The organism is Pseudescherichia sp. L3 (assembly GCF_024656065.1).
Classification (GTDB): domain Bacteria; phylum Pseudomonadota; class Gammaproteobacteria; order Enterobacterales; family Enterobacteriaceae; genus Pseudescherichia.
This window is the reverse complement of record NZ_JANKYC010000004.1, coordinates 170,595-225,177: the sequence shown is the minus strand read 5'-3', so window position 1 is coordinate 225,177 and position 54,583 is coordinate 170,595. Positions and strand designations below refer to the sequence as shown.

The 54,583-nt window shown below is 55.2% G+C and carries 59 protein-coding genes, 1 tRNA gene, 1 pseudogene and 1 riboswitch (2 of these 62 only partly in view); of the genes and pseudogenes, 29 read left to right on the top strand and 32 right to left on the bottom strand.

Going from position 1 to position 54,583, the window contains the following annotated elements; genetic code table 11:
* Both NR795_RS18565 and NR795_RS18560 read right to left on the bottom strand, forming a co-directional pair.
* Positions 1–418: the 5' portion of an oligosaccharide MFS transporter gene (locus tag NR795_RS18565; RefSeq protein WP_042390331.1), read on the bottom strand. It extends 836 nt beyond the left edge of the window; 418 of the gene's 1,254 nt are visible here — the first part of the coding sequence; it begins with the start codon at positions 416–418; its stop codon lies beyond the left edge, outside the window.
* 37 nt (positions 419–455) lie between these two features.
* Positions 456–2,267 carry a DUF2264 domain-containing protein gene (locus tag NR795_RS18560; protein WP_257758995.1) on the bottom strand — a complete coding sequence of 604 codons (1,812 nt, stop codon included), beginning with the start codon at positions 2,265–2,267 and terminating at the stop codon, positions 456–458.
* A gap of 168 nt (positions 2,268–2,435) precedes the next feature.
* Between NR795_RS18560 and NR795_RS18555 the strand changes: the two genes are divergently transcribed.
* Entirely contained in the window at positions 2,436–3,275 is an 840-nt protein-coding gene (locus NR795_RS18555; protein WP_257758994.1) for an AraC family transcriptional regulator, read from the top strand.
* A gap of 5 nt (positions 3,276–3,280) precedes the next feature.
* Here NR795_RS18555 and NR795_RS18550 read toward each other — a convergent pair whose 3' ends face one another.
* The 7 genes from NR795_RS18550 to nudF all read right to left on the bottom strand — a co-directional run bounded on the left by NR795_RS18550 (position 3,281) and on the right by nudF (position 8,513).
* Positions 3,281–3,619 (bottom strand): DUF1869 domain-containing protein, encoded by a 339-nt coding sequence (locus NR795_RS18550; protein ID WP_144817585.1) that lies wholly within the window; start codon positions 3,617–3,619, stop codon positions 3,281–3,283.
* A gap of 10 nt (positions 3,620–3,629) precedes the next feature.
* Complete coding sequence (locus NR795_RS18545) at positions 3,630–3,962, bottom strand: DUF1971 domain-containing protein (RefSeq protein WP_144817584.1); 333 nt, start codon at positions 3,960–3,962, stop codon at positions 3,630–3,632.
* Positions 3,963–4,096: 134 nt separating this feature from the next.
* Positions 4,097–5,989: a DNA topoisomerase IV subunit B gene (gene parE, locus NR795_RS18540; protein ID WP_257758993.1), complete on the bottom strand. Its 1,893-nt coding sequence runs from the start codon at positions 5,987–5,989 to the stop codon at positions 4,097–4,099.
* 41 nt (positions 5,990–6,030) lie between these two features.
* On the bottom strand, positions 6,031–6,606 hold the full coding sequence (gene yqiA / locus NR795_RS18535) for an esterase YqiA (protein ID WP_238082980.1): 576 nt from the start codon (positions 6,604–6,606) through the stop codon (positions 6,031–6,033).
* Positions 6,606–7,433 (bottom strand): 3',5'-cyclic-AMP phosphodiesterase, encoded by an 828-nt coding sequence (cpdA, locus tag NR795_RS18530; RefSeq protein ID WP_144817581.1) that lies wholly within the window; start codon positions 7,431–7,433, stop codon positions 6,606–6,608. The genes yqiA and cpdA overlap by 1 nt, the downstream gene beginning before the upstream one ends.
* A gap of 28 nt (positions 7,434–7,461) precedes the next feature.
* Positions 7,462–7,884: a DUF1249 family protein gene (locus NR795_RS18525; RefSeq protein ID WP_042390317.1), complete on the bottom strand. Its 423-nt coding sequence runs from the start codon at positions 7,882–7,884 to the stop codon at positions 7,462–7,464.
* Positions 7,881–8,513 (bottom strand): ADP-ribose diphosphatase, encoded by a 633-nt coding sequence (gene nudF, locus NR795_RS18520; RefSeq protein WP_257758992.1) that lies wholly within the window; start codon positions 8,511–8,513, stop codon positions 7,881–7,883. Before nudF ends, NR795_RS18525 begins: the two co-directional genes overlap by 4 nt.
* Positions 8,514–8,717: 204 nt before the next feature.
* Between nudF and tolC the strand changes: the two genes are divergently transcribed.
* From tolC to NR795_RS18505, 3 genes are all read left to right on the top strand, one after another.
* Entirely contained in the window at positions 8,718–10,172 is a 1,455-nt protein-coding gene (gene tolC / locus NR795_RS18515; protein WP_257758991.1) for an outer membrane channel protein TolC, read from the top strand.
* A gap of 184 nt (positions 10,173–10,356) precedes the next feature.
* Positions 10,357–11,031 carry a DUF1190 family protein gene (locus NR795_RS18510; RefSeq protein WP_144817578.1) on the top strand — a complete coding sequence of 225 codons (675 nt, stop codon included), beginning with the start codon at positions 10,357–10,359 and terminating at the stop codon, positions 11,029–11,031.
* A 5-nt stretch (positions 11,032–11,036) separates the two neighbouring features.
* Entirely contained in the window at positions 11,037–12,197 is a 1,161-nt protein-coding gene (locus NR795_RS18505; RefSeq protein WP_257758990.1) for a glutathionylspermidine synthase family protein, read from the top strand.
* Between the two features lie 62 nt (positions 12,198–12,259).
* Here NR795_RS18505 and ygiD read toward each other — a convergent pair whose 3' ends face one another.
* Positions 12,260–13,048, bottom strand: a complete 789-nt coding sequence (gene ygiD, locus NR795_RS18500; RefSeq protein WP_257758989.1) for a 4,5-DOPA dioxygenase extradiol — start codon at positions 13,046–13,048, stop codon at positions 12,260–12,262.
* A 196-nt stretch (positions 13,049–13,244) separates the two neighbouring features.
* On the opposite strand from ygiD, the gene zupT reads away from it, so the two are divergent.
* Positions 13,245–14,021: a zinc transporter ZupT gene (zupT, locus tag NR795_RS18495; RefSeq protein WP_042390307.1), complete on the top strand. Its 777-nt coding sequence runs from the start codon at positions 13,245–13,247 to the stop codon at positions 14,019–14,021.
* A 65-nt stretch (positions 14,022–14,086) separates the two neighbouring features.
* On the opposite strand, the gene ribB is transcribed toward zupT, so the two are convergent.
* Positions 14,087–14,740, bottom strand: coding sequence for a 3,4-dihydroxy-2-butanone-4-phosphate synthase (gene ribB / locus NR795_RS18490; protein WP_257758988.1), 654 nt, complete (start codon positions 14,738–14,740; stop codon positions 14,087–14,089).
* Positions 14,741–14,845: 105 nt separating this feature from the next.
* Positions 14,846–15,006: riboswitch (FMN riboswitch) on the bottom strand.
* 134 nt (positions 15,007–15,140) lie between these two features.
* Here ribB and NR795_RS18485 point away from each other — a divergent pair.
* Positions 15,141–15,473, top strand: a complete 333-nt coding sequence (locus tag NR795_RS18485) for an accessory factor UbiK family protein (RefSeq protein ID WP_144817574.1) — start codon at positions 15,141–15,143, stop codon at positions 15,471–15,473.
* A 51-nt stretch (positions 15,474–15,524) separates the two neighbouring features.
* Here the strand turns inward: NR795_RS18485 and hldE are convergent, their stop codons facing one another.
* From hldE to NR795_RS18470, 3 genes are read right to left on the bottom strand one after another with little or no spacing between them, the layout of a single operon-like run.
* Positions 15,525–16,949 carry a bifunctional D-glycero-beta-D-manno-heptose-7-phosphate kinase/D-glycero-beta-D-manno-heptose 1-phosphate adenylyltransferase HldE gene (hldE, locus tag NR795_RS18480; RefSeq protein ID WP_144817573.1) on the bottom strand — a complete coding sequence of 475 codons (1,425 nt, stop codon included), beginning with the start codon at positions 16,947–16,949 and terminating at the stop codon, positions 15,525–15,527.
* Positions 16,950–16,994: 45 nt separating this feature from the next.
* Positions 16,995–19,847 (bottom strand): bifunctional [glutamate--ammonia ligase]-adenylyl-L-tyrosine phosphorylase/[glutamate--ammonia-ligase] adenylyltransferase, encoded by a 2,853-nt coding sequence (gene glnE, locus NR795_RS18475; protein ID WP_257758987.1) that lies wholly within the window; start codon positions 19,845–19,847, stop codon positions 16,995–16,997.
* A gap of 20 nt (positions 19,848–19,867) precedes the next feature.
* Positions 19,868–21,169 carry an inorganic triphosphatase gene (locus NR795_RS18470; protein WP_222889538.1) on the bottom strand — a complete coding sequence of 434 codons (1,302 nt, stop codon included), beginning with the start codon at positions 21,167–21,169 and terminating at the stop codon, positions 19,868–19,870.
* Positions 21,170–21,378: 209 nt separating this feature from the next.
* On the opposite strand from NR795_RS18470, the gene NR795_RS18465 reads away from it, so the two are divergent.
* Both NR795_RS18465 and NR795_RS18460 read left to right on the top strand, forming a co-directional pair.
* The gene (locus tag NR795_RS18465) at positions 21,379–21,996 is read left to right on the top strand and encodes a TIGR04211 family SH3 domain-containing protein (protein ID WP_042390297.1); all 618 of its coding nucleotides are present in this window, start codon (positions 21,379–21,381) and stop codon (positions 21,994–21,996) included.
* Between the two features lie 67 nt (positions 21,997–22,063).
* Complete coding sequence (locus NR795_RS18460; protein ID WP_257758985.1) at positions 22,064–23,305, top strand: multifunctional CCA addition/repair protein; 1,242 nt, start codon at positions 22,064–22,066, stop codon at positions 23,303–23,305.
* Positions 23,306–23,323: 18 nt separating this feature from the next.
* Here NR795_RS18460 and bacA read toward each other — a convergent pair whose 3' ends face one another.
* Together bacA and folB are read right to left on the bottom strand one after the other, a co-directional pair.
* Positions 23,324–24,142, bottom strand: a complete 819-nt coding sequence (gene bacA, locus NR795_RS18455; protein ID WP_144817570.1) for an undecaprenyl-diphosphate phosphatase — start codon at positions 24,140–24,142, stop codon at positions 23,324–23,326.
* A 107-nt stretch (positions 24,143–24,249) separates the two neighbouring features.
* Positions 24,250–24,618 (bottom strand): bifunctional dihydroneopterin aldolase/7,8-dihydroneopterin epimerase, encoded by a 369-nt coding sequence (gene folB / locus NR795_RS18450; protein WP_257758983.1) that lies wholly within the window; start codon positions 24,616–24,618, stop codon positions 24,250–24,252.
* Between the two features lie 107 nt (positions 24,619–24,725).
* Between folB and plsY the strand changes: the two genes are divergently transcribed.
* The gene (gene plsY / locus NR795_RS18445; protein WP_144817568.1) at positions 24,726–25,358 is read left to right on the top strand and encodes a glycerol-3-phosphate 1-O-acyltransferase PlsY; all 633 of its coding nucleotides are present in this window, start codon (positions 24,726–24,728) and stop codon (positions 25,356–25,358) included.
* A 40-nt stretch (positions 25,359–25,398) separates the two neighbouring features.
* Here plsY and tsaD read toward each other — a convergent pair whose 3' ends face one another.
* Entirely contained in the window at positions 25,399–26,412 is a 1,014-nt protein-coding gene (gene tsaD, locus NR795_RS18440; protein ID WP_144817567.1) for a tRNA (adenosine(37)-N6)-threonylcarbamoyltransferase complex transferase subunit TsaD, read from the bottom strand.
* A gap of 240 nt (positions 26,413–26,652) precedes the next feature.
* Here tsaD and rpsU point away from each other — a divergent pair, with 240 nt between their 5' ends.
* The 3 genes from rpsU to rpoD all read left to right on the top strand — a co-directional run bounded on the left by rpsU (position 26,653) and on the right by rpoD (position 30,747).
* Entirely contained in the window at positions 26,653–26,868 is a 216-nt protein-coding gene (gene rpsU, locus NR795_RS18435; protein ID WP_001144069.1) for a 30S ribosomal protein S21, read from the top strand.
* A 136-nt stretch (positions 26,869–27,004) separates the two neighbouring features.
* Positions 27,005–28,750 (top strand): DNA primase, encoded by a 1,746-nt coding sequence (gene dnaG / locus NR795_RS18430; protein ID WP_257758982.1) that lies wholly within the window; start codon positions 27,005–27,007, stop codon positions 28,748–28,750.
* 149 nt (positions 28,751–28,899) lie between these two features.
* Complete coding sequence (gene rpoD / locus NR795_RS18425) at positions 28,900–30,747, top strand: RNA polymerase sigma factor RpoD (protein WP_144817565.1); 1,848 nt, start codon at positions 28,900–28,902, stop codon at positions 30,745–30,747.
* A 153-nt stretch (positions 30,748–30,900) separates the two neighbouring features.
* On the opposite strand, the gene mug is transcribed toward rpoD, so the two are convergent.
* Positions 30,901–31,407: a G/U mismatch-specific DNA glycosylase gene (gene mug, locus NR795_RS18420; protein ID WP_257758981.1), complete on the bottom strand. Its 507-nt coding sequence runs from the start codon at positions 31,405–31,407 to the stop codon at positions 30,901–30,903.
* A gap of 125 nt (positions 31,408–31,532) precedes the next feature.
* On the opposite strand from mug, the gene NR795_RS18415 reads away from it, so the two are divergent.
* Positions 31,533–31,608 (top strand) — tRNA-Ile (locus NR795_RS18415).
* Positions 31,609–31,670: 62 nt separating this feature from the next.
* Here NR795_RS18415 and NR795_RS20755 read toward each other — a convergent pair.
* The 3 genes and pseudogenes from NR795_RS20755 to NR795_RS20750 all read right to left on the bottom strand — a co-directional run.
* On the bottom strand, positions 31,671–31,769 hold the full coding sequence (locus NR795_RS20755) for a DUF1493 family protein (RefSeq protein WP_374544366.1): 99 nt from the start codon (positions 31,767–31,769) through the stop codon (positions 31,671–31,673).
* Complete coding sequence (locus NR795_RS18410; RefSeq protein ID WP_257758980.1) at positions 31,754–31,996, bottom strand: DUF1493 family protein; 243 nt, start codon at positions 31,994–31,996, stop codon at positions 31,754–31,756. Before NR795_RS18410 ends, NR795_RS20755 begins: the two co-directional genes overlap by 16 nt.
* Positions 31,993–32,234: pseudogene (locus NR795_RS20750) on the bottom strand (STM2901 family protein); the annotation flags it as partial. The pseudogene NR795_RS20750 and the gene NR795_RS18410, both read right to left, overlap by 4 nt.
* 475 nt (positions 32,235–32,709) lie before the next feature.
* On the opposite strand from NR795_RS20750, the gene NR795_RS18405 reads away from it, so the two are divergent.
* The 6 genes from NR795_RS18405 to NR795_RS18380 all read left to right on the top strand — a co-directional run bounded on the left by NR795_RS18405 (position 32,710) and on the right by NR795_RS18380 (position 38,334).
* Positions 32,710–33,420, top strand: coding sequence for a hypothetical protein (locus tag NR795_RS18405; protein ID WP_257758979.1), 711 nt, complete (start codon positions 32,710–32,712; stop codon positions 33,418–33,420).
* Between the two features lie 578 nt (positions 33,421–33,998).
* A complete protein-coding gene (locus tag NR795_RS18400) occupies positions 33,999–36,056 on the top strand; it encodes an ADP-ribosylglycohydrolase family protein (RefSeq protein WP_257758978.1) in 2,058 nt (685 codons plus the stop codon).
* Positions 36,007–36,420: an McrC family protein gene (locus tag NR795_RS18395; protein ID WP_257758977.1), complete on the top strand. Its 414-nt coding sequence runs from the start codon at positions 36,007–36,009 to the stop codon at positions 36,418–36,420. The genes NR795_RS18400 and NR795_RS18395 overlap by 50 nt, the downstream gene beginning before the upstream one ends.
* 630 nt (positions 36,421–37,050) lie before the next feature.
* Positions 37,051–37,533: an Hcp family type VI secretion system effector gene (locus tag NR795_RS18390; RefSeq protein ID WP_257758976.1), complete on the top strand. Its 483-nt coding sequence runs from the start codon at positions 37,051–37,053 to the stop codon at positions 37,531–37,533.
* A 2-nt stretch (positions 37,534–37,535) separates the two neighbouring features.
* Complete coding sequence (locus NR795_RS18385; protein ID WP_257758975.1) at positions 37,536–37,955, top strand: polymorphic toxin type 44 domain-containing protein; 420 nt, start codon at positions 37,536–37,538, stop codon at positions 37,953–37,955.
* Positions 37,933–38,334 carry a hypothetical protein gene (locus NR795_RS18380; protein WP_257758974.1) on the top strand — a complete coding sequence of 134 codons (402 nt, stop codon included), beginning with the start codon at positions 37,933–37,935 and terminating at the stop codon, positions 38,332–38,334. Before NR795_RS18385 ends, NR795_RS18380 begins: the two co-directional genes overlap by 23 nt.
* Here the strand turns inward: NR795_RS18380 and NR795_RS18375 are convergent.
* The 3 genes from NR795_RS18375 to NR795_RS18365 all read right to left on the bottom strand — a co-directional run bounded on the left by NR795_RS18375 (position 38,331) and on the right by NR795_RS18365 (position 39,503).
* Positions 38,331–38,600 (bottom strand): helix-turn-helix domain-containing protein, encoded by a 270-nt coding sequence (locus tag NR795_RS18375; RefSeq protein ID WP_257758973.1) that lies wholly within the window; start codon positions 38,598–38,600, stop codon positions 38,331–38,333. The two genes, NR795_RS18380 and NR795_RS18375, sit on opposite strands and share 4 nt — an antisense overlap.
* Positions 38,601–38,729: 129 nt before the next feature.
* Positions 38,730–39,068: a contact-dependent growth inhibition system immunity protein gene (locus NR795_RS18370; protein ID WP_257758972.1), complete on the bottom strand. Its 339-nt coding sequence runs from the start codon at positions 39,066–39,068 to the stop codon at positions 38,730–38,732.
* A gap of 9 nt (positions 39,069–39,077) precedes the next feature.
* Positions 39,078–39,503: an RNase A-like domain-containing protein gene (locus NR795_RS18365; RefSeq protein ID WP_257758971.1), complete on the bottom strand. Its 426-nt coding sequence runs from the start codon at positions 39,501–39,503 to the stop codon at positions 39,078–39,080.
* Between the two features lie 199 nt (positions 39,504–39,702).
* On the opposite strand from NR795_RS18365, the gene NR795_RS18360 reads away from it, so the two are divergent.
* On the top strand, positions 39,703–40,245 hold the full coding sequence (locus tag NR795_RS18360) for a hypothetical protein (protein WP_257758970.1): 543 nt from the start codon (positions 39,703–39,705) through the stop codon (positions 40,243–40,245).
* The gene (locus NR795_RS18355; RefSeq protein WP_257758969.1) at positions 40,242–40,637 is read left to right on the top strand and encodes a putative T6SS immunity periplasmic lipoprotein; all 396 of its coding nucleotides are present in this window, start codon (positions 40,242–40,244) and stop codon (positions 40,635–40,637) included. The genes NR795_RS18360 and NR795_RS18355 overlap by 4 nt, the downstream gene beginning before the upstream one ends.
* A gap of 142 nt (positions 40,638–40,779) precedes the next feature.
* On the opposite strand, the gene NR795_RS18350 is transcribed toward NR795_RS18355, so the two are convergent.
* The 3 genes from NR795_RS18350 to NR795_RS18340 all read right to left on the bottom strand — a co-directional run bounded on the left by NR795_RS18350 (position 40,780) and on the right by NR795_RS18340 (position 41,883).
* Entirely contained in the window at positions 40,780–41,034 is a 255-nt protein-coding gene (locus NR795_RS18350; RefSeq protein ID WP_257758968.1) for a hypothetical protein, read from the bottom strand.
* Positions 41,035–41,072: 38 nt separating this feature from the next.
* Positions 41,073–41,411, bottom strand: a complete 339-nt coding sequence (locus tag NR795_RS18345; protein WP_257758967.1) for a contact-dependent growth inhibition system immunity protein — start codon at positions 41,409–41,411, stop codon at positions 41,073–41,075.
* Positions 41,412–41,490: 79 nt separating this feature from the next.
* Entirely contained in the window at positions 41,491–41,883 is a 393-nt protein-coding gene (locus tag NR795_RS18340) for a helix-turn-helix domain-containing protein (RefSeq protein WP_257758966.1), read from the bottom strand.
* A gap of 111 nt (positions 41,884–41,994) precedes the next feature.
* On the opposite strand from NR795_RS18340, the gene NR795_RS18335 reads away from it, so the two are divergent.
* The 3 genes from NR795_RS18335 to NR795_RS18325 all read left to right on the top strand — a co-directional run bounded on the left by NR795_RS18335 (position 41,995) and on the right by NR795_RS18325 (position 43,807).
* Complete coding sequence (locus NR795_RS18335; RefSeq protein ID WP_257758964.1) at positions 41,995–43,044, top strand: NAD(P)-dependent alcohol dehydrogenase; 1,050 nt, start codon at positions 41,995–41,997, stop codon at positions 43,042–43,044.
* A 111-nt stretch (positions 43,045–43,155) separates the two neighbouring features.
* Entirely contained in the window at positions 43,156–43,446 is a 291-nt protein-coding gene (locus NR795_RS18330) for a DUF6516 family protein (RefSeq protein WP_257758963.1), read from the top strand.
* A gap of 1 nt (position 43,447) precedes the next feature.
* Positions 43,448–43,807, top strand: coding sequence for a glycosyl transferase family 1 (locus NR795_RS18325; protein WP_257758962.1), 360 nt, complete (start codon positions 43,448–43,450; stop codon positions 43,805–43,807).
* Positions 43,808–43,896: 89 nt separating this feature from the next.
* Here the strand turns inward: NR795_RS18325 and NR795_RS18320 are convergent, their stop codons facing one another.
* Complete coding sequence (locus NR795_RS18320) at positions 43,897–44,946, bottom strand: NAD(P)-dependent alcohol dehydrogenase (protein WP_257758961.1); 1,050 nt, start codon at positions 44,944–44,946, stop codon at positions 43,897–43,899.
* A 112-nt stretch (positions 44,947–45,058) separates the two neighbouring features.
* Entirely contained in the window at positions 45,059–45,490 is a 432-nt protein-coding gene (locus NR795_RS18315) for a hypothetical protein (RefSeq protein WP_257758960.1), read from the bottom strand.
* A 106-nt stretch (positions 45,491–45,596) separates the two neighbouring features.
* Here NR795_RS18315 and NR795_RS18310 point away from each other — a divergent pair, with 106 nt between their 5' ends.
* The 3 genes from NR795_RS18310 (at position 45,597) to NR795_RS18300 (ending at position 48,241) form a co-directional block, all read left to right on the top strand.
* On the top strand, positions 45,597–46,349 hold the full coding sequence (locus NR795_RS18310; protein ID WP_257758959.1) for a PD-(D/E)XK nuclease family protein: 753 nt from the start codon (positions 45,597–45,599) through the stop codon (positions 46,347–46,349).
* Positions 46,350–46,360: 11 nt separating this feature from the next.
* Entirely contained in the window at positions 46,361–46,996 is a 636-nt protein-coding gene (locus NR795_RS18305; protein ID WP_257758958.1) for a hypothetical protein, read from the top strand.
* A gap of 75 nt (positions 46,997–47,071) precedes the next feature.
* Positions 47,072–48,241: a DNA repair protein gene (locus NR795_RS18300; RefSeq protein ID WP_257758957.1), complete on the top strand. Its 1,170-nt coding sequence runs from the start codon at positions 47,072–47,074 to the stop codon at positions 48,239–48,241.
* Positions 48,242–48,246: 5 nt separating this feature from the next.
* Here NR795_RS18300 and NR795_RS18295 read toward each other — a convergent pair whose 3' ends face one another.
* A complete protein-coding gene (locus NR795_RS18295) occupies positions 48,247–49,017 on the bottom strand; it encodes a siderophore-interacting protein (RefSeq protein WP_257758955.1) in 771 nt (256 codons plus the stop codon).
* A 169-nt stretch (positions 49,018–49,186) separates the two neighbouring features.
* Here NR795_RS18295 and NR795_RS18290 point away from each other — a divergent pair, with 169 nt between their 5' ends.
* On the top strand, positions 49,187–49,705 hold the full coding sequence (locus NR795_RS18290) for a PadR family transcriptional regulator (protein ID WP_238082891.1): 519 nt from the start codon (positions 49,187–49,189) through the stop codon (positions 49,703–49,705).
* Here the strand turns inward: NR795_RS18290 and NR795_RS18285 are convergent.
* Both NR795_RS18285 and NR795_RS18280 read right to left on the bottom strand, forming a co-directional pair.
* A complete protein-coding gene (locus NR795_RS18285) occupies positions 49,702–51,264 on the bottom strand; it encodes a methyl-accepting chemotaxis protein (RefSeq protein ID WP_257758954.1) in 1,563 nt (520 codons plus the stop codon). The two genes, NR795_RS18290 and NR795_RS18285, sit on opposite strands and share 4 nt — an antisense overlap.
* A gap of 255 nt (positions 51,265–51,519) precedes the next feature.
* Positions 51,520–53,040 carry a PAS domain-containing methyl-accepting chemotaxis protein gene (locus NR795_RS18280; RefSeq protein WP_257758953.1) on the bottom strand — a complete coding sequence of 507 codons (1,521 nt, stop codon included), beginning with the start codon at positions 53,038–53,040 and terminating at the stop codon, positions 51,520–51,522.
* Between the two features lie 432 nt (positions 53,041–53,472).
* Here NR795_RS18280 and ygjG point away from each other — a divergent pair, with 432 nt between their 5' ends.
* On the top strand, positions 53,473–54,583 hold the 5' portion of the coding sequence (gene ygjG, locus NR795_RS18275; protein ID WP_257758951.1) for a putrescine aminotransferase. It continues 269 nt past the right edge of the window; the window shows 1,111 of its 1,380 coding nt (coding positions 1–1,111); its start codon is at positions 53,473–53,475; the stop codon falls past the right edge of the window.

Sequence of the window (54,583 nt, the reverse complement as noted above, 5' to 3'; positions counted from 1 at the left end):
CGTTCAGGCGGCTGTAGCGATCGGTATAGGATTCGCAGGCCGCCACGCCCGCGTACCAGGCAAAGCTTAAATAGATTGCGCCGACGACGATCCCCAGCAGCGTATTGGAGAGCAGCAGCGGCTGGTAGACGTAGATAAAGAACGGCGCCATCAGGGCTGACACGGCAACCACGAAGTAGAGCAGATATTTGCTCATGCCGATCTTATCCAGGATGTAGCCGTAGATCGGTTTCAGGATCACCGAGAAGATGCCGTTGACGGCAAACACCGTGCCGATCACCGTCCCGCTCAAGTTCGCTTTTTGCCCGAGCCAGATGGCCAGCAGCCCAATGCTGGCCGACCAGGTAAAGAAGTAGAGAAAGATAAAGGAGCTGATTTTGTAATATTCAGTCCGGTTGGTTTTAATTATTTTATCCATACTATCCTCGACGAAAGCATGTAGGGGTCAGAGTTTTTTATAACGTAATGACTAACGCCGTTGGGTGGCCAACGTGGCGCACCGTCAGCGTTTCGTTATCCAGAAGCACCTCGGGGAGAGAGGTCATATCGCTGTATGCTGGATCGCCCGCGATAGCCGCGCAGCAGAGCCAGTGACGCCCCGGCGTCAGGGTGGCGGTTAATACCGGGATCGCCGCACACTCGGCAAACATCACGCTGCTGTTGGGCGGCGTAATGACGCAGTCGCCGTGGCGCGCAAGGCCGAACGAGAGATCGTAGATAGCGCTGCTGCCGTTCACGGCGTGCACCACGCAGCCCGACGCCTGGCTCTGGTGCGGGGCTTTCATCACCGCGAAACCACCCTCGACGCTGTTCAGATGACGCGCGGTATCGATGCGGTGCAGGCGCAGATGGCCGTCGCCGTAGGGGATCAGCCAGGTAGCAACCTGCACGTCGTGCCACGGTGACCAGCGCGAGAAGATGTAATCATCGTGAATGCGGGTCTCGTCGCAGCCGCGGCGGCCCCGGTAGTACTCATCCCCCTCCGCCAGCAGCAGCATGCTGTCGCAGGCGGCGTGCTTGATCCCGTAGCGACCGCGCTCGATGGTGAAACCGAAGCGGCTGGAGTAGGCAAACTTGGTGTATTTCGCCTCGGTATTGACGTAGTTGTTCAGCTCAAGCTGGCCAGAGGCGAGCATGCAGACGTGTCGTGAGGCTTCACTGTGCATCAGGATCTGCCCGGCATGGGGAAGCGCCCGCCGCGCCGCCAGCGTCGGTAAAGGCTGCTCCTCCACCTGCCAGAACGGATGCGCTTCGGGCAGAGCGAGGATCAGGAACACCTTTAATGCCCAGTAGGGCGAGCCGGGAGAGTTGTAGTCTTCGCACATCGTGAGGTTCGGGTAGGCAAAGCCGAGGGTCAGAATGCCGTCCCGGTCAAAGACAGGCTGCGCCAGCCACCAGCGCAGGTGGCGAAGAACGATCCCTTTCACTATTCCCGGCGTAAATACGTCCAGTTCGGCAAAGGCCACCGCGCTCCAGAAGGCCACCATCGCAAAGCGGTAGGTCAGGCTGCGGCCAAAGGGTACCGACTCGCCCTCTGCCGCCGACATGTAGATAAAGTCCTGGGCGAACCGCTGCGCTCTCTCCCGCAGGATAGCAGCACGATGCGGATCGTCCTCGGCATTGAGCGTGGCGTAGATCAGGCCGTAAAAGTGAAACGCCATTGAGATGTAGTAATCCCTGGGCCGTCCCGGACCGTCGGAGTACCAGCCGTCGCCAAGATAGTAAGCCTCCATCATCGTAAAGCGCCGCTCTACCGCATCACGATCCCAGGGTAGACCGGCGCGTTTAAAGCCAAGCTGCACCATGATGGCAAAGTAGTTCCAGTTGCTGTCGGGCATTTCAGCGTCGGTAATTTGGTTGAGCCAGGCGTGGAGGTTCGCCTGCTCGCGCGGGGTAAAGCAGGCCAGCAGGCGATCCTGCATCAGCGCCAGGCCTAAGCCATAGGCCGCCATCTCCACTAGCCGCTGGTCATAAGGCCCGGTCTCGCCCCAGTAGCCTGGGCTGTGCGGATCGGTCCCCTGCTTGATGGCAGCAATGTATTTACCGCTGAGCGGCGTCTCCTCTCCGCCCGCCAGCAGTGGAAACAGGCCCCACAGCGCGCGCGACAACCCTTCCATGTTGGCGATCTCAACGCTGTAGTGGGCGCAGGTGCTGCCTAATGCGAAGCGTGACTGCCCCTCAGGAAACTGTTTATCCAGCGCGCTCAGCATGTCCGTTACCAACTCAACCATGTGCTGTCGGGACGACAATACATTTGATGTTTCCATTTCCGCATCAGCCTCTTAACAAAGTGGCTCAAGGATAGTGAATCGTTGGCGCGTAGAAATGTTAGCCACGTCACAGCCACGAAAGATGAATAAACTCGCAGTTGAGAAAATTTAAAAAGGTGGTTTATAAAGGCGTGCAGAGGGGTAAAAGTTGAGTTTTATTGCACTATGCGCGATGAGCCAAAATCTGATTATCTGGAGCTGATTACCTTAAACGACGCCGTGGTGTCGTTCAGCCGCCTGTTTGCCAATACCGTGCGCTATCACCACTGGCACCAGTGCCTGGAGATCCTCTACGTTGAGGAGGGCTTTGGGGTAGCGATCGTCGATAATCGCCACTACACCATGCGGCCAGGGCGGCTCTTCTTCTTTCCCCCCTTTACCCTGCACAAGGTGATGGTGGATGAGCAGGCCGAGGCGATCTATCGGCGCACCATTATCCATCTCGATCACCACGCGGTGCTGAAGGCGCTGCGTGATTTCCCCCAGGCCCAGCAGCGATTACAGACGCTCTCCCGGCGCGGCGGTCCGGCGTGGGTGGCAGACGTCGCGGCCTGCCATAGCCATATCGACTATCTGTTTAGCTGCTACCCGCAGCCGATGAACAGCGAAAGCGTCGCCAGCCTGCTCATCAGCCTGTTTGCCATGCTGCCTGCCGATCGCGACGGCGCGCCCGGCGACAGCCGCAGCATTGCCAGTCAGGCGATGATCTGGCTCGATGAGCACTATCAGCATAAATTTAGCCTCGACGCCCTTGCGCAGGAGCTGGGTAAATCACGCAGCTACGTGTCGCGAAAGTTTCATGCTGAAACGGGCGAGAAGATCCACGACTATCTGAATACGCTGCGGCTGCGTAAGGCCTGCGAGTGCCTGCTGCACAGCGACGAGAGCGTGCGTGATATCGCCGCGCGGGTGGGCTTTTCCGACGTGACCTGGTTTATTAGCTCCTTTAAGCGAGGCATCGGCGAGACGCCACTCCAGTACCGGAAAAATCACGCGGCGGCCTAGAGCATCTACCAGCCGCAGACGTTGGTCTCTTCGTCGGATTCATAGCCGCGCACGATATTAATCAGATCCTTCACCGTGTCCGCCGCCGTGGTGGCATCCTCTAATTCAGCAAGGCGGGAAAAGTCTTTATCGGCGGATACGCCGTTATTGTTGTTCGTTACCGTCAACGTAAAACCGTTCTCGCTTTCACTTTTATCTGCCAGCAGGTTGATAAGCTCCGCTACCGCCGTATGGGCGAGAGCCGGTACGTAGAGCGACATCGGCTTCAGATAGGTTTTCTCTGCCGTTGCGTCGCTGCCGCAGTTTGTCACTGTTAAGGCGTAGCCTCTGTTTTCTGTGGTCATGATATTTACCTCAACCTTCAATTAACACCTTGGGATCGACCCAAAAATCGACGTTAAATACCGTATCGTCCGACAAAGCTTCGATGCGGTGCCACTTCTCCGCCGGAAAGACGCCAAACTGCCCTGCTTCAATGGTCAGGGTCTCTACCGGCTCCGGGCTGGTCTCATCGGCATACCCGTAATAGCGGATAGTACCCTGCATGACGCAGAGGCGTGGGTTAACGCCCTGGCGGGTGCCCGCGTCCAGATGACGTTGCCAGATAGAGGCCGGGGCGGTCTCTTTCGTCCACAGGGGCGTCGAGCGAACGTGAACATAGTGGGTAGGTATGACAATGCGCTGCATGATTCATCCTCTTGTTAAGACATTTTGCGAGAAAAGAATGTTGCAGATCATATACCTGTTCTATGTGGAATATGAGTCGCCTAAAGGAGTAGCGGAGGGGGTAAAAAAAAGCCCCGCAGTGCGGGGCTGGTTTATCAGGCTTCGATATCGGCCATATCGCCTTTTTCCTGTAGCCAGTTGCGCCGGTCTTCCGAACGCTTCTTGGCCAGCAGCATATCCATGATGGCGTTGGTGCGCTGATCGTCCTCGTCGCTGATGGTGAGCTGCACCAGGCGGCGGGTGTTGGGATCGAGCGTCGTCTCACGCAGCTGCATCGGGTTCATCTCGCCCAGCCCTTTAAAGCGCTGAACGTTAGGCTTGCCCTTCTTACGCTTCAGCTGCTCCAGCACGCCCGCTTTCTCCTCTTCGGTCAGGGCATAGTAGACCTCTTTGCCCAGATCGATACGATAGAGCGGCGGCAGCGCCACGTAGACGTGACCATGCTTCACCAGGGTGCGGAAATGCTTCACAAACAGAGCGCAGAGCAGCGTCGCGATGTGCAGACCGTCGGAGTCCGCATCGGCGAGGATGCAGATCTTGCCGTAGCGCAGCTGGCTGAGATCTTCACTGTCTGGATCGATGCCGATGGCCACCGAGATGTCGTGCACCTCCTGCGAGGCCAGCACTTCATCAGAGGAGACCTCCCAGGTGTTGAGGATCTTACCCTTCAGCGGCATGATCGCCTGGAACTCACGGTCGCGCGCCTGCTTGGCCGAGCCGCCCGCCGAGTCACCCTCTACCAGGAACAGCTCGGTGCGATTGAGATCCTGCGCGGTACAGTCCGCCAGCTTGCCGGGCAGCGCCGGGCCGCTGGTGAGCTTTTTACGCACAACCTTCTTCGCCGCCCGCAGACGACGCTGGGCGCTGGAGATAGCCATCTCGGCCAGCATCTCCGCCGCCTGCACGTTCTGGTTCAGCCACAGGCTGAAGGCGTCTTTTACTACGCCGGAAACGAACGCGGCGCACTGGCGCGACGAGAGGCGCTCTTTGGTCTGCCCGGCAAACTGCGGATCCTGCATCTTCACCGACAGCACGTAGGCGCAGCGGTCCCAGATATCCTCTGCCGACAGCTTGACGCCGCGCGGCAGGATATTGCGGTATTCGCAGAACTCACGCATCGCGTCCAGCAGCCCCTGACGCAGGCCGTTGACGTGCGTCCCGCCCTGCATAGTCGGGATGAGGTTAACGTAGCTCTCGGTGAGCAGCTCCCCGCCCTCCGGTAGCCACAGCAGCGCCCAGTCCACCGCCTCGGTATCACCGGCAAAGGCCCCAATAAAGGGCTTCTCCGGCAGGGTCGGCAGGCCGTTAACCGCTTCGGCAAGGTAGTCGTTGAGGCCGTCGGCGTAGCACCAGCGCTGCTCGCTGTCGTTGACCTTATCCTTAAAGACAATCTCTACGCCGGGGCAGAGCACCGCTTTGGCCTTCAGCACATGGGTCAGGCGCGATACCGAGAAGCGCGGGCTGTCGAAAAAGCTTTCGTCAGGCCAGAAGTGAACGCTGGTTCCGGTGGCGCGCTTCGGCGTGCTGCCTACCACGGAGAGATCTTTCACCTTGTCGCCGTTGGCAAAAGCAATGTTATAGATCTTGCCGTCGCGCTTGACGTTAACCTCAACGCGCTTTGACAGGGCGTTAACCACCGAGATCCCCACGCCGTGCAGGCCGCCGGAGAACTGATAGTTTTTGTTGGAGAACTTACCGCCCGCGTGCAGGCGGCAGAGGATCAGCTCAACGGCGGGAACGCCCTCTTCCGGGTGGATATCCACCGGCATACCGCGCCCGTCGTCGATGACTTCCAGCGACTGATCGGCGTGCAGGATCACCTCCACGCGTTTGGCGTGTCCGGCCAGCGCTTCATCCACGCTGTTATCGATAACTTCCTGACCAAGATGGTTAGGACGAGTAGTGTCGGTATACATCCCCGGGCGGCGGCGGACCGGCTCAAGCCCGGTTAATACCTCAATGGCATCAGCGTTATAGGATTGCGTCATGGTGTATTCGTAGATAGTGACAGCATCGACCCCTGCGAGGCTCAGTGCAGCCCGAGGAAATCGATAATCTGTGAAAAGTGATCGTCAAAGCCCACAAAGGCATGGTTTCCGCCTTCTTCAACCGTTTGACGGCACGAGGCGTAGTACGCAACGGCCTGACGGTAATCCAGCACTTCATCACCCGTTTGCTGCAGCAGCCAGATTAAATCTGCTGCCTCCAGCGGATCGATCTGCATGGTTTTGAGATCGTAAATATGGCGTGACTCTAGCACATATTGCTGTCCGGTGTAGGGGTTCTCGTTGCGGCCCAGATAATCGGCCAGCAGTTCAAACGGACGCACCGCCGGATTCACCACCACCGCTGGCAGCATAAAGCACTGGGAGAGCCAGGTGGCATAGTAGCCGCCGAGTGAGGAGCCCACCAGCCCCAGCGGCTCGCCGCCGTGCCCCAGCACCAGCGACTCCAGCAGCTCGGCGGCATCCGCCGGATAGGGCGGCAGCTGCGGCACCACCATCTCAATCTGTGGATGGTGCACCGCCAGCCACTGCTGTAGCGCCACGGCCTTTGCCGAGCGTGGTGAGCTGTTAAACCCGTGTAGATAAAGAAGCGTCGCCATCAGTAGCCTTCCGATGCCGTGTCCGGACTGAAGCGGCTGCTCTGCAGACGGCTGACTTCGGTATGCAGCGTGCCGTCGGCGTTAAGCTCCAGCCAGCGCCAGCCCGGCGCGATGGTATCCAGGGTAAAGTTGGCGCAGTGCGGCTTAAACTGGACGCAGGTCGACGGCGTGGCCAGCAGACGGCGGCCGTTCCAGTCGAGATCCTGCTCCTGATGAATATGGCCGCACAGCAGGTGCCTTACCCGGGGATAGCGCACCAGCACGTTGTCCAGCTCCTGCGAGTTACGCAGGCTGTGCTGATCCAACCAGCTGCACCCCGCCGGTAGCGGGTGGTGATGCAGCAGCAGCAGGGTATAGCGCTCCGGCACCTCTGCCAGCTTTTTCTCCAGCCACTCTAGCTGAAACTCACTCAGTTCACCGTGTGGAACGCCAAACACCTGGCTGTCGAGCAGCAGTATCTGCCAGCTCTCGCCAGCGAAGACCCGCTTGGCACCCGAGATGCCAGCCTCCTGCAGCGCGCTGTACATGGCGGGCTGAAAGTCATGATTGCCGGGCAGCCACACGCAGGGCACGTCGAAGCTGGCGATCCCCTCAGCAAAGTGCTGATAGGCCGCAGCAGAGTGATCCTGTGCCAGGTCGCCGGTAGCGACGATTAAATCGCAGTGACGCTGCTCGGCCCGGATGGCTTCCAATACCGCCTGATAGCTCTCCCAGGTATTGACCCCTAACAACGTTTCATGCTTTTCGGCAAACAGGTGAGTATCGGTTATTTGTAAGATCCTGATGCTGGCCTCACCCGCCAGATTCAGGTTTAACAGGCTTTCCAAATGGTGTCCTTAGGTAGGTTTCACGATGCTAACAAACCGGAATCGCCATTGCTCCATGTGCTAAACAGTACCTAAGCCAGTCGGCCAGAAACTGATTAATTTGATGCTTTTCGTCGCGTTGGTGCAACTTTTTATTTGGGTAATCATACCGCGCTTTAAAGCGAAAGATCTGCTGGCTTGAACACACTTCAGCGACCATAGCATCGTGATAGAGGCGTACCGTTAACGACGGCATGCTCCAGTAGCTGATCGCCGGTGCTGTCTGCACGATCTCCACCAGCGTAGTGTAGCGGGTTGATTCTGTAATCGTTACTCGGTATTGCGCATTGGCCACCTGATAGCTCACTGTTTCGCCGGGTGCGTCATTGCGTGGCAGCAGGCGGCGTAGCTGGGCGAAGTTGGTTTCGCACAGGCGCATCATTTCAGGAAAGTCAGGTGTATAACGCTTCATTTTTTCCACTCAGTTCTCAACTTTTCGTAGTGCAGCTGCAGCCATTGCAGGGCGATGACCGACGCGGCGTTGTCTATTTTCCCCTCTTCAACCCACTGGTAAGCCTGTTCCCGGCTCACCACATGAACACGAATATCTTCGTTTTCGTCCACCAGGCCATGTATACCTTTGGCCTGCGTGGCATCCACTTCGCCAACCATTAACGATAAGCGCTCGCTGGTGCCGCCAGGGCTGGCCAGATAGCTCATAAACTCTTTTACCCGGCCAACCTGCAGCCCGGCTTCTTCTATGGCTTCGCGGCGGGCAACGTCTTCTACGCTCTCGCCCTCTTCGATCATGCCAGCAACCAGCTCCAGCAGCCAGGGGGTTTCACTGGTGTCGTAAGCCGGAATACGGATCTGCTCGATCAGTACCACCTCGTCGCGCGCCAGGTCATAGGGTAGCAAGACGGCGGCATGGCCGCGCTCAAAAATTTCACGCGTCACCACCCCGCTCATCTCACCGTTAAAAAGCCGATGCCGAAAGCGCCACCGCTTCAGAGAAAAAAAACCGTTATAGAGTGTTTCGCGTGCAATAATTTCTACATCATTTTTAGTGAAAGTCACTGCTGATGGCTCGGGTTTCTTCATGGTTTCATCCTGCTGGCAAATAATGACGAAATTATGGATTTCCAGTCTGTAAGACTGCCGTTTCCCATGCTATATGGTAGATTGGTGCAAATTAACGCCGGATGGCACTTAACGCCAACCTTTTGCAGCGACACTTTCTGCTAGAATCGGCCTTATTTTTTAAATTTCATTAGCGCTAACAAAGCTTCGTAACAAGGAATGCAAATGAAGAAATTGCTCCCCATGCTTATCGGCCTGAGCCTGGCCGCTTTCAGTACGATGAGTCAGGCAGAGAACCTGCTTCAGGTTTATCAGCAAGCGCGTCTCAGCAACCCTGAACTGCGCAGATCTGCCGCGGATCGCGATGCCGCATTTGAGAAAATCAACGAAGCGCGCAGCCCATTACTGCCCCAGCTCGGTTTAGGCGCAGACTACAGCTACAGCAACGGCTTCCGCGACCAGAATGGTCTCAATAGCAACACGACCAGCGCCACGTTGCAGCTGACGCAGACCCTGTTTGACATGTCGAAATGGCGCGCCCTGACCCTGCAAGAGAAATCAGCAGGCATTCAGGATGTAACGTTCCAGACCGATCAGCAGACGCTGATCCTCAATACCGCTACTGCCTATTTTAACGTATTAAGCGCCATCGATGCGCTCTCTTATACCGAAGCGCAGAAACAGGCTATCTATCGCCAGCTGGATCAAACTACCCAGCGCTTTAACGTGGGCCTGGTTGCCATTACCGACGTGCAGAACGCCCGCTCTCAGTACGATACCGTGCTGGCAGACGAAGTGACTGCCCGTAACAACCTGGACAACGCCGTTGAGCAGCTGCGTCAGGTGACCGGCAACTACTATCCGGAGCTGGCATCGCTGAACGTCGACCGCTTCCAGACCGACAAGCCGCAGCCGGTTAACTCCCTGCTGAAAGAGGCCGAAAGCCGTAACCTCTCCCTGTTACAGGCGCGCCTCTCCCAGGATCTGGCCCGCGAGCAGATTCGCCTGGCGCAGGATGGTCACTTGCCGACCCTTGATTTAACCGCCTCTTCCGGCGTCTCTGACACCTCCTACAGCGGCTCCCGCACCAGCGGTGCCCAGGGCGCGGCCTATGACGACAGCAACATTGGTCAGAACAAGGTCGGCCTGAACTTCTCCCTGCCGCTCTATCAGGGTGGCCTGGTGAACTCGCAGGTGAAACAGGCGCAGTACAACTTTGTGGGTGCAAGCGAGCAGCTGGAAACCGCTCATCGCAGCGTGGTGCAGACCGTACGTTCATCCTATAACAACGTGAACGCCTCCATCAGCAGCATCAACGCCTATAAACAGTCCGTGGTCTCTGCCCAGAGCTCACTGGATGCAACCGAAGCAGGCTACTCGGTAGGTACCCGTACCATCGTTGACGTGCTGGATGCGACCACTACGCTCTACAACGCCAAGCAGCAGCTCTCCAGCGCGCGTTACAACTACCTGATTAACCAGCTGAACATCAAATCTGCTCTCGGTACGCTGAACGAGCAGGACCTGATGGCTCTGAACGGTGCCCTGGGTAAACCGGTCTCCACCACGCCGGAAGCCGTCGCCCCGTCAACGCCTGACCAGGACGCCCGCGTGCAGAACAGCGCCCCGGATAGCAACGGCAATGGTAACGGTCTGCTCAACGCGGCGCTGCCACGCTAAGCACGCACCTTTGAAATTGCTGTAAAAACGAGATGGGGGCACCAGCCCCCGTTTCAACGTAAGACAACGTAAAGATCCCTGCTCCAGACCCGCATTCCGCCTCATTGCGCTTCAATTTCGACCACTCATCCTCTATCCTGAGCAGTAGCTACCTCGCTTTAACTCTGGGTATTAAAAGAGACATATGAAACGGACAAAAACGATTAATCATGCGACGTTCCGCAAAAGCTGGGGCGCTCGCCATCTGACTCCCGTCGCCTTCGCCCTTACCGCCGCGTTTATGCTGGCGGGCTGCGAACAGAGCGATGAGACGGTATCGATGTATCAAAACGCCGACGACTGCTCTACGGCCAATCCAGGCAAAAGCGCCGAATGTACTACCGCATACAACAACGCCCTGAAAGAGGCCGAGCGCACCGCGCCGAAATATAAGACGCGTGAAGACTGCGTCGCCGAGTTTGGTGAAGGCCAGTGCCAGCAGGCACCTGCTCAGGCGGGTATGGCACCGGAAAACCAGGCTCAGGCCCAGCAGAGCAGCGGCAGCTTCTGGATGCCGCTGATGGCGGGCTACATGATGGGACGCCTGATGGGCGGCGGTGCGGGCTTTGCCCAGCAGCCGCTGTTTAGCTCGCGTAACCCGGCGAGCCCGGCCTACGGTCAGTACACCGACGCCTCTGGTAAAGGCTACGGCGCCGCCCAGCCTGGCCGTACTGCGACCGTCCCTAAAACTGCGCTGGCCCCGAAACCGGCCACGACCTCTACGGTCACGCGCGGCGGCTTTGGTGAGTCGGTTGCCAAGCAGTCCACTATGCAGCGTAGCGCCGCTGGCACCTCCTCTTCACGCTCAATGGGTGGTTAAGCCTCATGGAACGAGTCACTATTGACGAGCGCCCGGACTGGCGCGAAAAAGCGACCGAGTACGGTTTTAATTTTCACACCATGTACGGTGAGCCGTACTGGTGTGAAGATGCCTACTACAAATTCAGCCTTGCGCAGATCGAGAAGCTTGAAGAGGTCACCGCCGAGCTGCACCAGATGTGCCTGAAGGTAGTGGAGAAGGTCGTTGCCAGCGATGAGCTGATGACCAAATTCCGCATTCCGAAACACACCTGGAGCTTTGTGCGCCAGGCGTGGCAGACGCAGCAGCCGTCGCTCTATTCCCGCCTCGATCTGGCGTGGGACGGCGTAGGTGAACCCAAGCTGCTGGAGAACAACGCCGACACCCCGACCTCGCTGTATGAAGCCGCGTTCTTCCAGTGGATCTGGCTGGAAGACCAGCAGAACGCGGGTAAGCTGCCGCCACAGAGCGATCAGTTTAACAGCCTGCAGGAGAAGCTCATCGAGCGCTTCGGCGAGCTGCGCGAGCAGTACGGCTTTAACCTGCTGCATCTGGCCTGCTGCCGCGATACCGTTGAAGATCGCGGTACGGTGCAGTATCTGCAGGACTGCGCCGCCGAAGCGGGCGTCGCCAGCGAGTTCCTCTACATCGAAGATATTGGGCTGGGTGAAAAAGGCCAGTTCACCGATCTTCAGGATCAGGTGATCAGCAACCTGTTCAAGCTCTACCCGTGGGAGTACATGCTGCGTGAGATCTTCTCTACCAAGCTGGAAGATGCTGGCGTGCGCTGGCTGGAGCCGGCCTGGAAGAGCATTATCTCTAACAAAGCGCTGCTGCCGATGCTGTGGGAGATGTTCCCGGATCATCCAAACCTGCTGCCCGCTTACTTTGCCGAAGACGACCATCCGCCGCTGGAGAAGTACGTTGTTAAACCGATCTTCTCGCGGGAAGGCGCTAACGTCTCTATCGTGGAAAACGGCCAGACTATCGAGCAGGTAGAGGGCCCCTACGGTGAAGAGGGCATGATCGTCCAGCAGTTCTATCCGCTACCTAAATTTGGCGACAGCTACGTGCTGATCGGCAGCTGGCTGATCAACGATCAACCTGCCGGGATTGGTATTCGTGAGGATCGGGCGTTGATCACCCAGGATCTCTCCCGCTTCTATCCGCACATTTTTATCGAGTAGCCGTACCTCGTAGGCCCGGTAAGCGTAGTGCCACCGGGCGTTTAGTACCAGGCGTTCAGTTATTAGCCCACCTGCACCGACAGCATGCTGATGCTGCCCATCTCCATCCCCTCTACCGAGATTATCACCGGTTCTGTGCCGTCCCATGCGCCGAGCACATAGAGCAGCGGCAGGAAGTGTTCCGGCGTCGGGTTCGACAGCGCGCCACCCTCGTGCTGCAGATAGTTCACCAGCGGATGCTGCTCCACCGGCCCCTGCCAGGTGAGGTTAGCCTTCACGTAATCATTAAACGACTCCGCCCACGCGTAGGGCGTGCTCTCCCCGTGCCAGCGCGCGGTGCGCAGGTTATGCACCACGTTGCCGCTCGCCACCAGCATAATGCCTTCATCGCGGAGCGTCGCCAGCCTGCGGCCCATCTCATAGTGCCAGGCGGCGGGTTTGGTACTGTCCACGCTCAACTGCACCATGGGAATGTCGGCGTCCGGGTACATCTTGATCAGCACGCCCCAGGAGCCGTGGTCAAACCCCCACGCCTCTTTGTCCAGCGTAACCGGGATCGGTGCCAGCAGATCCACCAGCCGCTGTGCCAGCTCAGGAGAGCCAGGTGCGGGATAGTGCGTGTCAAAGAGTGCCTGCGGGAAGCCGCCAAAGTCATGAATCGTCTTTGGGGTTTCCATTGCCGTCACGCCGGTGCCACGGGTGAACCAGTGGGCGGAGATCACCACAATTGCCTTTGGACGCGGCAGCGTCTGCCCCAGCTTGCCCCAGGCACGAGTATAGATATTATCTTCCAGCACGTTCATCGGGCTGCCGTGGCCCAGAAACAGCGCTGGCATACGAGACGCAGACATGATGATATCCTCAGAAAAAGTGTCATTTTGTTAGAAGCAGAGTACGCTTTTCTCGTAGAGGATGAACTCAGATAAGCGTGATGAAGATCATCAGATAATTTGAATGTAAGAAATGCGTAAAGAGTGACTTACCCTCTCGCCTTACGGAGCAGTGTTAAATAATATTAATGAGAATCATTATCACAAGGAGTTCTGAATGTCGGTCCCGTTGATTCTGACCTTATTAGCCGGTGCGGCCACCTTTATTGGCGCGATCCTCGGCGTGCTTGGCCAGAAGCCTTCTAACCGCGTGCTGGCCTTTTCGCTGGGATTTGCCGCCGGGATTATGCTGCTGATCTCGCTAATGGAGATGCTCCCCGCCGCGCTCGGTACGGAAGGGATGTCGCCGGTGCTTGGCTACGGCATGTTTATTGTCGGCCTGCTGGGCTACTACGGCCTCGATCGTCTGCTGCCGCATGCCCATGCGCAGGATCTTATGCGCGCCAGCAGCAAAACGATGCCGAGCAATATCAAGCGTACGGCGATCCTGCTCACCCTTGGCATTAGCCTGCACAACTTTCCTGAAGGCGTGGCCACCTACGTGACGGCCAGCAGCAACCTTGAGCTGGGGCTGGGGATCGCCCTGGCGGTAGCGCTGCACAACATTCCCGAAGGGCTGGCGGTGGCAGCGCCGGTCTATGCCGCCACGGGCTCAAAGCGTAAAGCGGTAATGTGGGCGGGGATCTCAGGCTTGGCGGAAATTCTCGGCGGCGTACTGGCATGGTTGATCCTCGGCAGCCTGGTTTCGCCGGTGGTGATGGCGGCGATCATGGCGGCGGTGGCCGGGATCATGGTGGCGCTGTCGGTAGATGAGCTGATGCCGCTGGCGAAAGAGATCGATCCCAACAATAACCCGAGCTACGGCGTACTGTGCGGTATGTCGGTGATGGGGCTGAGCCTGGTACTGTTGCAAAGCATCGGCTTTGCGGGCTAATCAGACGAAACATTAGAAACAACAAAGCCGGGCATGCCCGGCTTTGCTTTATATTACGCTAGCGCTTAGCTGGCTTTGCGTTCCTGCTCGCGGCGGTAGGCCACCAGATCTTCAATGGTCACAACGGCCATATCATGGGCTTTCGCAAATTCGATGCACTCCGGCGCGCGCGCCATAGAGCCGTCATCGTTGGTCAGCTCACAGAGCACGCCCGCAGGCTTGAAGCCCGCCAGCGTCACGAGGTCAATGGTTGCCTCGGTGTGGCCGCCGCGGGTCAGCACCCCACCCGGCTGCGCGCGCAGCGGGAAGACGTGGCCAGGGCGGTTGAGATCGGACGGCTTAGCACCGTCGGCAATGGCGGCACGCACGGTGGTCACGCGGTCAGCGGCGGATACGCCGGTAGTCACGCCAGTAGCGGCTTCGATGGTCACGGTAAAACCGGTGCCGTAGGCGCTGGTGTTGTTCTCCACCATCATCGGCAGATCGAGCTGTTTACGACGTTCTTCGGTCAGGCAGAGGCAGACAATGCCGCTGCCGTGGCGAATAGTCAGCGCCATCTGCTCAACGGTCATGGTTTCTGCGGCGAAGATCATATCGCCTTCGTTTTCACGGTCCTCGTCGTCGAGCACCATGACTCCGCGCCCGTTGCGCAGTGCGTCTAAAGCGTGTTCCACACGTTCGAATGGCGTGCCAAAAGAGGAAAGCAGCGTCTGATTCATGGTAATAAAAACCTCATTAAAATTATGGTTACCAGAATCAGGGCAGTCTTAGGAGTACCGCAAGCGGCAAAAAAATAACGTGAGCGGGCACAAACCCGGCTGGATCGTTACTCTCTCCCATCCGGACTTTAACCGTCGGCCCCGGAATTACACCGGATCTGCTGACCTTCATGCATGACGTGATGCCGTGCGTGAAGCGCTCGCGGGCTTTCAGCGCAGGCTGATTTACCGCCGGTGGGGAATTTCGCCCCGCCCTGAGAATAAGCGGATTAACTATAACGCTATTGATTATCTCCGGCAATCCATTCACCGACACAATTGTGCTTTCATAGGGCATAATCCACGTTACACTAAATCACGCTACACTAATGTTAATACTTACCAGTTCAGGGAAACTACTATGATTGACCCGAAAAAAATTGAACAGATCGCCCGCCAGGTTCATGAATCTATGCCAAAAGGCATTCGTGATTTCGGCGAGGATGTAGAGAAGAAGATCCGCCAGACGCTGCAATCCCAGCTGGCGCGACTCGACCTGGTGAGCCGTGAAGAGTTTGATGTTCAGACGCAGGTTCTGCTGCGCACCCGTGAGAAACTGACTGCACTGGAGCAGCGGATCAGCGATCTGGAGAACCGCCCGGCCACCGCGTCGGCTGAACCCACTCAGGCGCAGGATCTGCCGAGCGAAGTGAAACCCGCACCGGCTATTCCGCCGGTGGAGAATATTGACTGACCCTGTAGTCGGTATTGCCCGGTGGTGCTAACGCTTACCGGGCCTACCGGATCAATTTTTCTGGATCTTCTTGATGATGTTGGTGGTTGAGCAGCCATCTTCGAAGTTGAGCACCTGCACGTCACCGCCGTTAGCCCACACCTCTTTGCTGCCCGCAATATCTTCCGGCTTGTAGTCACCACCTTTCACCAGCAGATCCGGCAGGATCCCGGCGATCAGGCGCTGCGGCGTATCCTCTTCGAACGACACAACCCAGTCCACGGCCTCCAGCGCGCCGAGCACGATCATACGCTGCTCAAGCGGGTTAACCGGGCGGGTCGGCCCTTTCAGGCGGCTGGTCGAGGCATCGCTGTTCACCGCCACGATCAGGCGATCGCCGAGCTTGCGGGCGTTAGCCAGGTAAGAGACGTGGCCCGCGTGCAGAATATCGAACACGCCGTTAGTCATCACCACCTTCTCGCCACGCTTGCGCGCAGCCGCCACCGCCTGCTTCAGCTCCTCTTCGTTCATTACGCCGAAGCCGGTTTCTGAACGACCGCGTACGGCGTTCTCCAGCTCAATCGGCGAAACGGTTGAGGTACCCAGCTTGCCGACCACGACACCCGCCGCGGCGTTTGCAAAGTAGCAGGCCTCTTCCAGCGAGTTGCCCGCCGCCAGCGTTGCTGCCAGCACGCCAATGACCGTGTCGCCCGCGCCGGTCACGTCATAGACCTCCTGCGCCTGGGTCGGCATATGCAGCGGCGCTTTGCCCGGCTGCAGCAGGGTCATGCCCTGTTCGGAGCGGGTCACCAGCAGTGCGGAGAGATCGAAATCGGCGATCAGCTTCATGCCACGCTCAACGATCTCCGCTTCGTTTTTACACTTCCCGGCCACCGCCTCGAACTCGGAGAGGTTCGGCGTCAGCAGGGTTGCGCCACGATAGCGCTCGAAATCGTTGCCTTTTGGATCGATAAGCACCGGCACGTTGGCTTTACGCGCCAGGGCGATCATCTGCTGAACGCTGGCCAGCGCGCCCTTGCCGTAGTCGGAGAGGATCAGCGCGCCGATACTGCCCAGCGCCTGGCTAATGCGATCGTGCAGCGGCTCGGGGTCCACGCCCTCAAACCCCTCTTCAAAGTCGAGGCGGATCAGCTGCTGGTTACGCGACAGCACGCGCAGCTTGGTGATAGTAGGATGGGTCGGAACGGAGACGAAGTCGCACTTAACGTTGACGTCGGCCAGCGTTTTGCTCAGCGCGCGCGCGGCGTCATCGATGCCGGTCAGGCCAACCAGACGCGAATGGGCACCGAGAGAGGCAATGTTCATCGCCACGTTCGCCGCGCCGCCAGGCCGCTCTTCAACCGCATCGACCTTGACCACCGGTACAGGCGCTTCCGGTGAGATACGGCTGGTCGGGCCATACCAGTAGCGATCTAACATCACGTCACCGACGACCATCACCCCTGCACGTTCAAACTCTGGCAGCGTTACTTTCATTCCTGTCCCCTCGAAATGCAAAATTTGCGCGCGATAATATCATACTTAACTTTGCGCGCACGGTTTTAGCAGCCACTTCTGCCAGCTGGCGCTGACCTGTCCACGCTCTTCGGCAAACTCCGTTTCCGGCACGTGGCCAGGCTGCTCCTGCAGCGCCAGATGGTGCAGTGCATCGCGTAGCGTGGTATAGGCGTGGGTCAGCGCCTGCGCCTCCTGCTCATCCATAATGTCGTTCTGCGCCAGCAGTTCGAGAATACGCACGTTATCAGACCAGCGCGTCAGCTTTGGCTTCTGGTACGCGTGGCCCAGCACCAGATACTGGGCGATAAACTCAATGTCGGTAATGCCGCCCGCGTCGGCCTTGAGGTCGAAACGCTCCCGGTGCTTGTTGCCAAGATGGGCGCGCATCTTCTCGCGCATCTCCCGCACCTCGGTTTGCAGTTTCTCCCCGTCGCGGGGGGTCATCAGAATGGTGCGGCGGATCTCATCGAAGCGGGATTTCAGCTGCGGATCGCCGTATACCACCCGGGCGCGAACCAGCGCCTGGTGCTCCCACGTCCACGCCTCATTCTGCTGATAGTCCGCAAACGCATCGGCGGTGGTGACCAGCATCCCTGCCGCGCCAGAGGGCCGCAGGCGGGCGTCCACCTCGTAGAGAATGCCCGACGAGGTGCGAGTGCTGAAGAGGTGCATAATGCGCTGGGCGAGGCGCAGGTAGAACTGGCGGCCATCGATCTCCCGCTCGCCGTCGGTCATCACGTCTGCCGGACAGTCGTGCAGAAAGACCAGATCGAGATCGGAGCTGTAACCCAGCTCCCAGCCGCCGAGCTTGCCGTAGCCCACCACCGCAAAGCCGCGCCCCTCCCGATCGCGCAGGTGCTTTGGCTGACCAAAGCGCGCCACCATCTGGGTCCACGCCTGCTGGACTACCGCGTCGATCATCGCCTCCGCCAGCCACGTTAAGTGATCGCTCACTTTCATCACCGGCAGGGTACCGGCAATATCCGCCGCCGCCACGCGCAGCAGCTGCGCCTGCTTGAACTGGCGCAGGGCCTCCAGCTGCTGCTCTTCGTCCTCCTCCGGCACGCGGAGCAGATACTGGCGCAGCTCGTCCCGGTAGGCGTCCATCGCCGTCGGCTGGTAGAGCGTACTGGGATCCAGCAGCTCATCCAGCAGCAGCGGATAGCGCGCCAGCTGGCTGGCGACCATTGGCGAGGCGGCACAGAGGGAGATCAGGTGCTTGAGCGCGCCGGGAAACTCGCTCAGCAGCTCAATATAGGTGGTGCGGGTGACAATTCCGCTCAGGAGCGGCATCAGCCGCGCCAGCGGCACCGGCGCGTCGGCACGGGGGCAGACCTGGCTGAGCAGGTGCGGCATCAAATGATCGAGCACCTGGCGACCGCGTGGGCCAATGGTCCTGCGCGTCAGCTCCCGGCGAAAATCGGCGATCAGCGCTACCACCCGGATACGATCGCCATCCGCAAGATGCGCCAGCACCGGCGTGGCATCATCGTCTTCCAGCGTATCCTGCCACAGCTCACGCCACTGCTCCGACAGCTGCTCGTCCTGGGTGTCGGTATCGTCATCGCCAATCAGCTCGTTAAAGATACGCCGCACGGCGGCCATGTGCTGATCCAGGGTGTCGCTAAGCGCCTGCCAGTCGGCGACGCCCATTCCCCAGGCCAGCCGGGCACGGTTAAGTTCATCTCCCGGCAGGGTCTGGGTCTGCTCGTCGTTGATGCTTTGCAGGAGATTCTCCAGCCGACGCAGCCAGAGGTAGGCTTCCCGCAGCGTGTCGGCATCCCCGGCAGGCAGAAGATGAAGCTGATCGATGGCGATCAGCGTCGGCAGCAGCGAGCGCTGCTGGAGCGACGGCTCGCGGCCGCCACGGATCAGCTGGAACACCTGGACGATAAACTCTACCTCGCGGATGCCGCCCGCCCCCAGCTTGATGTTGTCTTTCAATCCGCGTCGCCGCACTTCGCGGGCGATCATACTCTTCATGTTGCGCAGCGACTGGATGACGCTGAAATCGATATAGCGTCGGAAAACAAAGGGACGCAGCATGGCCCGCAGCTCGGTAGCGTAGACGCCGTCGTTGTCGCCCATGATCCGCGCCTTAACCATCGCGTAGCGCTCCCAGTCGCGCCCCTGCTCCTGGTAATAATCCTCCAGCGCAGCAAAGCTCAGCACCAGCGGGCCGCTGTCGCCAAAGGGGCGCAGGCGCATATCCACCCGGTAGACAAAGCCGTCCTGGGTGGGCTGGTCGAGTACCTTGATCAGCCGCTGTCCGAGGCGAGTGAAGAACTGGGCGTTGTCCAGCTCGCGACGCCCGCCGCGGGTTGCCCCGTTCTCCGGCCAAGAGAAGATGAGATCGATATCCGAAGAGAAGTTCAGCTCGTTCCCGCCCAGCTTGCCCATGCCGAGGATCAGCAGCGGCTGCGGCGTGCCGTCGGCGCTACACGGCGTGCCCCACTCCCGACAGCAGGCATCGTAGAGCCAGTCGCGGGCGCTGACGATCAGCGTCTCCGCCAGGGCGCTAAGCTGCTGAAGCGTGCTCTCTTCAGACACCAGCCGCAGGGCCTGGGCCCAGGCGATGCGTACCATAATGCGGCGGCGGAACAGGCGCAGCTCGCGCATCAGCGACGCTTCGTCACTGACCTCCGCCAGCGCCGCCTTGATCCAGGCAGGATAGTTCTGCCACTCCTCTGCCTGCGGCGGCTCGCTCTCCAGCGCCGTCAGCCACTCGGGGTGCGCGGCAATGCTTGCCTGCACAAAGTCACTAAAAGTGAGCACTGACTTCGCCTCTGCACTGAGCGTTGAGGCGGAGAGTGTATCCGGCAGACGTTCGATAAGCGTCTGCCAGTGCTGCTGAAGCGGCGTAGAGAGCGGCATCATGAGGGGATCCTTTGCCTGAGTTAGCGTTTTCCGCTGTGCAGCCAGAACGGCTCCTGCACAATGGCTTCGTTACGGAAGTGTTCAATTTCAATGCGCTGGCGGGTTTTGATGGCATGCTGCAAGCCCTGCCAGTTCTCCAGCCATGCTCTGGCGCGGACGCCGTCGTAGTAGCCCGCCAGCAGCAGCATACTGTCGATGTCGCGCGCCAGGCGCGGGAGCTGATCCTGGTACTTATCCATCAGCGGCTGGGCAAAGTTACGTTTCAGCTCGGCGGCGTGCCGGGACAGGTTGATGTCGGCAAAACGCTTAAACGAGTCGTTGATTTTGGCCTGCGCCTTGTCATCAAGGAACGTCCGCCAGGCGCGCGTCACCAGCCATTCGGTCAGGGCCAGCTTCGCCGCGGCGATCTCCGGGCTGTACACCGCCGTCACGGCGGAAACGGCGGTGGTCAGGGTCGCCTCGGATTGGATCAGCAGATCGCGTAAGCGAGCGCTCGCTTTTCGCGGCACAATGCCGCCAAACAGCATCAGGGTGTGGCGCACCAGGGCGATAGCCGCCAGGGTCTCCGCCTGCGCTTTTTTCTCGCCGCGCACCCACAGCTCTTCGTGGTACTGCCACTGGGAGAGCGCCAGCTCCAGCGCGGCCTCCAGCCCCTGCTCGACGCTCGCCTTCGGCGCAACGGTCAGGATCTCCGTCGCCCGCAGCGGACGCGGCGGATTGCCTTTCGCCAGATGGTAGCCGCGGGCAGCCTTACTCAGGCTGCCCTGGCGCAGGCCGGTCTGGGTCACCAGCTGGCGCGCCAGCTTTAATACGTCCTCCGCCGCGCCGCTCAGCAGCTCCAGCTCCAGCTCGCAGATCGGTTCCGCCAGCTCGCCCGCCTTCACTTCTCCGAGATCCAGCGCAATTTCAATTCGGCTGTCGCCAACGTTAATCAGCCACTTCTCACGATCGAAGTGGGTGCTGAACAGCGGACTGACGCGCTCGGCAAGATCCGCTGGCAGGCCTCCCTCCGGCCAGGCCTCGGCCGGGAAGCGGCTGAGATCCAGCTCCGGCTTATCAATGGCAACGTTGTACTCTGGACGCTGATGCAGCCCGCCCACGGTGCGGCCGGCGGTTTTGATCGTCATCTCATAGCGATCCTGTGCGCCACGAATGCGCAGGCCCATGTCGTGGCTACGCAGCCAGCTATCCGCCGTCTCGTAGTAGATATTGAGCAGGGTCGCAGGCGCAACGTGCTCATCCGTCAGGGTATGCAGATGGCTGCGCAGGGCATCCACGCGGGATGGGTCAACGATAAATTTCAGTTCGATCTCTTGAGTCATGGCCTTGTACTTATGGTTATGTCACATCAGTGAAATTTTCGGCGAACTTACGCCCTTGATGTTTGTCAGTAGATAGTATTTTGCGCCAAATTTCCACGGTGCGGATCGTTTGCGACCCAGATGATTCTGATTGATACCGAATCCTTTGCGTCGTCAGACTGATGCCACTACTATCGTTCCACTTTTTTTATGACAACAAATGACTGCTGATGCCTAAATTACGCCTGACTGGACTGTTTTTACTTGTATGCGTTTCTGCCGTGGCCCATGCCGAAGAAAAGCGTTACGTTTCGGATGAACTGAATACCTGGGTTCGTAGCGGCCCGGGGGATCACTATCGCCTCGTGGGTACGGTTAACGCGGGTGAAGAGGTTGCACTGCTGCAAACCAACGGGGACTCAAACTACGGTCAGGTGCGTGACAGCAGCGGTCGTACCGCCTGGATCCCGTTGAAGGAGCTGAGCAGCGAGCCAAGCCTGCGCACCCGCGTGCCGGATCTGGAGAACCAGGTTAAGACCCTGACCGATAAGCTGACCAATATCGACAATACCTGGAACCAGCGCACCGCCGATATGCAGCAGAAGGTCGCCCAGAGCGACAGCGTGATCAACGGCCTGAAAGAAGAGAACCAGCAGCTTAAAAATCAGCTGATCGTCGCACAGAAGAAGGTGAGTGCCGCGAACCTGCAGCTGGACGACAAGCAGCGCACCATCATTATGCAGTGGTTTATGTACGGCGGCGGCGTGCTCGGCGCAGGGCTGTTCCTGGGTCTGGTACTGCCGCACATCATCCCTAGCCGCAAGCGTAAAGACCGCTGGATGAGCTGAACCAGATTAGCCATTTTCTCTACACTTAACGTATCATCAGTTAAAAGTATGTTAGGAGAGTGGCGTAGTGAAGAGTTATCTGGTCGGTGGTGCTGTTCGGGATGCGTTGTTAGGGCTACCGGTTAAAGATAAAGACTGGGTGGTTGTGGGTGCGACCCCACAGGAGATGCTGGACGCGGGCTACCAGCAGGTTGGCCGCGATTTCCCGGTGTTCCTCCACCCAAAAAGCCGGGAGGAGTACGCCCTGGCGCGCACCGAACGGAAATCTGGCTTTGGCTATACCGGCTTCTCCTGCTATGCCGCGCCCGACGTCACCCTGGAGCAGGATCTGCTTCGCCGCGACCTCACCGTTAACGCCCTGGCTCAGGACGCGGACGGCAAAATCATCGATCCCTATAATGGCCTGGCGGATCTCAAGAGCCGCACCCTGCGCCATGTCTCCCCCGCCTTTGGGGAAGATCCCCTGCGTGTACTGCGCGTAGCACGCTTTGCCGCCCGCTATGCCCATCTCAGCTTCCGTATTGCTGACGAAACCATGGCGCTAATGCGCGAGATGACCGCCGCCGGCGAGCTGGAACACCTTACGCCGGAGCGCGTCTGGAAAGAGACGGAAAACGCCCTCACCAGCCGTAATCCGCAGGTCTACTTTATGACGCTGCGTGAGTGCGGCGCGTTAAAGGTACTGTTCCCTGAGCTCGATGTTCTGTTTGGCATTCCTGCCCCGGCAAAGTGGCACCCGGAGATCGATACCGGCATCCACGTGCTGATGACGGTCTCGATGGCGGCGATGCTCAGCCCGGATATCGACGTACGCTTCGCCACGCTGTGCCACGATCTCGGCAAGGGGCTGACCCCACCGGCGCTGTGGCCGCGCCACCACGGGCATGGCCTGGCAGGCGTCAAGCTGGTCGCCAACCTGTGCGAACGCCTGCGCGTGCCTAACGAGCTGCGCGATCTGGCCAAGCTGGTGGCGGAGTACCACGATCTGATCCACACCTTCCCGATCCTGAAACCGCAGACCATTGTGAAGCTGTTCGATGCTATTGACGCCTGGCGTAAGCCCCAGCGCGTGGAGCAGATTGCCCTGACCAGCGAAGCCGACGTACGCGGCCGCACTCATTTTGAGGCCAAAGACTATCCGCAGGGACGACTGCTGCGCGAGGCATGGGAAGTGGCGAAGGCGGTATCGACCAAAGAGGTGGTGGCAGCAGGTTTTAAGGGGGCTGAGATCCGCGAGGAGCTGACCCAGCGGCGAATTGATGCGGTAGCGAAATGGAAAGCGGCACGCTGCCCTCAGCCACAGGCGTGAGGGCAGCCGCCTGAACGCTTAGAAGAAGACGACGTAGACCGCCGCCGCCACAATAAAGCGGTAGATAGCGAATGGAATAAACGAGATCCGCTTAATCAACTGCAGGAAGGTTTTGATCGCCACCAGCGCCACGATGAAGGCGGTGATAAAGCCAACGGCAAACATCGGGATATCGGCAGTGGTCAGGAAGTGGTAGCTCTTATAGAGATCCAGCGCGGTTGCGCCCATCATCATTGGCACGGCCAACAGGAACGAGAACTCTGATGCGGCATAGCGGCTAACGCCCATTAACATGCCCCCGGAGATGGTCGCGCCGGAGCGGGAGAAGCCCGGCCATAGCGCCAGACACTGGAAGCAGCCAATCATAAAGGCCTGACGATAGGTCATATCATCCAGACCCGGTGCGCGCGGGATCTTCGGCTTAAGGCACTCGGCGGCAATCAGCAGTAAGCCCCCAACCACCAGGGCGTACATGACGTTGATGGGGTTGAACAGGCTCTTGATCATGTCATGGAAAACCAGCCCCAGCACCACCGCCGGGATCATCCCCAGCAGGATATGGATCAGCGTCAAGCGCCCTTTGCCTTCGCCCTCGTGCGGCGGATGGCCAAAGTGGATGCCGATCAGGCCAAACAGGCGACGCCAGAACATCACCACCACCGCCAGGATCGAGCCCAGCTGGATCACCACCTCAAAGGTTTTGGCCGTATCGCCTTCGAACCCCAGCAGGTGGCCGACGATGATCATGTGGCCAGTACTGGAGACCGGTAAAAACTCAGTTAACCCTTCGACGACGCCCAGAATGGCCGCCACCAGGAGGGTGTGCATATCACTCATCACTTAAACCCCTAAAAGACATAAAAAAACGGCTTCTACATCCGCAAGCCGTGAAAAGGCACGCAGGTAAGACCCATATAGTGCCGTTTGGTTTAATAATTATAAATTTAAAAGTTTTCTTTCAGACTACTGCCACGCTCAATAATAACCCCGACGTTAGTCGCCCGAGCCACTGCTCCCGGCTTGCTGACCTTGATCCGCAGCCAGGGTGAGTTGAACCGGCTCAGCAGCAGATCCGCCACCTCTTCCGCCACCCGCTCCACCAGCGCAAAACGCTGGCCTTCCACGTGCCCTACCACCGCATCGGCAATGTCGGCATAGCTCAGACAGTCGTTAACGTCATCGCTTTTCGCCGCCGCCCGGTTGTCCCACGCCATTTCGATATCGAACACCAGCTTCTGCTCGATAGTCTGCTCCCAGTCGTAAACACCGATCGTGGTGATTACCGAAAGTTGCTCTATAAATACAATGTCCATCACGCACCGCCCGCTTTTTGGCTAACCTGGATACCACTTTCAAAAAATTATGCGTATTATCCACGGATGCTGAGAATAAAACGACATTTTCAAAACGGAACAGCGTTATGAGTGCAATCGCGCCTGGAATGATCCTCCTCGCGTACCTTTGCGGCTCAATCTCCAGCGCCATTCTGGTCTGCCGCATCGCGGGTCTGCCCGATCCTCGCGAGAGTGGCTCCGGCAATCCCGGAGCGACCAATGTCCTGCGAATTGGCGGCAAGGGTGCAGCCGTAGCGGTACTGATTTTTGACGTGCTGAAAGGCATGCTGCCGGTGTGGGGAGCTTACGCGCTGGGCATCACGCCGTTCTGGCTGGGGCTGATTGCTATCGCCGCCTGCCTGGGCCACATCTGGCCGGTATTCTTTGGTTTTAAAGGCGGCAAAGGCGTTGCCACCGCGTTTGGCGCGATTGCGCCGATTGGCTGGGATCTTACCGGAGTAATGGCCGGGACCTGGCTGCTAACCATTCTGCTGAGCGGCTACTCGTCGCTGGGGGCGATTATCAGTGCGCTGATCGCCCCGTTCTACGTCTGGTGGTTCAAGCCGCAGTTTACCTTCCCAGTCTCGATGCTCTCCTGCCTGATCCTGCTCCGTCATCACGACAATATCCAGCGCCTGTGGCGACATCAGGAAACCAAAATCTGGACCAAGCTGAAGAAAAAGCGCGAGAAAGACAGGGAAGTGAAAGAAGAAGAGTAGGCCCGGCAAGCGTCGCGCCGCCGGGCATGAAGAACTGATATTATGCCGCAGGCAGCTCCGCCAGCGGCCAGCGCGGACGCACGGTCACGCTGAGATCCGCCAGGCTACCCGCTTTCAGGCGCACCATACCCGCATAGGCGATCATCGCCCCGTTATCGGTACAGAACTCCGGACGCGCATAGAACACTTCACCCCGACGCTTCTGCATCATCTCTGCCAGCTTCGCCCGCAGCGTGCGGTTAGCGCTGACGCCGCCCGCCATCACGAGGCGCGTAAAGCCGGTCTGATCCAGCGCGCGCTTGCACTTGATCATCAGCGTATCCACCACCGCATCCTCAAAGGCGCGGGCGATATCTGCTCGGGTCTGATCGTCACTGCCGTTGTTACGAATGGTGTTGGCGGCAAAGGTCTTGAGGCCAGAGAAGCTAAAGTCCAGCCCTGGACGATCGGTCATCGGGCGCGGGAAGACAAAGCGCCCTTCGGTGCCGTCGGCGGCCATCTTCGACAGCATTGGCCCGCCGGGATAGTCCAGCCCCAGCAGCTTCGCCGTCTTATCAAAGGCTTCACCCGCGGCATCGTCAATGGATTCGCCCAGCAGTGCGTACTGACCGATGCCGGTCACGCCGATCAGCTGGGTGTGGCCGCCGGAGACCAGCAGTGCCACAAACGGAAACTCGGGCGGGTTCTCTTCCAGCATGGGTGCCAGCAGGTGGCCCTCCATGTGATGAACCGCAATGGCCGGCACGTTCCAGGCGAACGCCAGCGAGCGCCCTACCGTGGCCCCCACCAGCAGCGCCCCCACAAGGCCAGGGCCTGCGGTGTAGGCGACGGCGTCAATATCGCTGGCGGCCAGATTCGCCTCTTTCAGCGCAGCCTGGATCAGCGGCACGGTTTTGCGCACGTGATCGCGGGAGGCCAGCTCCGGCACCACGCCGCCGTAGTCAGCGTGCAGTTTCACCTGACTATACAATTGGTTGGCTAAAAGCCCGTTTTCATCGTCGTAGATGGCGATGCCGGTTTCATCGCAGGATGTTTCAATTCCCAGTACACGCATGGCTATTCTTTACCTCTTTGCAATACCGCGCAGTGTAGGGTCCCGGACGGTGGTTGTAAAACTATTGTTCAACCCAGGCACAGAGGTCGTGTATACTCCCCCTCCTTATGAGAGCGCCCTTGTAAAAAGGGCTGCGGTGCTTTACAAAGCAGCAGCATTTGCAGTAAAATTCCGCACCATTTTGAAATAAGCTGGCGTTGATGCCAGCGGCAAACCGAATTAATCAAAGGTGAGAGGCACATGCCGGTAATTAAAGTACGTGAAAACGAGCCGTTCGACGTAGCTCTGCGTCGCTTCAAGCGTTCCTGTGAGAAAGCAGGTGTTCTGGCGGAAGTTCGTCGTCGTGAGTTCTATGAAAAACCGACTACCGAACGTAAACGCGCCAAAGCTTCTGCTGTGAAACGTCACGCGAAGAAACTGGCTCGCGAAAACGCACGCCGTACTCGTCTGTACTAATTAGCTGAGGGTGTTGACCCTCAGTTTACAGGCAGAGTTGTAGTTGTAAGGCCGTGCTTCCGAAAGGAATGCGCGGCTTATTTTCGTTTATAATCTGACATACCTTAACGCATCACGCTAAAGGTAGACGGGGCCTATGGCTGGACGAATCCCACGCGTTTTTATTAATGACCTGCTGGCACGCACCGACATCATCGATCTTATCGATGCGCGAGTGAAGCTAAAAAAGCAGGGCAAGAATTATCATGCGTGCTGTCCGTTCCATAACGAAAAAACCCCCTCTTTCACCGTAAACGGTGAGAAACAGTTTTACCACTGCTTCGGCTGCGGCGCCCACGGCAACGCTATCGACTTCCTGATGAACTACGACAAGCTCGAGTTCGTCGAGACGGTTGAAGAGCTGGCGGCGATGCACAACCTCGACGTGCCGTATGAAGCGGGCAATGGTCCAAGCCAGATTGAGCGCCACCAGCGGCAGACGCTTTACCAGCTGATGGACGGGCTAAGCGCGTTTTATCAGCAATCTCTGAACCAGCCAGCGGCTGAACCTGCGCGCCAGTATCTGGCCCAGCGCGGCTTAAGCAGCGAGGTGATTTCACGCTTCGCCATTGGCTATGCTCCACCCGGCTGGGACAACGTTTTAAAACGCTTCGGCGGCAACGGTGAGAATCGCCAGTCGCTAACCGACGCGGGCATGTTAGTCACTAACGATCGCGGGCGTACCTACGATCGATTCCGCGAACGCGTGATGTTCCCTATCCGCGACAAACGTGGCCGGGTGATTGGTTTTGGTGGTCGTGTCATGGGCGATGCCATGCCGAAATACCTTAACTCCCCGGAAACCGATATTTTCCATAAGGGTCGCCAGCTGTATGGCCTTTATGAAGCGCAGCAGGATAACGCCGAGCCGCCGCGTCTGCTGGTGGTTGAAGGCTATATGGACGTGGTCGCGCTGGCGCAGTACGACATTAACTATGCCGTCGCCTCGCTGGGTACATCTACCACCGCCGAGCATATTCAGCTGCTGTTCCGCGTCACCAACAGCGTGATCTGCTGCTACGACGGCGACCGTGCAGGCCGCGAAGCCGCATGGCGCGCATTAGAAACGGCATTGCCGTACATGACGGACGGACGTCAGCTACGCTTTATGTTCCTGCCCGACGGTGAAGATCCGGATACGCTGGTGCGTAAAGAGGGCAAGGCGGCATTTGAAGCGCGGATGGAGCAGGCTCAGCCGCTCTCCACGTTTCTGTTTAACAGCCTGATGCCGCAGGTGGACTTGAGTACCCCGGATGGCCGCGCGCAGCTGAGTACCCTGGCGCTGCCGCTGATAAGCCAGGTCCCGGGCGAGACGCTGCGCATCTACCTGCGACAGGAGCTGGGTAACAAATTAGGCATTCTTGACGATAACCAGCTTGAACGTTTAATGCCTAAACAGTCCGAAAATGGCCAGCCGCGCCCGGCACCGCAGCTAAAACGTACTACCATGCGTATACTGATAGGATTGCTGGTGCAAAATCCTGAGCTGGCCCCGCTGGTCCCACCGTTGGACGGTCTGGATCCAGCCAGGCTGCCTGGACTGAGCTTATTCGTCCAGTTGGTCAGCACGTGTCTGTCACAGCCAGGCCTGACCACCGGACAGCTTTTAGAGCAGTATCGCGGCACAAATGAGGCCGTCACCCTTGAAAAGCTGTCCATGTGGGACGATATAGCAGATAAGGACATCGCAGAAAAGACCTTTACCGATGCGTTGAACCATATGTTCGACACGGTGCTTGAGCTACGGCTCTCTGAATTGATCGCCCGCTCGCGGACCCACGGGTTAACGCCAGCAGAGCGCGAAGAGGTGCGTGTGATTAACGAGGCACGTGCCCGGAAGTGAATTTAACGGCTTAAGTGCCGAATATCGTTCGGGTAGATCCCGACAGCCGCCATGAGGGCAGCGGCAAAAATATAAGCACGCCCTCGCTTTAAAGGTTGGCAGCAGCAACGCCGACACCAAATAAACGAATTAAGTGTGGATACCGTCTTATGGAGCAAAACCCGCAGTCACAGCTGAAACTTCTTGTCCAACGTGGTAAGGAGCAAGGCTATTTGACCTATGCCGAGGTCAATGACCATCTGCCGGAAGATATCGTCGACTCCGACCAGATCGAAGACATCATCCAAATGATCAACGACATGGGCATTCAGGTGATGGAAGAAGCACCTGATGCCGACGATCTGCTGCTCGCTGAAAACTCAAATAACACGGATGAAGATGCGGAAGAAGCAGCGGCTCAGGTTCTGTCGAGTGTTGAATCTGAAATCGGGCGCACCACTGACCCGGTTCGTATGTACATGCGCGAAATGGGTACGGTTGAACTGCTGACCCGTGAAGGCGAAATCGACATCGCAAAACGCATTGAAGATGGTATTAACCAGGTTCAGTGCTCCGTTGCCGAATATCCAGAAGCGATCACCTACCTGCTGGAGCAGTACGATCGCGTCGAAGCGGAAGAAGCACGCCTCTCTGACCTGATCACCGGCTTTGTCGATCCGAACGCCGAAGAGGATCTGGCCCCGACCGCGACGCACGTTGGCTCCGAGCTCTCTCAGGAAGAGCTGGATGACGACGAAGATGAAGATGAAGACGAAGAGAGCGACGACAGCAGCGACGATGACAACAGCATCGATCCAGAGCTGGCTCGCGAGAAGTTTGGCGAACTGCGTGCCCAGTACGAAGTTACCCGCGACACCATCAAAGCGAAAGGCCGCAGCCATGCCGCCGCTCAGGAAGAGATCCTCAAGCTCTCTGATGTGTTCAAGCAGTTCCGTCTGGTGCCGAAGCAGTTTGACTACCTGGTAAACAGCATGCGCGTCATGATGGACCGCGTACGTACCCAGGAACGCATCATCATGAAGATGTGCGTTGAGCAGTGCAAAATGCCGAAGAAGAACTTCATCACTCTCTTCACCGGTAACGAAACCAGCGAGACCTGGTTCAATGCTGCGCTGGCAATGAATAAGCCGTGGTCTGAGAAGCTGCAGGACGTGGCTGAAGACGTGCATCGTGGCCTGCAGAAGCTGCAGCAGATCGAAGAAGAGACCGGCCTGACCATCGAGCAGGTTAAAGACATCAACCGTCGCATGTCTATCGGCGAAGCGAAAGCCCGCCGTGCGAAGAAAGAGATGGTGGAAGCGAACCTGCGTCTGGTTATCTCTATTGCTAAGAAGTACACCAACCGCGGCCTGCAGTTCCTCGACCTGATTCAGGAAGGCAACATCGGCCTGATGAAAGCGGTTGATAAGTTTGAATACCGTCGTGGTTATAAGTTCTCGACCTATGCTACCTGGTGGATCCGTCAGGCGATCACCCGCTCTATCGCGGACCAGGCGCGTACCATCCGTATCCCGGTGCATATGATTGAGACCATCAACAAGCTCAACCGTATCTCCCGTCAGATGCTGCAGGAGATGGGCCGCGAGCCGACGCCGGAAGAGCTGGCCGAGCGCATGCTGATGCCGGAAGATAAGATCCGTAAGGTGCTGAAAATCGCTAAAGAGCCGATCTCTATGGAGACGCCGATTGGTGATGACGAAGATTCGCATCTGGGTGATTTCATCGAGGATACCACCCTCGAGCTGCCGCTGGACTCCGCCACCACCGAGAGCCTGCGTGCCGCAACGCACGACGTGCTGGCTGGCCTGACCGCCCGTGAAGCGAAAGTGCTGCGTATGCGTTTTGGTATCGATATGAACACTGACCACACTCTGGAAGAGGTAGGTAAGCAGTTCGACGTTACCCGTGAACGTATCCGTCAGATCGAAGCGAAAGCGCTGCGTAAGCTGCGCCACCCGAGCCGCTCTGAAGTGCTGCGTAGCTTCCTCGACGATTAAATCGCTACCGCGAAAAAAAGCCCTCCTCGGAGGGCTTTTTTATTGACCGCGGAATAGCATGCACATTATTGCCATGTGGCACATGTAGGCCTGATAAGCGTAGCGCCATCAGGCGTAATGCCGTTCTGCCGGGTGGCGCTGCGCTTACCCGGCCTATAATCCCCTTGTTATTAATGCCTGGTCTAACTCCCGGTAAGCCTCCACCAGCTTATCCAGCGTTGCGCGGTTTAACCCGCTGGGGTTCGGCAGGACCCATACCTCGGTAGCCCCGATGGTAATCTGCTGTTTTCCCCATGCCACACCGCGCTGGCTAAACGCCTGCTCAAAGGCCTGCTTGCCGAGGATCGCCAGCGCGTCCGGCTGGTAGTCCTCAATTTTCTTGATCAGGTCCCGTCCGCCCGTGCGCAGCTCGTGCAGCGCCACTTCGCTGGCCTGCACCGTTGGGCGCTCTACCAGCATGGTGATGCCGCAGCGCGTATCCAGCAGCCGCTGCTCCTCTTCCGGCTTCAGCTGCTGCTCCGTGAACCCCGCCTGGTGGATCACTTTCCAGAAGCGATTACCGGGGTGCGCGAAGTGGTACCCTGTATGTGCCGACGATTTGCCTGGATTGATGCCGCAAAACACCACCCGCAGGCCCGGCGCGAGAATATCGTTTATCATCATTGCTCCAGGTGAGTTGTTCAAAATGTAGGTATAACGGGTTGATTATAGGTTGTTTATAAAAGCACCATGCACACCCGAATGACTGGATTGCAGCCACCAGTTACATTATAATCCCTCGCCACGGCCCCTTAGCTCAGTGGTTAGAGCAGGCGACTCATAATCGCTTGGTCGCTGGTTCAAACCCAGCAGGGGCCACCAGATACAGCACGGGCTGGAGAGAAATCTCCAGCCCTTTTTCTTTTTTGGGATACTCCCAACAGCTAATCGTAAAGCCATCGTCCAGCTCTCTCTGACTCAATAAGCATTCTTACGGTCAGCGGATCTGGTGGGGTGCGATCTGTTTTCAGCTTTGCCGGCAAAAGAAATTAAGTAGAAAAGGAGTACCGACCGGAGGGTAATACTTCTGCCAGTCAATACTGCTGCAATCCATTCCATAACGTCCAGAAAAGCGCTCCATCATTGCAAAAACATCTTCGAAAACAGTCATCGAATTCCCGGATGCCAGGGAGTCATCAATACCAAGGCTGTTGGCCGAAAGTTCATCTCTAACGAACTGCAAAATTTCTGCCTCTTTATCGCCATTCATACCCGACGCTCCGGTTCTACGATGAGATTAAAACGCCATATGCTGTTCCGAGTGATCATAATCAGGTCGTATGCAGTGATAATCACACCCACCCATGGAACCCAGCACCCGATTAACCCGCCCAGACTATTCGTTTTCGCCCACTGCCCGTTAAGCATCTTCCTCCAGGTGGGGAACGCCACTGGCTACTCAGCCGATGTCTGATAAACGTCCTCATTGCTACAGATAAAGGGCTGGTGTTGGTTTTAATACAGTTGCATCTGGGTCACCAGATCCTTGCCAGCACTGGCCCCACTCAGCATCACGAAAATTACGTAACGCATACAAAACGATGCAGTAAATGCATGCAGCCAGCTAAAGGGGAGCTCGTATTATAGAAGTGCGTTTATTGGTGCTTCTCACGCGTTATAGCACGATAAATTTTACCCACTACATACACGGCCAGGATCCCGAATAATATCGATGAAATCGCAAAAAAAACTATCGACGAGAGGAAGGGACTGAACAAACCGCCAAGGCTCGTAAAATCGCTAAGCCTGGCAAGAATGTCATTAGGAACCTTTCTTAATATAATCTCAGGAATTATTAGGAATGAAATAATTGCCGCTGTAACATAAATGAGTATTTTTCGACTTTTTTTCATCTTTAACCTTGCTCCTGTGAGCGACCATGATCAATCATTAGCTAGCAATGTTACAACAAGGCACATAGAAATGGCACAAAACTATCTTAAGTGGAAATCAGAAACAGACAGAAATATGGCTATAGCTGTAACAAAGGCTCTAAAAGAGATCCATGAAGGCCAAATGGAAACCATTGAAAAAATGAAGCTTGGTAGTCAACGGCTTATTCATTATGGCTCATGTTTCGTGACTAACGAATACTACAAAAGTACCTGTCATGAACAATGGAGCGAAGACAAGCGCTTGTATTTGTCATTGTTAGAAATATATAAAAGGAATGATGTCGTGCTTGATATGGTCGAACTTTACTTTCGTAAAGCTTTCAAGCGCCTCGGAGAAAACAAAAGTAATACGCTTGCTTCTTATTTAAAGGAGAAAATTGGAGAGAAAGCTTATGACGCAGTTGACCGCTCAAGCAAAATCGCCATTTCGTTGACTATTGCCAAGTTGATCATAAGTAGTGGGGATTTTCAGGAGTCATTTATTCAAAAAGTGAATCAAATGTCCACATGGTTTGTGCAACTCACGACATTTTATTCTAAGGCTGAGGTAGCTGCACAGGCAGCAAGGAAACTTAAATTTCAGGATTCAGAATACTATCAGATACTTTATCGCGAAAAGTTAGAGATGCTGTATTTCCTTATCGAACCTCAGATGTCGAAAGTAATTTACGAGTTTCAATCCGGCGGGAATAATGAAGAAGTTATCGGTGACGCCTTGTATCGGATGTTAAAAAAATGAAAAAACTTTTCTTTTTTTTATGGGGGGCCCACTCTCACTTAGTCCCCATTGCCCTTATACTGGCAGGCGTTTTTTTGTTTATTAAATTCATCCCTGACTATTCAGGTGTGCTTACATTCATATGGTTCATCATCGTTTCTTTTTTATATCTCAAATATAATCGATGGTATTGACAGCCGTTTAATTAGGGCTATCAATTTTATTTTATTGGTTTCCCAGTGAGTATTAAAATAATGATAGGTTATTATCTTCCTCTGCTGTTAACCCCCCCATGTGCCTTGCCTAAGCTGAGTGCAGCTATTACTAGATACCTTCATCTATCTACTAATTTTGCTGCGCCCTATGAAAGTACGTAACTGACAACGAATGCCCTAAGGCATCCAGCTAACTTCATCCACGTACTTTCGAACCAGATAAAAGAGCCTACAGCAAAAATGACAGCCAGAAAGGTAACGGCTTCCTTAAGTGCGTGGGATATTAACATTTTTGCAAGTTTCACTTCCGGTTATCCCCTAAAATGATCTTTACCCGGTGAAGTGTTCCCGATCCTGATGACCATCGCTACCCATGGAGCTCGTATGTCCCTAACCAGTCTAAACAACCCCTTAATCATTGCCTCGGTGGAAGTATCTGATGGTCAAGGGCATATTGGCATGACAATTTGTCCGGGAAAACATCAGCAAAATGCTTTGTCAGGACAGTTTCAGCGAGACCTCGCGCTTGACCTGGATTTTATAAAATCCTGGGGAGCCTCTGCCGTAGTGAGCCTGATGACGGATGAGGAACTTACCAGTTTACACGTCGGAGCCCTTGGTACTGAAGTTGAAGTCAGAGACATGGATTGGTTTCAGTTGCCTATTACTGACGGGACAATGCCGGACGAAACGTTTGAACGGCGCTGGGTTTATGCTGGCCTACGCTTACGTACGCTTCTTCGTGAAGGAAAACGCATTCTTGTGCATTGCCGTAGTGGGCTCGGGCGCACTGGACTCATTTCAGCAAGATTATTGATCGAACTCGGCATGCCGGCTGAAGAGTCTATCGCTGCGGTTAATCAGGCCAGACCGGGTAGTCTGGAATCAACTGTTCAGAAGCAATATCTCAATGCACTATCACTACCACTTAACGATGTCTTGTTAGATCGCGTTTTAGGTTGCTTGCTGGGTGGGGCTGTCGGTGATGCTTTTGGCTATACCGTTGAATTTGATTCACTTGAGAAAATTCACCAGACGTTTGGCAGTGAAGGGCTGACCAGGCCCATCCTGCAACAGGGTAAATTGGTGGTTAGTGATGATACCCAAATGACCCTGTTTACCCTTGAAGGTATTTTGCGCGCTACCAATGAGCATGGTGTTATTAACTTATCCCGTGCGCTGGAAGAGATACGTCGTGCTTATCTCGACTGGTACGATACCCAGCAAAGCAAATCAGGATCGCATTTTGGTTGGCTGGCTTCACGAGCAAACATGCGGACAAGACGTGCTCCCGGTAACACGTGCCTGTCTGCGCTAAAAGCGGGCGGGACAGGCAGTATCGAAAAACCCATAAATGACTCAAAGGGCTGTGGTGGTGTGATGCGTACCGCCCCCATTGGCTTCTTACTGGATATTGATCTGTTTGATCTCGCTGCCCGTGCGGCGGCATTAACGCATGGGCACGTTGATGGCTGGGCTTCTTCGGGTGTTTTGCCCAGAATTGTTGCTCGCTTAATCAAAGGGGAAGAGGAATTCCTCGCCGTGCGTAATGGCTATAGTGACGGCAGTGAATGGGGGCACATCTATGGAAAAGCAGCCAATACCGAGCCTTATCTGTTAGCCCAAAAACTTGCCCGTGAAATGCGTTTCAATCCACTTGAAGCCATCCGTCAACTGGGACAAGGCTGGGTGGGTGACGAAGCGCTGGCGATTGGTCTGTATGCCTTTCTTTCAGCCCGTAGTTTCCGCGATACGCTGATACGCGCAGCCAATCACGACGGAGATAGCGATTCAACGGCATCGATTGCAGGGCAGCTTTGGGGAGCTAAACACGGTCTGAACGACATTCCTCAGGCATGGATACGCCGGCTTGATGTATTGGATGAAATACTTTACCTGGTTCAGCACATGCAAAACTGGCGTAATGAGGTTGATAAGCAAAGCGGTTGGCAGCCGAGCATTGATAGAAGTATTCAGCCCTGTATCCGCATGATGGAAATGACGCATGAGTTGCATGTGCTGGGTTACCAAAAAATCCGCATATTTCCTTCTATAGCACCATCGGGTTGTCATTGGCGGCTGGAATGGGTGCCAGATTACAGCGTTCCTTCTGCAGTCATGCCCCCCGAACACTCGAATGAACATGAGATTGCACGTTACACAAGCGGTGCTGGCTGGCAACCCTTTGAATGGCAGAGTGTTAAGTCACTCTCGGCACTGGAGATGGCGCAGCAGTTTTTACACCAGTTCCCGGAACTGGCTCGTGCTGGCAAAGGGGATGACTGGGCCTATGCAGGTTGGCTGACAAAGCTACTCGGTGAGGTAAGGCAAGGAAAATTACCCTATTTCCTCGCGGACTGGGATATCGACCTGAGCAGAGGGGTACCCATGCATGGAGGAGAGCCCTTCCCCTTGCCGCCTGAAATCAGGCGGCAAGGGTAGGAGAAAAGCTAAAGCCTTGGGCACACCAGAAGGGCTGGCAGCTTCGCACTCAGGGACACGAAAATATCTGGCAACGCGCGACGATGAGTCCCAACAGTTTCAATTACGGCCCGATATTGCATTTATTGATGACTATGGTGTCCCGCAAATGATAGCAGATGCTAAGTGGAAACTACTGAATGAAGCAGATCGAAAACCAGGCATTTCCAGTAGCGACATGTATCAGCTTTATACCTATACAGGCCGTTATAAAGTTGATAATTTGCAGTTGATCTACCCAGCGCAGGCTGGATTGCTCCATCAATATAATTATACGCTACAGGGTAGCAATGCCCCTAAGCTTGCAGTAAAACGGTTGCGGTAGATAATACTCAGATGTTAAATTGATCTTTGCCTTAGCATAGGTGGATTTTGAAAGAATTCGTATATTGAGGTACTAACATGATAAAAAAAACCATTTTATGGTTATTACAGTCGCATTTTTACTTAGTTCCTATCGCACTTATCGTGGCGGGAGCATACTTGTTTGCACGCTTCATACCTAATTATTTTGGAATACTTAGCTTTTTATGGGTTATTATCGTTTCGCTTTTCTATATCAAATATAGCCGATGGTATTAATATTTTGTTAATTTACCTTTAACAAGGGTATCCATTCCGAAAAATTATTATTACTAATAAAATCACAAGATACTCATAAGAGTCTATATATACGCAAGGCTATCTATTTTCCATGCCTTTTAATACGTTAGCTCACTCATCCCCTTACATTCTTATGGTAGCCCCATACAACAACTGGAAATATGAAAATTCCCCCCTATCATGTCCACAACGTAACTTAATATTATTTTCATTTTACTTAAACCATTCCTCTCCTTATTGCAACTGTTATATCTGTCTCAAAAAGGAGCTTTTTTTGCTTAGAAATTTTTTTGTTCACGCCGTAAATTACTATTTTCTATTTACAGATTTTTAAAGAAATGGTGTGTGCGAAATGGCTATTCCTGCTTATTTATGGCTTAAAGACGATGGTGGTGCGGATATTAAAGGCTCTGTGGATGTTAAAGATCGTGAGGGAAGTATAGAAATTACTGGTTTCTCCCATAATCTGAGGCTGCCGACTGACGCTCTTACAGGGAAGATCATGGGAACGCGCCAACATGCTCCTGTACTGTTTCAGAAAGAAATTGACTCCTCCTCTCCATATCTTATGAAAGCTGTTGCAACTGGACAAACGCTGAAATCTGCAGAAATCAAATGGTACAAAATCAATGACGCTGGACAGGAGGCCGAATATTATAATATGTTGTTAGAGGATGTTAAAATAGTTTCCGTCTCTCCTTTAATGCATGACATCAAGGATGCTGCCAAAGAAAAACATAATCATCTTGAACTTGTAGAGCTGCGCTACAAAAAAATCACCTGGAAATACTGCGACGGAAATTTGCAGTTTGCTGATAGCTGGGCAGAGCGTTAACTATGCGATATTTAACAACTCCTGCTAACCCCTCGCAAATGCCCTATCCTGACAATCTGTTTGTTCCTCCAGGTGTGTCAATTGTTAACAACATGATGTTATCCCGTCTGCATGGAGGACCATCTGCATTGACATATGCTTGGTTTTATCAACAGGTAAGGCTACATGGTCCGTGGGATTACAAAACCAGAATCGGCCGCGACTATGCTGATTTTGGTAATTTTAATTATGGTGCGGTTGGTACGGCAGCAGGCATACCAGAACAAGTTTTACTAAGAGCGGCTGGCTGGGCACAATCAAGATCTGGCAACGGTGAAGCAAGTAACGGACACTGGTATGACTCTTCACCTTATGGGGATGACCCAAATGATCAGGCATGGATAAAGGCCGGAATAGAATATGCTAAAACAACGCGTTTTTAAAAAACGTTATATTCTTGTACCTATTTTATTATTCCTCATCTGGTTAGGATGGATTGCCTTTTTCATGACTTTCCCGGTAGAGCACGATTTATACAAGAAAATTAAAATTAGCAACTCAGTAAATCTTTACATTACCCAAGCTAGCGCGGGTGCTATGACATCATTTTCATATCATTATTATCTTTATGATGCCAACAAGAGCGACACCGATTTCATGGATCATGTAAAAAGTGAAACTGCGTTTATGGTAACTAATGATGACAAAGCCAGTGCAGAGGTAAAAGATGGACAGCTTTACCTGCACGTTCATGGCAAGGTTTACTCATTCCAGAACGTGAATGATAGTGTCGGAATCTATCTCGATGCCTCACCCTATTAAGCGCCAGACTGCACGTTCCTCTCCATCTCATCCAGCGCCGCCTGGTTCTCCAGCCCCCACTGATACATCTGCTCAATCGGCTCGGCAAAGGTCCTGCCCAGCACCGTCAGGCGGTAATCTACCTTCGGCGGAATAACGTCATAGACATGCCGGGTGATAAGGCCGCGCTGTTCCAACTCCTTCAGGGTTTGAAACAGCATCTTTTTGGAGATGCCTTCCAGGCTGCGCTGCAATTCCCCGCCACGCCTGCCCGCTTTGTACGCCATTTTTAATGCAGTTGCATGAACCTATCAGAACCGCGCCAGAGCTGGCATTGAAAGACCCCATACAGGGGATCCACGTATGCTAAACCATGCACCAGTTGCATGCATGGCTTGCTAAGAGGCTAAAGCGCTTTAGAAATGGGACAACTCAGAGGAATGGCCGTTAGTATGCAGGTTATTAATCACCCTTTCTTTTACTATACCTATCCACTGTTCGGCGGTCATATCCCAGCGGTCGGGCCAAAAATCATGTTTATACCTTTCTGAAAAAATCGCCAGCCCGTCAGGATCCTGCTCGAACTCCTGAATGTTAGCCAGCAGCATTCGTAGGTTGAAAGGATGAGATGTTGCCAGATACTCATTTAGTAGATTATCAAAATCCATATCCGGATCGAAAATGTCGCAATCTTGTCCAAAATAAGCCACGACGAGATTATCCATCTCGCACGACTTGCTCATATCGGCATCCATAATCCTTCCTTAAGGTGTTGGGAATGCAGTGACAATGTAATACAGCTTACCACCGTAAGTCGTTGGGCGTATTACCAGGCGAACCCCATAAGCTTTTTTGACCACCATACTGCCTTTTTCAACATAGGTGCCAATTGGAAACCAGAATCGATGAGCATACACAAGTGTTGTACGGGCATGAGAATACTTCAGCGCAAAAGCGAGCTGGGATTTTTTTATGGAAAGCACTTCTGAAGTGACTAACTCGGCTGTCTTGAGATTTTTAAACGTGCTGGAGATTTTGGGTGAGCGAGGATCAGAAAAGCGGGCGATTAACTGCGCTGGAGACAAACTGACGTGGCGTGCAATTGTATGGCCCAGCGCCCCGCCTTCATGCTCCGCTAGCCTGATCCGACCTGAAACCCATGTATGGTGGAGAGTCCTTTCCTTTGCCACCTAAAATCACGAGGCCAGAGTAGGAACGTGAAAGCGCGCGGGCGAGTGCACTGAAATTAGATAAAGTGCTCATAGAGGGAATTATGCGTTCAGATACTTGTTACAACAACAAAACCCAGTTTGTTGACAGGCAAGACAATAGAGAGTAGAAAAAATGGCATTGCTTAGGGTATTCATAGACATTTAAAAGGAGGTTTAAATGGCAACAGCAAAAGACGATTTTCGTTCGCTCACTGCAGGCGAGGTTAGGATGGCACGCACTATCTTTGGTGATACCGTCAATTACTCTCATGTTAGAGTGTATAAAGGCAGCTACTTTCCTTTCAACCTGCAAGATAATGGTACGGCAGTCACGCCAAACGGTAATATGTACTGGCCTGAACCTATCTTTAAAGAAGACTTTTCCTCTGAGAGTTCATTAAATAAAAACTGGTTTATGCATGAGTTTGTGCATATCTGGCAACACAACATGGGCATGAGTGTGAGAACCCGGGGACTGATTAGTAAATATGTGAATTATCGTTATTCGCTACCCAGAGAAAAAAATCTCGCTGATTATCGAATGGAGCAGCAGGCTAACATTGTTGCCGATTACTATACGCTCGCAACAGAAGGTTATAGCTCATGGAAACAAATAAACAGTTTTGACGGCATACATGGCCCTGACTTATTAGCGAAGTATAAACATACGTTGCAATATCTTCTTGCCTCTCCACGTGACAAAAGGAGCTTATTTAAATGAAGATGAAATTCCTTTTGCTCACTCCACTGTTTCTCACTGGCTGTAGCATGGAACATAACGCCTACAGGATCGCTGACATAAAACTTAAAGACAATCAACCCTGTATCTCAGTCAATAATGACCCCACTGTTAAAAGCGGTCATGCGAAATTACTTACGTTGTCATTGTCAGCCCGTGATTCGAAGGGACAAATGCAGGAAGTATGGAAACAAGACAATTTCGATAACCCTTCATATACCATACAGGCGGGACAGTGTATTCCTGTGAAATACCAGTTTAGTCGAGGCGAGGAATACAGCGTGACTGTTATTACTGCACAACCAGAGGACAAGGTTGCAACTAAACGTCTCTGGTCTGGAAGTTTCAGACTCAATGAACTTGCGCCGGAATAGCTTCGGCGCTTCACGACATTTACAGTCATTCATACAGAGAGTTTGCTCGTCACTTAGCACATTAATTATCATTGATTCGGTGCTTGTTAAACTCTCCTTTGCCAAAACCTAACAGGCGGCACTTTGGATAGTGCTCGAGGGTTTACTGACGCACTTTTTTTAAAACAAGCATTAGTATCTTATAGAAAAAAATGGCAAATATAAAAGAAAGCACTATCCAAGAGAGGACCCAGAGATCATCAAAATTCTCCTGATTCACGCTGCCATAAATCCACTGTGCAAAAGCTGATGTAGCGTCAAGGCTGATAAACGTTGCGGGATCGATCAACCTGGCGCCTAAGCAAAAAAGCACGATGAAAATCCCTATTTTTGCAATGCTACGCACAAGTATTATCATTTTTTACAACCTCAAACAGACCAAATAAAAATAATCTCTCAAAATTGTGATAGCTCGGTAGAGAATCCCTTTTCATTCATAAAATCAATAAGTCGCTGATTTACAATATCAAGCCAATCCTGAGCAGACATATCCCAACGCTCTGGTGCAAATTCACCCTCATAGCGTGCTAATAGCACCTCACATCTATCGTCCTGGGCATTCAATTCGATTAAGTTTGTTAGCAGCATTCTTAAAGAGAAAGCTGATGATGTATTAAGGTATTCATTAATAAGAATGCCAAAGTCACAATTGTCATCAAAGATATCGCATTCCTGACCAAAATAGATAGTAACTAAATTATCTAGCTCGCAAGGTTTTTCAATATCTGTATCCATTTTATCTTGTCTCTCCTTAGTAAGCATCCGTTATTGCAACCCACTGCTTTACAATCAACTTCACGTAAGTCAATACGGCTTAGTCGGGCCTCTTCCCTGCCATTCTATACTTCTGCTCCATCTCATCCAGCGCCGCCTGATTTTCCAGCCCCCACTGGTACATCTGCTCTATCGGCTCGGCAAAGGTCTTGCCCAGCACCGTCAGGCGGTAATCTACCTTCGGCGGAATAACGTCATAGACATGCCGGGTGATAAGGCCGCGCTGTTCCAACTCCTTCAGGGTTTGAAACAGCATCTTCTTGGAGATGCCCTCCAGGCTGCGCTGTAGCTCTCCGGTGCGGGCGCGCTCGCCGGGCCAGTGGTAGAGCGCATGCAGCACCATCGTGCTCCATTTGACGGAGAAGAGATCCATCAGGCGTCGCGGAGGTGAGTCCGCAAAGAACATTAGCTTACCGTCTACCCATGCAGGCACTATTCACTCTCCGGTTTATGGTCACCATTTGGTGACTACTATCAATATCGAACCAACTTAATTAAAGTCTGCCGCCTTCCTTGAATAAAAGCACCCTATTTCCGAGGCACGATGAAAATTAATGCATTAGTCGCGACGGACGCGGCACAACCTCTCTCCAGCGGCCAGATTGTGCTGCGCCCGCTGCAACAGCAGGACGTGAAGATTGAAATCCTCTACTGTGGCGTCTGCCACTCCGATCTGCATATGGCGCGTAACGAGTGGGCAGTAAGCCGCTATCCGCTGGTGCCGGGTCATGAGATCGTTGGCCGCATCGTCGAGACCGGCGCAGGGGTTGATAAGTTTAAAGCGGGCGATATCGTCGGCGTTGGTGTGATGGTTGACTCCTGCCGGGAGTGCCACTTCTGCAAGCAGCAGGAGGAGCAGTACTGCGAGGCGGGCTTCACGGCAACCTATAACGGCATCGATAAATATACCGGAGAGAGCACCTGGGGCGGCTACGCGCAGAACGTTGTAGTCGATCAGGATTTTGTGGTGTCTGTACCGCAGCACCTGCCCCTGTCGGGCGTGGCACCGATGCTCTGCGCGGGCGTGACGGTCTGGTCTCCGCTGCGCCACTACAACGTCCAGGCTGGCATGCGCGTTGGCGTGGTCGGCCTTGGCGGTCTGGGTCACATGGCCGTTAAGCTGGCGAGTGCCCTGGGTGCGGAAGTGACCCTGTTTACCACCTCCCCGCAAAAAGGCGAGGATGCACGCCGCCTGGGGGCGCATCATGTGGTGGTGTCCCGCGATGCCGGGCAGATGGCGGCGGCCCAGACCTCGCTGGATCTGATCATCAACTCCGTGGCGGCACCACACGATCTCGATCCCTACCTGGCAACGTTGAAAACGAACGGTCGTCTGGTACTGGTGGGCATTCCCGATCGTCCACATTTGGCCCCTGACGTTACGCCAATGGTGTTTCGCCGTTTAAGCATCAGCGGCTCGTCGATCGGTAGCATCAAAGAGACCCAGGAGATGCTGGATTTTTGCGGCAAACACAACATTACCGCCGACGTTGAGATGATTGCCGGTGAGGATATCGAACAGGCCTTTGCCCGCCTGTTGAAAGGCGACGTGAAGTACCGGTTTGTGATCGATATGCAGCGAACCCGCTGGTAAATATCATCCAGGCATGGGGTAAAACAGGATGCGCTGATGAGAGTCTGTTGTAATCATTGACAACAGACCTGCATGTTGTAATAATTTACAACACGCAGGGAGAGCGATTAAATGTCAGCAAAACTGTATAAGAAATTTACACGTTACCTGGATGAAAACTCATATATACAAGTACTTATATGGGAAGTCGACCCAGCCATTTTAGGAAGCAAGCATGGTTTTAAGTACAGCATGGCCTACGTGGTCTCTGGAACGTGTGTAATGCGTTACGATAACGAGCGAGGCAAAGGCGATCATAAACACATTGGCGTTCATGAGTTCAGTACGACCTTTGTAAGTATCGACAGGCTGTTTGCTGACTTCCTTTCAGACGTAGAAACTATCCGTAAAGAGAAGGCATAACATGAAAACCGTAACGATTAAAATCGAAGCTATGAAAGATTTTTCGGCGGACGTCATGTCTGCTCTGAACGCAGCAGCCGCTGGGGAACGAAATACCGGTGATGATGTGATTTCATTTCCTTCATGGGAGGTAATGCATAAGACGTTATCCCCCAATAGAATGGGGATCTTACTTTCTATGGCTGGCTTCGGTGAAATGACGATCCGCGACATTGCTGCTCGGGTAGGTCGCGATATCAAAGGCGTCCATACGGATGTTACCGCCCTGCTGAATAATGGATTATTGGAAAAAGGCACTCGCGGCACGCTATTTCCCTACGATGCAATCCATTTTGATTTTACTATCCACGCTGCGGCTTAAAGGGATAAAGGATAGCCGCCCTCCCCTACGTCAGAAGGCGGCATTTTGCCGGGTGGCGCTGCGCTTACCCGGCCTACGGTTTCGGTGCGTTATTCGGCCAGCGTAGCGCTGTCGATGACGAAGCGGTATTTTACGTCGCCTTTGATCATGCGCTCCCAGGCTTCGTTGATCTCATCGGCGCGGATCATCTCAATATCGGCCACAATCCCGTGCTCGGCGCAGAAGTCGAGCATCTCCTGAGTTTCCGGGATACCGCCAATCATCGAGCCAGCAATCGAGCGGCGCTTCATGATCAGGCTAAAGACTTCCGGAGACGGATGCGGGGTAGCCGGGGCTCCCACCAGCGTCATGGTGCCGTCGCGCTTCAGTAAGGCGGTGAAGGCGTCGAGGTTGTGCGGCGCAGCCACGGTGTTGAGAATAAAATCAAAGCTCTTGGTGTGAGCCTGCATCTCTTCCGGGTTACGGGAGACCACGACCTCATCCGCGCCCAGCGCTTTTGCCGCTTCACGCTTGGATTCAGAGGTAGTGAAGGCCACCACGTGCGCGCCCATCGCATGCGCAATCTTGATCCCCATGTGGCCCAGCCCACCAATGCCGACTACGCCCACTTTTTTACCGGGGCCAGCCTGCCAGTGACGCAGCGGTGAGTAGGTGGTGATCCCAGCGCAGAGCAACGGTGCAACGGCGGCGAGCTGATCTTCCGGATGTTTAATACGCAGCACATAGCGCTCATGGACCACGATCTGCTGCGAATAGCCGCCAAGGGTATGGCCTGGGGCATCCGCCGTCGGGCCATTGTAGGTGCCGACCATATGATCGCAGTAGTTCTCCAGCCCCTCTTCGCAATCTTCGCACTGTTTACAGCTGTCAACGATACAGCCTACGCCGACCAAATCGCCCTCTTTGTACCCGGTGACGTCGGATCCGACGGCGGCAACGCGGCCAACAATCTCATGCCCTGGTACGCAAGGGAACAGCGTCCCGGCCCACTCGGCACGGGCCTGGTGTACGTCCGAATGGCAAACCCCGCAGTAAGCGATGGCGATCTGCACGTCGTGCGGGCCTGGCTCGCGACGGCTGATATCCATCGGTTCAAGTGCCTGAGCGGCGGAGAGCGCACCAATTGCTTTAATTTTCATGGTAATAGCCTCTTACGGAACAATACAGGTGAATGGGGTGATCTAAGGAATTGTGTCGATCAAAAGTCTACACCGCTGGCATAATCTAGCCAGTCAATCACGCTTAATACGCTTATGAGTCAGATTCATGAATAGCGGCCTGGGCAGCTTTTACGATTTTTCGACATAGTGTACTTTCTGACGCTGGGCATTGAGAGGTAGCAAGGTCTACTGTCGTTTGCAGATCGCCCGAATCCAACGTTGAATCAATGTGGCTTAGTACCCACGTTTCAAAAGCTGCATTCTGTCTAGTTAACACACTCAGCTTAGGCAACGTTTCCCATTTATCTACCAATAGACGGATAACTGCTTCAGAATTCCCTTCCGCAATACTGCCCTCATCGCACTGATGGAAACGTGTAAAGTTGTCATTCATTACCTGCCAGCTGGTAAGGTGATCTACGGCCTGCTCTGCGGCTTCGGCATCCTTTGGAATACATACTTCCGCTAATGCGTTACTACTTAGCAGTAGTGTCGCTATTAAAAACAGAATGTTTTTGTTCATTAAAAGATATCCGTGGTCCTAACAAATCTTCTTTACGTTACAGCAGCCTAGCCTGAAAATGATCGCCATTTAGTGCGCTGCAAAGTAATTCAGAGAATCATTGCTTATGGAACAAAGCCCCTCCTCTCTCGCCGCGTGGTTGCCGAATTTTTTTGCCGAGTGGCCACGTCGGGCGCTGGATACCCAGCCCGCTGAGCTACCCACCGTTACCGTAGATGCCCAGCAGCTTAGCGCCTTTTTCACCGGCATAGCGCAGCCTCTTGCCGCGCTGCGGCACGGGACCTTTACCTTCGATCCGTGGGAGGTGGCGAAGCTTGGTCGTAACGAGGTACGCAACTCTGCGGTGCTTGCCTGGCTGCTCGATCCTTACGGCAACCACGGCTTTAGCGATCTGCCGTTGAAGGCGCTGCTCAGCGCCGTGCGAGAGTGCGGCAGAGAAGATTTCCCGGAGAAGTTCACCCGCTACTGTCGCGTAAACGTGGAGAAGTACCCCACCGGGGATGCAACCAACCGTGTTGATATCGAGATCGATGCCGATAACTTCTTTATGCTGATTGAAGTAAAAATAGACGCGTATGAGCAGAAGGATCAGATCCTCCGCTATATCAGTGAGGCAAAAAAACGCGCTGGTGAGCAGCCCTGGGCAGTAGTCTATTTAACCCCGCAGGGGCGCGTGCCGCTCAGCGCGGGCAAAGAGGCTGACGTGCCCTGCCTCTCATGGCGGCGGCTGGCTAGCGTGATTGCCCAGGCGCTGGAGCCTACCCGGCAACAGATCTTTGCCGCACCGAATGCTTCCCCCGCACGGCAGATGGCGGCCCACGCCGCGTTTCGCTTTCTTGACCGTATGCGTCGTTTTTAACAGGAACCATTATGTCACCCCTCAATAGTGAAGAGCGTCAGGCAGGCACCCTCCTGCTTTCCCAGTTTAAAATGTTCAACGAAGCCGTAGTGGTATTCGAGCAGCAGATTGATCCGGCTATCTGGAAAGGAGTCGATCTCTGCGCCGCGGCGTTTATTAAAGCCCGCGGCTGGGGCGGCGAGACCGATTATGCCGAGTCCGGTGCCTTCTGGTTCGCACCAAAAACGTGGAGGGTTGACGAGGAATATAAGTATTTCTATGAGAGCTTCTCTACCAGCAGCGAAGAGCCAGACTTTCAGCTGGCGCTGCTGACCGGCTGCGGCACAGAGCAGGCGCAGTTTGGCTTTCGCTTCTACCCTTCGAAAGCCATTTTTGGCCCCGACAGAAGACTCAAGGCGATAGCCAGCAATATTGACCAGGCCTCCCGCATCGCATTAAGCAAGCTGACGTTTCAGGATCTCGGTAAAGGCGCATTCTTCCTGCCAGTCACGCTGGACCTCGCGTTAATGGCCGAGTGCTGGCAGGAGAACGGTGAGTTTCCCCCCGATCATGCGCTTTTCGCCCCGCTGCGCAGCGCGCTGGAGACGCTGGAAAAAGCCGTCTCGATTTTTGATGCTATTTTTGCCGCGGCGAATGATAATCTCTAGCGAAACGGTACTATTTCCTGTTCTCTTAATCACAACTACGCTTGAGTCAACTACCCAGGCGCACAGCGAAACGCCATGAACAAACCTATCAAACGGCTTGAGATCATAAAGAATGCCATTGAGCTGGAGGATGACGTCATCATCCATAGCCAGCTTGGCTGGCTGCAAAGCAATGCTCAGGATCCTGAGCTGGCGTTTATCGTTGCGGCGCTGGAGGAGAAGAACTACTCCGCGGCGTTACAGGCTATCGCCGCCTGGCTACAGAGCCAGCGGGCGGTGACCCAGTGGCACGATCCTCAGGTGGCGGCCAGCAAGCTGGAGCTGAAGGCGCTGGAAGAGCAGATGCGGGAGCTGATCGATAAACGCAACGCCCGCATTCAGATCCTCGACGACTTTAACGACAGCTACATGAAGCGTCTCGGGCCAATGATGGCGCAGATCCTGCGTCTTCGTCAGGCGCTGGCAGAGGCTACCCTGCGCAGGCAGCAGGCCGAGGCCCGGCGTCGGGAGGCGGACTACCTGCGCTGTCAGCAGTATATGGCCCAGGCCGTTGAGGAGCTGGCTTCGCTGACCCAGCGCTGGCGCAGCCTGCCCGCCAGCTCATCGCAGGCGGCGGAGACCCGCCGCCGCGTCCAGCAGCAAAACGCCCTGATCGCCTCCCTGCTGGCCGAAGCCCAGGAGCTGGAAAAAGGACTCATCCGCGAGGAGGAGCCGGCCCGCCAGGCGCGGGACGAGGCACGTCAGGAGTATGAAGAGTACCAGGAGCAGCAGCACGATGCCCAGGCCCGCTTCAGCTTTGAGCAGAAGCTCTCCCAGGACGAGCGGCAGGAGCTGAAAAAGCTGTGGCGGCAGGCCAGCAAGCTGTGCCATCCGGATCTGGTGGACGACGATCTTAAAGATGAGGCCAACGCCATGATGGTTCAGCTTAACCAGGCCCGGCAGCGCGGCGACGTTGCCGCCGTCCGCTCGCTCTTCGCCCGCCTGCAAAAGGGGCTGGGGCCGCTGATGGCCAGCGACAGACTCAACGATCTTACCCGTCTGCGGGCACGGATCGCGGAGGTAAAAGCTCATATCACCGGGCTACTGGCGGAGCTTAGCAAGCTGGAGGGCGAGAGCGCCTGGCAGCTGGTCTCTTCCTTAAAGGATCAGGAGGGTTACTTCGTGCAGCAGGAGAGAGCCCTGGCGGAGGTTTGCACCTCGCTGGAACGGCAGGTCAGCGAGGCACAGTACGACGCGGTGGCCTGACGCCGTTACTTAGCGTGCCAGTAGGCGGCAGCGCGCACCAGCTGCGGATCGATAGCGTCAGTCTCAAACCGGCGGCTGACGTTTTTCACGACCTTCCCTTCCCCGGTCAGCCAGATATAGTAATCGTCCTGCGGGACGCTTACCTGTGCCAGACGCCGATCCAGCGCCTTTTCGCTATGACCCACAATCCACTCGATAGCAAACTCGTCCAGATGGGCGAGATAATCCTTATAGCGCTCGTCGCCGATAGTAACAATGGCCGTTACCTGCGGGCGTTCCGCCAGCTGGCGCAGCGCCTCCAGGCGACGGCGTAGCGCAGGCATGCCGCTCTCGTCGCAGGCGTAGAGCTGCCAGGCATAATCTTCCGGCACCACCAGCGAACCGCGTGGCCCGCCGATGGTCAGGGTATCCCCTGGCTGGGCGTTCTCGGCCCAGCGGCTGGCGACGCCGCCGTCGTGAATGAAAAAGTCGAGGCTCAGTTCATGACGGGCTTCGTCGTAGAGCGGGGTGTAGTCGCGTGAGGCGGGACGCACGCCGTCACCCCAAACAATGCCCTCTTCCGTTACCGTCGGCGGCACAAACGGCTGGCCCGGCTCCGGGAAGAATACCTTAGTGTGATCGTCAAAGCCCCGGCTGCTAAAACCCGCCAGCGCCTCTCCTCCCAGCACGATACGCTGGAACCCTGCTCCGATGCGCTCCACGCGCAGCACCGTCAGCTCACGGAAGCGCAACTCATTACGCACGCGCTGCGGATAACGTCGATTTTGTTTCGTCATGTTAGCCATCCCAAGTGGAATACGATATATCTAAATAAATTTTAAATGATAATGATTGCTGATTAGAAAGATTGCAAGATTTTTTTTGATAGCGTTAGACAAGCAGTGATTTCAGCGTATAGACTTACTTTAGACACAATTTAGATATATCAAAAGAGAGGCTGTAATCATGCACCATACTGAAGATCGTCCCCACCATCATCACGGCCACGGCGGCGGACGCCGTCAGCGCTTCTTCGGTCACGGCGAGCTGCGGCTGGTGGTGTTAGATATCCTGACCCGCAATGCCAGCCACGGCTATGAGCTGATCAAAGAGATCGAAAACCTGACCCAGGGCCACTATACCCCCAGCCCCGGCGTAATCTACCCGACCCTCGACTTCCTGCAGGAGCAGGCGTTTATTGAGATGAGCGAAGAGGAGAGCGGCCGTAAGAGGATTGCCATTACCGAGGCAGGCCAGCAGTGGCTGGAGGAGAACCAGGAGCATCTCGTGCATATTCAGGAGCGGATTAAAGCGCGCGGCGTCGGGCACCAGCTACGCAAAAATCCGCAGATGAAACGTGCCCTGGATAACTTCAAAGCGGTGTTGGATCTGAAGGTGAACCACGAAGAGATCAGCCCCGCCCAGTTGAAACAGATCATCGGCGTGATCGACCGGGCGGCGCTGGAGATCTCCCAGATGGATTAAGCGGTCGCCTCTGTCTGGCTAACGCGGAATACCTTGATCAGGGCTTTCAGGTGCTGCGCCTGCTCGTTCAGCGACGCCGCTGCTGCTACGGACTCCTCCACCAGGCTGGAGTTCTGCTGGGTGGTGGCGTCGATCAGGCCAATGGCACTGTTAATCTGCGAGATCCCTTCCGTCTGCTCATGGCTGGCGTGGCCAATTTGCCGCAGAATGGTATCCATCTCTTCAACGTTGCTCACCATGCCGCTGATCAGCCCACCCGCTTTTTCCACCAGCGCCATCCCTTCCCGCGCCTGGGTCGTGGAGTCCTCGATTAGCTGGCGAATATCATTCGCCGATGAGGCACTTTTCTGCGCCAGCTGGCGTACTTCTCCGGCCACCACCGCGAAGCCGCGTCCGTGCTCGCCTGCGCGCGCCGCTTCAACCGCCGCGTTGAGCGCCAGAATATTGGTCTGGAAAGCGATGGCGTCAATCAGGTTGATGATGTCGGACATGCGGCTGGAGGTATCATTGATAACGCGCATCTTCTCCGTTACCTGTTTCATCATCGCGCCATTGGTTTTTACCACCGTCGCCGCGTCGGCGGAGAGCTGGGTCGCTTCAGTAGTGTGACTGGCGGTATTTTTCACCGTGGCGGTGATCTGCTCCATCGAGGCTGCGGTCTGCTCCACAGAGCTGGCCTGCTCTTCGGTGCGGGCCGCCAGATCCTGATTACCGGCCACGATTTGCGCAGCGGCGCTGGAGATATTCTCTGAGCCGTACTGCACCTCCTGCACAATCTCCAGCAGGCGGGTCTTCATGGCCATCAGTGCGCTAAGTAGAACGCCGGTCTCGTCGCGATGCTTCACCTCAATCGAATGAGTCAGATCCCCGGCGGCAATCGCCTCCGCCAGATCCACTGCCTGTCCCAGCGGGCGGGTAATGGCACGCACAATGACGGTCCCCATCAACACAGCGATACCGATGCTGACCACCGCCAGCAGGATCAGCATCAGGCGGTTGGTGTTGAAGTCGCTGTCGACCTGCTTACCCGCATCACGCATCCGCGCGTCCTGAATCGCGATCAGCTCCAGCACCTTCTGCTTATAGGCGTTCTGGATAGGCACGGTGGTGTTCATCATCTCCTGAACAGCGGCTTCCCGGTTACCGACCTTCACCGCCTCCAGAATGCGGAAGCGAGAGTCGAGATACTGCTGACGTACCCCGCGCAGGTCAGTAAGGATCTTCTGTGCCTGAGGGTCATCGAGCTGTTTTGTCAGGGTGTCCAGCAGTACCGTGATTTCGCCGCTAATGCCGGTCAGCTGCTGCTGCATGCTGTCGTTCCACTTCCCTTCGCTATCCAGCAGCATCAGCTGCTGGGTGCTAACAAAGGTCTGAAACTTGTCGATAAGCTGGTTCGCTTTGACCGTGGTGGGATAATCACTGTTCACAATAGTCTGCATGCCGTTATTTGCGCGGTTCAGGCTAAATAGTGAAAGGCAGGAGCTGGCTACCATTAATACAATAAAGAATCCGAATGCCAGAAATAACTTTGTCCCAATCTTTACGTCATGTAAGAACATATATACTCCATCAAAATGATTATCTTTAAGACGATCACGTTATCGGTAACGGAGCAGCTAACTTTATGACTTTGATCGCTTTTATAGTTGATATATCCTTTGATAAATAGGCGCAGGCTATTAATGGCAGAGCATCGATCGTTATATGAGCGTAAGTAGCACAATTTAACAAATATATTAAAATTCAATTACACAAATGCAAAAAAAAAGCCGCCCGGTTGCGATCAACCTGGCGGCATGAATAAGCTGTGCTAATTAATGTAGAACGGTAACGGCATCTTCCAGACGGTTAGCGCGATGCTTAACCATCGCCGAAATCTGCGCGCTCTCCTCGACCAGCTCGGCATTTTTCTGCGTTATGCCGTCCAGCTCGGCCACCGCCCGGGTGAGCTCTGACAGCCCCGTCGCCTGCTCCGAGGTAGAGTGGCTGATCTGGGCAATCAGACGGGTCACGTTTTTCACCTGCTCCACGATATCATCCATGGTACGCCCAGCGGCGTGAACCTGATCCGCGCCGGACTGTACCTTGCTGGCGCTGGCATCGATTAGCTTGCGGATATCATTCGCCGCGTTAGCGCTGCGGTTTGCCAGGTGACGAACCTCTCCGGCCACCACGGCAAAGCCTTTGCCCTGCTCTCCAGCGCGGGCCGCTTCAACCGCCGCATTGAGCGCCAGGATATTGGTCTGGAAAGCGATATCATTAATAAGCGAGGTGATAGAGCCGATGCGCTGCGTGCTGTTGGCAATGTCATCCATGGTTTTCACCACCGTCTGCATCGCTTCTCCGCCTTCGCTCGCCGCCGTACTCGCTGCCATCGACAGCTTATCGACCTCGGCGGCGGTTTCGGAGTTACTCTGCACCGACGCCGCCATCTGGTTCATGGTGGCCACGGTCTGCTGAACGTTGCTGACCGTCTGACGGGTGCGATCGTTAAGATCTTCATTACCCTGGGCCAGGCGTTCGCTGCCGTTACGCACGCTGGCCACCTGACCAGAAATATCATGAATTAACCAGCGGCACATCAGGCCCAGCTGGCCGACCGCGCGCAGGGTAAGCCCCAGCTCGTCGCTGCGGTTGAGATGCTCCACGCTGTTACGCTCGCCGGTGGCAACCTTCAGCGCCTGGCGCGCTACGTTCTCTATAGGGCGGACGATCTGCTGCTCAAACAGCCACGTTCCCAGCAGCATCACTGCCGCACTGGCCGCCAGCGCGCTCCAGCCAACATGGCTTAACGTGAGCGAGGCCGCGAGCAGCGCAAACAGCACGGCCATCACGCCGCGTACCCGCCAGCGCAGCGGCATGGCCGGTAGCTTGCCGAGCCAGCCTTTACGCACCACCAGCCCCTTGTGGATCCGCCTGTTGCAGCGCCCTTCATTCAGCGCCCTGTAGAGCGGCTCAACGGCAGCAATCTCTTCCGGTGTCGCCCGGTTACGAATCGACATATAGCCCGTCGTTTGACCGTTACGCACCACCGGCACCGCGTTAGCTCGCACCCAGTAGTGATCGCCATTTTTACGGCGGTTTTTCACAATGCCGCTCCACGGCTCGCCCTGCTGGAGCGTGTACCACATGTCGGCAAAGGCCGCTTTCGGCATATCCGGATGGCGCACCAGATTGTGCGGCTGACCCAGCAGCTCGTTAAGCGTATAGCCGCTCACCTGCACAAAGGTGTCATTAGCATGGGTTATGTAGCTTTGCAGATCGGTGGTGGACATCAGGGTGGTGTCATCGTCCAGGGTGTACTCATTCTGGGTGACATAGCGTTGAGAGGACATGGCGGGCATTCCTTGCAGGTGTTATATGTTAATTTTTTAGACTAATCATTTTTCGGCGGTAAAAAATTTATCTTTAGTTGTTAAAACCGATCGCGATCGCAAAAAATCACTAAACCGCACTTTTTATACGTTTTTCTAATATATTGATTTCAAATACTTTCACAACGAAACTACCTAAAAAGGCGTATTCGCCCTGCCCGTTGGCGTAGCATGCTTTGCACTACCCTGGTGCAGCCGCTGCCGTAAACCTGCAAAATCCTTCAATAAAAGCCCAGTGGCTATTCTCTGGCGACATCATTGGCATGATTAAATTTTGTGCAACGCTGTTTTTACCTGGCGTTTATCCCGATTTTTGCTACCCGTGCCGAAGTGGCGTAATCCCTGCAATAATTTATGCAGTATCGCGTGATACGCCATCCCCGGGAGCTCATTTTGAACAGGTTACCTTCCAGCGCATCGGCCCTCGCCTGTAGCGCACACGCCCTGAATCTCATTGAGAAGCGAACGCTTGATCATGAGGAGATGAAAGAACTTAACCGAGAGGTGATTGATTACTTTAAAGAGCATGTTAATCCTGGATTTTTAGAGTACCGCAAGTCTGTTACTGCTGGCGGGGATTACGGGGCCGTAGAGTGGCAAGCAGGAAGTCTCAATACGCTTGTCGACACCCAGGGACAGGAGTTTTTAGATTGCCTGGGTGGATTTGGCATTTTTAACGTGGGGCACCGTAATCCAGTTGTGGTTTCCGCCGTACAGAATCAGCTCGCGAAACAACCGCTTCACAGCCAGGAGCTGCTCGATCCGCTCCGGGCCATGCTGGCAAAAACCCTCGCTGCCCTCGCACCGGGCAAACTCAAGTACAGCTTCTTTAGCAACAGCGGCACCGAGTCGGTTGAGGCGGCCCTCAAGCTGGCGAAGGCGTATCAGTCGCCGCGCGGCAAGTTTACCTTTGTCGCCACCAGCGGCGCATTCCACGGTAAGTCTCTCGGGGCGCTGTCTGCGACGGCAAAATCCGCCTTCCGTAAACCCTTTATGCCGCTGCTGCCGGGCTTCCGCCATGTTCCCTTTGGCGATATCGAGGCCATGCGTACTCTGCTCTCTGAGTGCCATAAAACCGGCGATGACGTGGCGGCGGTGATCCTGGAGCCGATTCAGGGCGAAGGTGGCGTGATCCTGCCACCAGTGGGATACCTGCCTGCCGTGCGTAATCTGTGCGATGAGTTCGGCGCGCTGCTGATTTTTGATGAAGTGCAGACCGGCATGGGTCGTACCGGCAGGATGTTCGCCTGCGAGCATGAGAACGTGCAGCCGGATATTCTCTGCCTTGCCAAGGCCCTCGGCGGCGGCGTAATGCCTATCGGCGCGACGATCGCTACCGAAGAGGTGTTCTCGGTGCTGTTCGACAACCCCTTCCTGCACACCACCACCTTTGGCGGTAACCCGTTGGCCTGTGCGGCAGCGCTGGCGACCATCAACGTGCTGCTGGAGGAGAACCTCCCGGCGCAGGCCGAGCAGAAAGGTGACATGCTGCTGGACGGCTTCC

What these genes read in the sequence shown, in the direction of transcription:
- NR795_RS18560 (WP_257758995.1), bottom strand. Translation starts at nt 2,267, where the DNA reads ATGGAAACATCAAATGTATTGTCGTCCCGACAGCACATGGTTGAGTTG.
- NR795_RS18555 (WP_257758994.1), top strand. Translation starts at nt 2,436, where the DNA reads ATGCGCGATGAGCCAAAATCTGATTATCTGGAGCTGATTACCTTAAAC.
- NR795_RS18550 (WP_144817585.1), bottom strand. Translation starts at nt 3,619, where the DNA reads ATGACCACAGAAAACAGAGGCTACGCCTTAACAGTGACAAACTGCGGC.
- NR795_RS18545 (WP_144817584.1), bottom strand. Translation starts at nt 3,962, where the DNA reads ATGCAGCGCATTGTCATACCTACCCACTATGTTCACGTTCGCTCGACG.
- parE (WP_257758993.1), bottom strand. Translation starts at nt 5,989, where the DNA reads ATGACGCAATCCTATAACGCTGATGCCATTGAGGTATTAACCGGGCTT.
- yqiA (WP_238082980.1), bottom strand. Translation starts at nt 6,606, where the DNA reads ATGGCGACGCTTCTTTATCTACACGGGTTTAACAGCTCACCACGCTCG.
- NR795_RS18525 (WP_042390317.1), bottom strand. Translation starts at nt 7,884, where the DNA reads ATGAAGCGTTATACACCTGACTTTCCTGAAATGATGCGCCTGTGCGAA.
- nudF (WP_257758992.1), bottom strand. Translation starts at nt 8,513, where the DNA reads ATGAAGAAACCCGAGCCATCAGCAGTGACTTTCACTAAAAATGATGTA.
- tolC (WP_257758991.1), top strand. Translation starts at nt 8,718, where the DNA reads ATGAAGAAATTGCTCCCCATGCTTATCGGCCTGAGCCTGGCCGCTTTC.
- NR795_RS18510 (WP_144817578.1), top strand. Translation starts at nt 10,357, where the DNA reads ATGAAACGGACAAAAACGATTAATCATGCGACGTTCCGCAAAAGCTGG.
- NR795_RS18505 (WP_257758990.1), top strand. Translation starts at nt 11,037, where the DNA reads ATGGAACGAGTCACTATTGACGAGCGCCCGGACTGGCGCGAAAAAGCG.
- ygiD (WP_257758989.1), bottom strand. Translation starts at nt 13,048, where the DNA reads ATGTCTGCGTCTCGTATGCCAGCGCTGTTTCTGGGCCACGGCAGCCCG.
- zupT (WP_042390307.1), top strand. Translation starts at nt 13,245, where the DNA reads ATGTCGGTCCCGTTGATTCTGACCTTATTAGCCGGTGCGGCCACCTTT.
- ribB (WP_257758988.1), bottom strand. Translation starts at nt 14,740, where the DNA reads ATGAATCAGACGCTGCTTTCCTCTTTTGGCACGCCATTCGAACGTGTG.
- NR795_RS18485 (WP_144817574.1), top strand. Translation starts at nt 15,141, where the DNA reads ATGATTGACCCGAAAAAAATTGAACAGATCGCCCGCCAGGTTCATGAA.
- hldE (WP_144817573.1), bottom strand. Translation starts at nt 16,949, where the DNA reads ATGAAAGTAACGCTGCCAGAGTTTGAACGTGCAGGGGTGATGGTCGTC.
- glnE (WP_257758987.1), bottom strand. Translation starts at nt 19,847, where the DNA reads ATGATGCCGCTCTCTACGCCGCTTCAGCAGCACTGGCAGACGCTTATC.
- NR795_RS18470 (WP_222889538.1), bottom strand. Translation starts at nt 21,169, where the DNA reads ATGACTCAAGAGATCGAACTGAAATTTATCGTTGACCCATCCCGCGTG.
- NR795_RS18465 (WP_042390297.1), top strand. Translation starts at nt 21,379, where the DNA reads ATGCCTAAATTACGCCTGACTGGACTGTTTTTACTTGTATGCGTTTCT.
- bacA (WP_144817570.1), bottom strand. Translation starts at nt 24,142, where the DNA reads ATGAGTGATATGCACACCCTCCTGGTGGCGGCCATTCTGGGCGTCGTC.
- folB (WP_257758983.1), bottom strand. Translation starts at nt 24,618, where the DNA reads ATGGACATTGTATTTATAGAGCAACTTTCGGTAATCACCACGATCGGT.
- plsY (WP_144817568.1), top strand. Translation starts at nt 24,726, where the DNA reads ATGAGTGCAATCGCGCCTGGAATGATCCTCCTCGCGTACCTTTGCGGC.
- tsaD (WP_144817567.1), bottom strand. Translation starts at nt 26,412, where the DNA reads ATGCGTGTACTGGGAATTGAAACATCCTGCGATGAAACCGGCATCGCC.
- rpsU (WP_001144069.1), top strand. Translation starts at nt 26,653, where the DNA reads ATGCCGGTAATTAAAGTACGTGAAAACGAGCCGTTCGACGTAGCTCTG.
- dnaG (WP_257758982.1), top strand. Translation starts at nt 27,005, where the DNA reads ATGGCTGGACGAATCCCACGCGTTTTTATTAATGACCTGCTGGCACGC.
- rpoD (WP_144817565.1), top strand. Translation starts at nt 28,900, where the DNA reads ATGGAGCAAAACCCGCAGTCACAGCTGAAACTTCTTGTCCAACGTGGT.
- mug (WP_257758981.1), bottom strand. Translation starts at nt 31,407, where the DNA reads ATGATAAACGATATTCTCGCGCCGGGCCTGCGGGTGGTGTTTTGCGGC.
- NR795_RS18410 (WP_257758980.1), bottom strand. Translation starts at nt 31,996, where the DNA reads ATGAATGGCGATAAAGAGGCAGAAATTTTGCAGTTCGTTAGAGATGAA.
- NR795_RS18405 (WP_257758979.1), top strand. Translation starts at nt 32,710, where the DNA reads ATGGCACAAAACTATCTTAAGTGGAAATCAGAAACAGACAGAAATATG.
- NR795_RS18400 (WP_257758978.1), top strand. Translation starts at nt 33,999, where the DNA reads ATGTCCCTAACCAGTCTAAACAACCCCTTAATCATTGCCTCGGTGGAA.
- NR795_RS18395 (WP_257758977.1), top strand. Translation starts at nt 36,007, where the DNA reads ATGGAGGAGAGCCCTTCCCCTTGCCGCCTGAAATCAGGCGGCAAGGGT.
- NR795_RS18390 (WP_257758976.1), top strand. Translation starts at nt 37,051, where the DNA reads ATGGCTATTCCTGCTTATTTATGGCTTAAAGACGATGGTGGTGCGGAT.
- NR795_RS18385 (WP_257758975.1), top strand. Translation starts at nt 37,536, where the DNA reads ATGCGATATTTAACAACTCCTGCTAACCCCTCGCAAATGCCCTATCCT.
- NR795_RS18380 (WP_257758974.1), top strand. Translation starts at nt 37,933, where the DNA reads ATGCTAAAACAACGCGTTTTTAAAAAACGTTATATTCTTGTACCTATT.
- NR795_RS18375 (WP_257758973.1), bottom strand. Translation starts at nt 38,600, where the DNA reads ATGGCGTACAAAGCGGGCAGGCGTGGCGGGGAATTGCAGCGCAGCCTG.
- NR795_RS18370 (WP_257758972.1), bottom strand. Translation starts at nt 39,068, where the DNA reads ATGGATGCCGATATGAGCAAGTCGTGCGAGATGGATAATCTCGTCGTG.
- NR795_RS18360 (WP_257758970.1), top strand. Translation starts at nt 39,703, where the DNA reads ATGGCAACAGCAAAAGACGATTTTCGTTCGCTCACTGCAGGCGAGGTT.
- NR795_RS18355 (WP_257758969.1), top strand. Translation starts at nt 40,242, where the DNA reads ATGAAGATGAAATTCCTTTTGCTCACTCCACTGTTTCTCACTGGCTGT.
- NR795_RS18350 (WP_257758968.1), bottom strand. Translation starts at nt 41,034, where the DNA reads ATGATAATACTTGTGCGTAGCATTGCAAAAATAGGGATTTTCATCGTG.
- NR795_RS18345 (WP_257758967.1), bottom strand. Translation starts at nt 41,411, where the DNA reads ATGGATACAGATATTGAAAAACCTTGCGAGCTAGATAATTTAGTTACT.
- NR795_RS18335 (WP_257758964.1), top strand. Translation starts at nt 41,995, where the DNA reads ATGAAAATTAATGCATTAGTCGCGACGGACGCGGCACAACCTCTCTCC.
- NR795_RS18330 (WP_257758963.1), top strand. Translation starts at nt 43,156, where the DNA reads ATGTCAGCAAAACTGTATAAGAAATTTACACGTTACCTGGATGAAAAC.
- NR795_RS18325 (WP_257758962.1), top strand. Translation starts at nt 43,448, where the DNA reads ATGAAAACCGTAACGATTAAAATCGAAGCTATGAAAGATTTTTCGGCG.
- NR795_RS18320 (WP_257758961.1), bottom strand. Translation starts at nt 44,946, where the DNA reads ATGAAAATTAAAGCAATTGGTGCGCTCTCCGCCGCTCAGGCACTTGAA.
- NR795_RS18315 (WP_257758960.1), bottom strand. Translation starts at nt 45,490, where the DNA reads ATGAACAAAAACATTCTGTTTTTAATAGCGACACTACTGCTAAGTAGT.
- NR795_RS18310 (WP_257758959.1), top strand. Translation starts at nt 45,597, where the DNA reads ATGGAACAAAGCCCCTCCTCTCTCGCCGCGTGGTTGCCGAATTTTTTT.
- NR795_RS18305 (WP_257758958.1), top strand. Translation starts at nt 46,361, where the DNA reads ATGTCACCCCTCAATAGTGAAGAGCGTCAGGCAGGCACCCTCCTGCTT.
- NR795_RS18300 (WP_257758957.1), top strand. Translation starts at nt 47,072, where the DNA reads ATGAACAAACCTATCAAACGGCTTGAGATCATAAAGAATGCCATTGAG.
- NR795_RS18295 (WP_257758955.1), bottom strand. Translation starts at nt 49,017, where the DNA reads ATGACGAAACAAAATCGACGTTATCCGCAGCGCGTGCGTAATGAGTTG.
- NR795_RS18290 (WP_238082891.1), top strand. Translation starts at nt 49,187, where the DNA reads ATGCACCATACTGAAGATCGTCCCCACCATCATCACGGCCACGGCGGC.
- NR795_RS18285 (WP_257758954.1), bottom strand. Translation starts at nt 51,264, where the DNA reads ATGTTCTTACATGACGTAAAGATTGGGACAAAGTTATTTCTGGCATTC.
- NR795_RS18280 (WP_257758953.1), bottom strand. Translation starts at nt 53,040, where the DNA reads ATGTCCTCTCAACGCTATGTCACCCAGAATGAGTACACCCTGGACGAT.